The sequence below is a fragment of the Citricoccus sp. genome (assembly GCF_035445025.1).
Lineage (GTDB): Bacteria > Actinomycetota > Actinomycetes > Actinomycetales > Micrococcaceae > Citricoccus.
Genome location: NZ_DAOMPX010000021.1, coordinates 1 through 56,948, shown reverse-complemented (window position 1 = coordinate 56,948; position 56,948 = coordinate 1). Strand labels below are relative to the sequence as shown.

Sequence of the window (56,948 nt, the reverse complement as noted above, 5' to 3'; positions counted from 1 at the left end):
CCTGCAATGGAGGGACCTCGATCACGCTCCGGGCCATCGGCGATGACGCAACAGTCCGCGCTCTCAACGGACGGCGCTCCACGCTGTCCCTGGCTAGTGGCGTCAAGAAGATGGAAATTCTTGCTCGATTGCTTCGGGCCATGGACGAGGAGGCTCAAATGATCAGATCGGATCGTCCATAAAGACCCCTCCCCGTCTTACCGGGGTTCAATACATCGACATAGCCACAGACGCCGGAGTGGCCGGCTGGCCGAGGCAGCGTAGAACCCGGTGCCGGAGTGCCAAACCGCCAGTGTCCAAGCGGGTGACCACGTAGAGATCGTTCTCTACGGCCCACCATGTTGGTGAACCCCTCTGGGGGATGGGTATACCGGGTCGGACACTGTGCAGATGTCGATATCCCTAGTCAGGCGTTCGCGGTGGGCCGGGGGTGGCTTGGGCAGCCGGTCGGAGTAGACCCAGGCCTCACCGAGACGGGGCTGCCGGTCGGTGCGCGTACTTCCGCGGCTGCCGGCCGCTGCGGACTGTCATCAAAGCGTGAGGTGTCCGTAGGAGTTCCGCCACGTCGGGTCTCGAGACTGGAAACACACCGCGGGCCCGTGGTGCACAGGACCAAGGAGAACCCCATGGCACCGACCCTTCGCGCGCACGGACCCTTGATGAACAGTGCTCGGGACACTGCAGAACGGGGCGACCCCGTTCTCGTGGCAGCGGCCGGCACCGGTGCCTACCCGCCCGGTCTGGGGGCCGTGCTGCTATTCCGCAGGCACCGCGCCACTGACCAGGGAGTGCGTACCGTGTCGCACCGCACGCTCACGACAACGCAGGGTCGTGTGCGGGCCGTGCTGGCTTGGGTCTGCCTGATGGTCCTGCTCACCGGGTGTTCCCTCGACGTCGACACGCTCCGGGAGAACATCGAGACCCACTGGTCGGGGGTCGAGAAGACCACCCCGACCCAGCCCACCCCTGTGTCGTCCACGCCGGCCACGTCTGGCCCGACCCCGTCCACCCTTGTGTCGTCCACGCCGGCCACGTCTGGCCCGGCTGTCGTGGAGCTTCCTGCCGCCTCGGGATCCGCGAAGGACTGATCGAGCGGGTGGTCCTGCCCGCGGGGCGGGGGTTCGTGCCGCTTTCGATAGCTGTCTGCTCGGGCGTGAGGCGATCAGGGTAGGGCATCCGGGATGAGGCACCTTCGCGCCGTTCCCTGCCGGGTCCTCGGGGATCGAGTCCTGACTGCCCGACCACGACCAGTCGGATCTGCCGGGGCGCAGCGCACCGGGCCTGCTGGTTGGGCGCTCCGGTCGGAGCCGTGGGATGCGGCCGGGCAACAACCGCCCGTGCACCCCGGGCCCATGTCGCCGCCGCGGCCCGCCGGGGTGATGCCCTCGCCGTGAACTCCTGCGGCCGGTCGTGGGGCAGGGGACGATTCGGTGCGGTTCCTGATCCCGGCCTTAGGAGGCACGTCGTGGTTGCCGTGGCCCGCGCAGGAGCATTTCCAGCGGCCCGGCGCTGAACCGCCGGGTCCAGAGCCAGGCGAAGAGGATTGACCCGATGCACAGCACCACGGTGGTGAAGATCCCGGTGGCCAGGGAGCCCGGGCCGGGGCGGACAAACGCGGCCAGGGCGAGCAGGTGTCCGACGTAGATGGTCAGTGACAGCCGCCCCGTGGCGGCCAGTACGGGAAGGCTGCCAGATGCCAGGCGACCGGCCAGCAGGCACAGCCCGAGCACGAACAGTGCGGCACCGGAGCTGGCGATGAGCCACAGGGGCATGTGGGAGTGGGCGGTCGCGGAGACGAGGCGGTCCCAGCCGACGGTCCGCTCCGGGGTGCCGAAGACCAGGATGAGGACTTGTGAGAGTAGGTGCCCGCCGGCGGCGCACACCGCACCCCACAGCACCAACCGGCGCTGGAGTACCGCACTTCGCAGGTCGAGCCGTCCGAGCAGCATCCCGGCCAGGAAGGGCGCCGCCCAGACCACCGCGGGATAGGCCCCCGTGAACAGGATGCCGCTGAGGATCTCTCCGGGCGGGTCCAGCAGCGTCGGTTCCGTGCGCCGGGACACGGGAGCCCACGTGGTTCGGGCGGCCACCCAGGCCAGGGGGCCCACGAGTACGAACGTCCCGGTCAGTGCGCCCAGCACCCAGGTTGGCGCCCTGAGTAGGGGCAGACAGGCGATGAACAGCAGCCCGTAGAGGGGCAGGATCACGCTGGCCTCATGGTCCGGGATCTGCAGCGCCAGGCCGCCCAGGAGCAGTAACACCGCCCGCCACAGGACCATCCGCCACGGTACGGGCGTTCCACCGGTCCCGCGGACGGAGCGGGTCATCAGGGAGATCCCCACCCCGGCCAGGAGCATGAACAGCAGGGAAGCTCGCCCCAGGGGCAGGTCGTACAGTGCCCCGAGGAACCCCTCGGCGCCCCGGGGGCCGACGTTCACCGCGATCATCCCGATGATCGCCACTGCCCGCGCCACGTCCAGGCCCACGACACGGCCGTGGGGCCCAGAGCCACCACCGCCGATTCGACCGGGGGCCGGCAGGTCACCGCCCGGGGAGGCGGAGGACGAAGGTGCGGTTCCCACGACGCTCATTCCGACCCTGTGGGAGCCTCGGCGCCGGGGGCATCCGCGATGGAGACGTCGGCCTCTCTGCGGGGGTCCTTCGCGCCGGTGATCTGCCCGGTGTCGTAGTCGATCGCCAGGGCCTGCACGGACCCGAAGATCGCTTGTTCCCGTTCGGTGCGCTGCAGCTCCCAGTCCCGTGCCCGGATCAGCTCGGCCAGTTCGGTCGAGGGTTCCTGTTCCACCGCCAGCACCCCGTCCTGTAGGTGGAACCGGGGTGCGTCCACCGCCTCCTGGAGCGATGCGCCCTGTAACCCCCAGGCCACCAGCACGCCGGTGAGGATGTTGGGGATCTGATGCCCGCCGGGACTGCCCAGGGCCAACACCGGCCGGCCCTGGCCATCGAGCACCATGGTCGGGGCGGACCAGCTGACGGACTTACGTCCCGGTCCGGGTTGGTTGGCGTCCGAGGCCTCGGTGTCGAACCGGGAGAGCTGGTTGTTCAGGAAGAACCCACCTACGTATGCCGACGCGCTGCCGCCCCAGAAGCTGGTCAGGGTGTTGGTCATGGACACCGTGAACCCGTCCGCGTCCACCACGCTCAGGTGCGTGGTGTTCCCCGCCGTCACGGGCCCGGCGGTGGCCCGCACGCCGGCCGCCGACACGGCCGCATCTTCCGTTCCGGCGGTTCCGTCCAGAGGGTCGATGCTGGCCCCGCCGGCCAGGAGGGACACCTTCTCGGCGATCTGCGCGTTCGCGACCGGGTCGGTGAGGCGGTCGAGCGGGACCTCCACGACGTCGGGGTCGCCAAAGAAGTGCGTCACCGAGCCCTCGGCGGCGATCCACGCCGCGGAGAGCCGGTCCACGTACCCGGCGGTCCCGGGGGTGTGGTCCTGAATGTCCAGGGCCTGGGTGAGTTGCAGTTGCTGGATCAGGGCCGCGCCCGGCAGTGGCGGTGCGGCCGAGAGCACCTGGTAGTCCCCGAAGGGCCCACTGACCGGGGCCATCTGCTCGGGTGCATAGGCGGCCAGCGAGACCGCGTCCAGGCCCTCCACCGTGGTCAGGTCCTGGGCCAGGGTCCCGGTGTAGAACGCCTCGGGCCCGCCCTGGGCCAGCGTGGTCATGGTCCGGGCCAGGTCCTGCTGGATTAGCGTCTGGCCAGCGGCCAGCGGTTCCCCGGAGGCGTCATGGAAGTGCCCCAGCCCCTCCAGGGATGCCGGACCGAAGTCGGCGCGCATCCGCTGGTCTAAGAACTCCGAGACCGGGAACCCCGTCTCCGCCAGTTCGATGGCCGGGTCGAGCACCTCGGCCCAGTCCAGAGCGCCGTGCGCGGCGTGGATCTCGGCCAGTCCGGCCACGAAGCCGGGGATGCCGGTGCCGGAGGCTGGGATCCGGCCGTCCTGGGCCACGACCTCGCGGTAGTCGTAGGCGATCGGAGTCTGTCCGGGCCCGGCCAGGATCGCCGAGCCTCCGCCGCCGATACCGGAGGCATAGGGCTCGACGACGGCGACGGCGAAGGCCGTGGCCACGGCCGCATCAGCAGCATTGCCTCCTGCGGCCAGAATCTGCATCCCGGCCTCGACGGCCGCCGGGTGCGCGGCAGCCACGGCGTATTGCCCGAGCTCCACGGCCGGGCCCGGTTCGATGCTCGGCCGCACGGCAGGCGTCTTGAGGGATTCGTGACCGGTCGATGGCGGCGCCGCGGTAGAGGTCGGCGCCGCGCTTGGTGTCGGCGCGGGGGCACTACAGGAGGTCAGTAGCAGTGCTGCGGCCAAACCGGGAATGGCCCAGCGGGCGAAGCGTGTCATGAATTCCTTCTCGCTAGCTCATCCGAAGTATCCGTTCGTTCCCGGCCCGCGTGGCTTCGTACGTCCCCGCCGCGGTCCCGCCCAGACCCGGCCGGTCTGCGACAAACCGAGTCGACGGGGGTGGGAATGGTCCCCGGGCGTGCCGGCGCGACCACGGTCCAGACCCCCAGCGGGGCCCCGGTCAGGGTCGCGGGTGCTGAGCCCGGGGGCCACCCCCGGCGGGGCAGCCGATTCACTCCAGGGCACCGGTGTCCTGGGCCAGGGTGGTGGCGGCATGGGTGATCGCCTCGGTCATCAGGGCCAAGGCCTCGCGGTCGATGTTGTCCAGGTCGTCACCGGGCTGGTGGTAGTTCGGATCGCGTGGTGCCTCGGCCCGGCCGCCGAAGTCGGTGGCCTCGGCCTCGGTCTTGGTTTCCTTGCTGCCGGTGAACAATCCGCCCACCGGCACCCCGGCCTCCACGAATGCCACCTGATCGGAGGCGAAGTTCCATGAGGTCGGCACCCAGGGCTGGCCCTGTGCGGAGAAGTAGTCGGTGAACACCTCCATGACCTGCTCCGAGCCGTCCGGCACCGGGGGCCCGGAACCGTACTCCCACTCCTCATCGGGCTCACGGGCGTCGTAGACCCCGACGACATGGTTGGGTGAGGCGACCATGTCGACGTTCAGGTACGCGGCGATGGAGCCGAGTTCACCGTCCTCTGTCAGTTCCTCGACGTAATGAGTGGATCCGGGATAGCCGCGGATCTCCTCGGCGCCCCACCAGGCGAAGCGCACCTTGTTGGTCACGCTGTCCTGCTGGGCCAGCCGTTGGGCGGTCTCGAGCAGGGCCGCGGTACCGGAGGCGTTGTCATTGATCGCCGGGCTGCCGGGGACCCCGTCCAGGTGCGCGCCGAGCATGATGACGTTGTCCTCGTCACCGCCGGTGGTCTCGGCGATGATGCTGAAGGACTCGTACTCCTGGTCCCAGGTCTCCACGGTGAAGTACTGCCGGGTCGTCTCGTACCCGGCGCGGGCCAGTTCCCGTTCCACGTACTGGGCCGCGGCCTCGTACCCGGGGCTGCCGGCGGCCCGGTCCCCGTGCTCGTCGGCGAGCACCTGGAACTGTTCCAGGTGCTCATAGGCGGTGGGGATGTGTGACTGCCAGGCCACGGCCGCGGCGGCACCGGCGGCGAGAGTGAGCCGGCCCAGGGCCTTCAGGTCACCCAGTGCTTTCCAGGGCCCGTTCAGCGTCATTTAGTCCTTCTCATCGATGCGGTTGATTTGAGGATAGAGGTGCAGACCCCACCGGGCCTGCGCCTCCGCGGAGAGCTGTCCCTGTCCTAACGGGCAACCGGATCCGTTCCGGAGCCCCGCGTGATGTCTCGGGAGACACTGTCGGGTGTCGTGTTGTCTGTCCCGCCGGGGTAGGTCCCGGGGGCCCCGTCGGTCACCATGGTCCGGGTGCCCTTCACGGCGCGGCCCACGACTGTCTCGAGGGGGCCCTTGTCGTGGTGGCGGGTCCAGAACCAGGCGGCGACGGCGGCGACGCCCAGGTGCAGGGCAAACCACAGTTCCGGGTCGTCGTAGTGGACCTCGGGGGCCAGGGCGATCAGGTGGGCGGTGTACAGGGTCAGGGTCATGGCGCCCATGGCCGCCAACGGGGCCAGCCACCGCCCGGCCCGGGCCCCCAGCAACAGGAACACGCCCAGCACCAGCAGGCCGATGCCCAGGCTGGAGGCGATGGCCAGCGGGGCGTTGGTGTGTCCGGTGGCGATGGTCAGCCACCACCCGGAGGTGTCCGGCAGCTCGCCGGTGCTGTAGGTCAGGGCCTCGTCCAGTTCCTCCGGGGACAGGCCGTCGCTGGCTAGCAGTGCCTGGTAGCCGCCGGCGACGCGCAGCAACACGGTCGAGAGCAGTTGGGCGCTCAGGGCCAGGAGCGCACCGGTGCCGGCGATGATCGCCTGGGTGCGGGTACTCCGTAGGTCCAGTCGGCCTAGGCCCAGCCCGACCAGGAGGTAGGTCATGTAGGGCAGGGCCGGGTACACCCCGGTGAGCAGCAGTTCGGCGGCGGTGCCGGCCGGTTCGGTGAAGAGGGTCACCAGGGTGTGGTTGGAGGCCGAAGTGGACGGCAGCACCGGTTCTAGTTTCTGCATCAGCACCGGCGCGACGATCCCGAAGACGGCCGCGGTGCCGAACAGTACCCTGGGCGACAGGTGCAGGAAGGGGATGGTCAGCAGGAAGAACACCGCGTAGTAGACCAGGATGCTGTAGGCCGGCGGGTCCTCGGGCGAGATGGCCGCCACGACCAGGCCGATGAATCCGATTAGCGCGGCGCGCACGGCCAGTCCGGCCCGGTCCCCGCGCATCCGTCGGCCCTGGTGCGGGGTGGACCCGCCGGTGGACAGGGCCAGCCCGACCCCGGCCAGCAACGCGAACAGCGCCGCCGAGTTGCCGTTGACGATGGAGAACACCAGGGTCGGTGCGTGGGTCACCTCATTGGTCTCGGGAAGGATGTGGACGGCCATCAGCCCGATCAGGGCCAGCCCGCGGGCCGCGTCGATGCCGACCAGTCGCTTCCGCTGTTTGTTCTTCGTTGTCGTTGCCGCGGGGGGATCCACGGCGGTCCCTGGCGGGACCTGTTCCGAGTTCATCGCTCGTCCTTGTCTGATTGTCCATGTTCTGGTGCCCAGCGGCGCCGCGTCCTGCGGTGCCGCCTCCCCCGGCTCGGCGGTGCACACCCGCGGGCCAAGGTATTTCCAGCTTTGGGGCTGGACATGGAGGAACCTGTGCGGGAGTCTCACGGTTTGATGACATTCCCTGGCGGTCGGTGGCTTCAGGACCCGGCGCGCAGAGGAGTCCTTCGGCCCCTGCTGGACCACCCCAGTCGCACCTGGACGGCGGGCCTGGGCTGAGGGCCGTGGTGGCGAGCGGCGCCGACCGGGTGCACCGGGGCCGCGGTGGCTGGCCGGAAGATCTGAGGGCGGTCGACGGCCGGCAGTGTGCCGGTCAGTCACAATGACTGCAGGAAGACCGTGGTGTTCAGGCGGGGTGTTCGCCGGTGCCGCGGCGGCGCCGGGTGTGAAGGAGTGCTGATGTCAGTTGGTCGAGCTGGTCGGGTCCTGGTGGTCGAGGATGAGCCCACGTTGGTGCGGATGATCGAGAGGTACCTGGACAAGGCCGGGCTGGAGGTGGCGGTGTGTCAGGACGGGGTCGAGGCGGTGCAGGCGGTGCGGGACTTCGCCCCGGATGTGCTGGTGCTGGATCTGGGCCTGCCGGGACTGGACGGTCTGGAGGTATGTCGGCAGGTGCGCGCGTTCTCGACCTGCCACGTGCTGATGCTCACCGCACGCGATGATGAGATGGACAAGGTCGTGGGCCTGTCGGTGGGGGCCGATGACTATATGACCAAGCCGTTCAGCGCCCGGGAACTGGTGGCCCGCGTGCAGGCTCGGTTGCGCCGCCTGCATCACCTGGACCCGGCCCCCGCACCGCCCGCGTCCTCGGACACCGCCGTGGTGCAGGTCGGGGCCCTGGTGGTGGACCGTCCCGGGCGTCGGGTCTGCGTGGATGGGGAGCCGGTGGAGGTGACGCGGATCGAGTTCGACCTGCTGCTGGCCCTGTTGGAGCATCCCGGGCAGGTCCTTTCTCGCCGGCAACTGGTGCAGCTGATCTGGAACACCCAGTGGGTCGGGGAAGAGCACGTCGTGGACGTGCACGTGGCCCGGTTGCGCAAGAAGCTTCGGGACCGGGCCGGCGCGCCCCGGTTCATCCACACGGTCCGGGGGATCGGCTACCGAATGGGAGAGTATCGATGAGCATCACCGTCCCGAGACCGGTGGGGTCCTGGCAGCCGTTGACGATGCGGCTGATGCTGGCTCAGACCTTAGTGCTGGTCGTGGGACTGGCGTTGGTGCTGTGGGCGGTCGTGGGGCTGGGCCCGAAGTTGTTCCACGACTTGCTGGTGGCCAACCATCACGCCCACGAGGCCGAGATGGTCGGCCAGAGGCACATGCAGGAAGCCTTCCGGGTGGCCGGCCTGAGCGGGTTGGTTCTCGGCGGGCTGCCGGCCCTGGGCATCGCCGTGGTGCTCAGCCTCTACCTGTACCGCACGATCGGCCGGTCCCTGACCGGGTTTTCCACCGCGGCCCATCAAGTGGCCGCAGGGGACTACCGGGTGCACCTGGTGCCGCCGCGGTTGGGCCCGGAGTTCGATGCCCTGGCCTCCTCGTTCAACGACATGGCCGCCCGGCTGGAGGCGGTGGACACCACCCGACGACAGATGCTCGCCGACCTGGCCCACGAGATGCGCACCCCGTTGTCCAGCATCAAGGTCCACATCGAGGGCGTCGAGGACGGAGTGGTGGACTTCGATCAGGAGACCACCACCGTGCTGTACTCCCAGATCAGCCGGCTCGAGCGCCTGGCCGAGGACATCCGCCAGCTGACCCAGGCCGAGGAAGGACTGACTCGCCTGCACCTGGCAGCCCAGCACCCGGCCACGGTCATCGCTGAGGCCCTCGCCGCCATCCAGCAGGAGGCCACCGCCCGGGACATCACCCTGGTCACGACCACCTCCGGCCCCGCTCCCGGGCCGGTGTCCATGGACCGCGGGCGGATCGGCCAGGTGCTGGCCAACCTGCTAGCCAATGCCCTGCGCCACACCCCGGCCGGGGGCACGATCACGGTGCACACCCACTACACCCCCCAGGCGGTGACGATCGCCGTGACCGACACCGGGGAAGGCATCACCGCCGAGAACCTGCCCCACGTCTTCAACCGGTTCTACCGGGCCCGCACCGGCCGGGAGGCTGGCCCCGGTTCCGGGTTGGGCCTGGCGATCAGCCGAGCCCTGGCCCAGGCCCACGGCGGCACCCTGCGCGCCCGCAGCCCCGGCCCGGGCCACGGGGCGACCTTCGAACTGCACCTGCCGCGCACCTGAGCGCCCCGAGCCCAGCGGTCCGGTTCTACCCGACCGGCAACTGCCGCTCAGGACGTGGGCTGCTGGCCGGCGCTGGTCCGCCGCGGCGCCCGCGGACCAGTGACCGTGGCGCGGTAGCTGTGCGGGTCCGCCCCGGTGGCGTCGCCGCTCAGGTGCTCGGCATGGGACAACGCTTCGGCCAGCAACCGGTGCACATGCGCATCGGTAGCCGAGTAGTACGCGAAGGTCCCCTCGCGCCGGTTCTCCACCAGCCCGGCCAGGCGCAACTTGGACAGGTGCTGGCTCACCACCGTCGGGGCCGCCCCCACGAGTTCGGCCAGCACGTTCACACTGCATTCGCCCTGGAACAACGCCCACAGGATCTTTACCCGCGTCGGATCGGCCAGCATCCGGAAGGTCTCGGCCGCGATGCGGGCATGCTGATCATCCGGAGAGGCGTGTATGGGCGCTTCATGCACGCCCCCAGCCTATCGGGCATGCTGATGCCTACGCAGTTGCGCAGTCGCGCCACCAACCCTCCGGGGTGAGGCCGGCACCAGAGAGTTAAAGCCCCTCAGCGCTGTGGGGTTGCCACGTCCACGGCGTGCCGGCCCACCCCGCATCACCCACGGCGCCGGACCTCGAAAGGTTGTGTCAGGACAGGCTCACCGGCCCGATCGGGCGTACCGGGTCGGACCCGGACGGCCTCGCGGCGCTCAGCGGGCGCGGCGGGCCTCCAGGCCCGCGAGGCTTCCGATGCGGGGCCACAGGATGAACGCTGCGACCGTGGCTACCGCCGCGATGCCGGCCAACACGGCCGCCGCGGCCGCCAACCCGGAGGCGCCCAACCAGCCGGCCAGCGGGTAGGTGATCAGCCAGCAGGCATGGGACAGGGAGAACTGGGCAGCGAAGGCCGCCGGATGATCGTGGGCGGCGACCTGGTCGCGGATGATGCCCCCCACCGGGGTTTCCACTGAGGCCCACCCCCAGCCGATGAGCACCCAGAGGGCGTCGACCCCCACGGCCCCGGTCAGTCCCGGGGAGACCAGAGCCAGGGGGATGAGCGCCGTGGCGGCCGTCAGGAGCACCGCACCGGTCAGCATGACCCGGCGGTGGGGGGCGCGCCGCAGAATCCAGGGAAGCAGGGAGGCCGCGGCCATCGACCCCGCGCCATTGAAGGCCAGGAACAGAGCCACCATGTCATCGCCGAACCCAAAGCCCGACTTCACGATCACCACGGTCTGCACCAGGACGAAAGCCCCGGCGCAGGCCACCACGAGATTCAGCGCGAGAATGGGGCGCAGCGCCGGGATGCGGACGAAGAGCGTGGCACCGCGCCGGACGCGCACCAGGAACGGGGCCTCGTCCTCGCCGGGTCCGGTGATCCCGGTCAGTTTCGGCACCGCGACCGAGAGCACCAGCAACGCCGAGCCGGTGAAGCCCACCGCGGTCCACAGGAACAGTGCCTCGCTGGGCATCACCAACAGCAGCAACCCGGCCAGGACGGGGGACAGGACCGCCTCGAGGTCGTAGGCCAAGCGGGACAGGGATAGCCCGGCGGTGTAGTCATCTCGGTCCACCAACACCTGCGGGATGACCGACTGGAAGGTCGGGGTGAACGTCGCCGAGGCCGACTGCAACACGAACACCAGCAGGTACACCTGCCACACCTCCGTGATGAACGGCAGGGCCACCACGGCCGCGATGCGCACAACGTCGGCCGTGACCATCACCGCCTTGCGCGGCAACCCCTGAGTGAGGGCCGAGGCGAAGGGCGCCACCAGGACGTACGCCACCATCTTCACGGCGAAGATCGTGCCCAGGAGCTGGCCGGCACTACCACCGGCCAGGTCGTAAGCGAGCAGCCCCAGGGCGACGGTGAGCAGGCCGGTCCCGGCCAGGGACGCGACCTGGGCCAGGTACAGGCGAAGGTACGCGGGGTGGGACAGGGCGCGGAGCATGGGGCGGTCCGTTCAGGTCAGCGGGCTGGTGGTGGTGTCTTGGAGGCGGCCACGTCGACACACGGTGACTTTCACGACTAACTGCAGGGTTGCGTATCTGCAGTTACATGCAGATAGTAGCGCGAACCGAGGGATTTCCGCGTGACCGCATACCGGAGGGGAGTCTCCGGGATGGTCTACCTGGTGCGGGATGGGCGATGAGCGTCGAATGCTTCTCGGTCCTGCACCCGACCCTGACCGTGGTGGCTGGGGTCGACCGCATGACGTGGATGATCCGCCTGGTCGTCGCTGTCGGAAAACACCGCGCCGGCAGGCCGTCCCCCTCTCCGGAAGAAAAGAAGGGGGAGCGATCATCACAGCCGCTCCCGTGCATGTCGACCCGTAGGCGAGCGAGTCAGCGTACTGACCATGTCGTCCTGGTGGCCCGCGACCGGCACCGACATGATCGCGCACCGGGGTGATCTTCACGAGATCTTCAAGGTCCGGCCCCTTCAGTCCGTCCCGGGCGGCATCCTACGGTGGATGGTGTGGCGGGCCGGTGGCGGACGGTGCGTCGTTGCGGTTGAACCGACGAAGGAGGACGTCATGACTCATCACGTGAGCACCATGCTGGAGACCTACCCGAAGGAGGTCGGGAACATCGACCGGCAGAAGCTGGCCGAGTGCATCCAGGCCTGTTTCGAATGCGCCCAGACCTGTACCGCCTGCGCGGATGCCTGCCTGGCCGAGGACATGGTCGCCGAGCTGCGGCAGTGCATCCGGCTCAATCTGGACTGCGCGGACATCTGTGCAGCCACCGGGGCGGTGCTGTCCCGGCAGACCGGCACCAACGTCGAGACCACCCGGGCCCTGCTCGAGGCCTGCCGGGCCGCCTGCAAGGCATGCGGGGACGAATGCGAGAGCCACGCCGGGATGCACGAGCACTGCAAGGTGTGTGCCCAGGCATGCCGGCGGTGCGAACAGGCCTGCGCCGAGCTGCTCGCCGCCCTGGGCTGAACCCGGGCATCACAGGGAGGGGGACCCGTCCAGCGGACGGGTCCCCCTCCCTGTGATGCTGTGGCCACCCCGCTCAGGAAGCAGGCAGCTCCTGGAGCATCTGCTCCATCTGAGTGATCTCGAATTCCTGGTCCTTGATGACCTGTTCGGCCAGGGCCACGGCCTGGGGGTTCTGGCCGTTGTCGACCTCGTCCTGGGCCATGTCCACGGCCCCCTTGTGGTGCTCGATCATCCCGTCCAGGAACAGCCGGGCGGCCTCGTCACCGGTGGCAGCCTCGAGCCGGTCCAAGTCTTCCTGGCTCATCATCCCGCTCATCCCGGACCCGGAGCCGTGGTCCATGCCGTTCATATTTCCCATGTCTCCCATGCCCATGGGTTCCTGACCCCAGGCGCTGAGCATGGCGTTCATGCGGTCGATCTCCGGCCCCTGGGCGGCCTTGATCTGCTCGGCCAGTTGACGAATCTGCGCGTCCTGGTCCTGCTGGGCCAGCATGATCTCGCTCATTTCAATCGCCTGCTGGTGGTGCGGGATCATCATCCGGGCGAACATGATGTCCGCATCGTTGTGCTCGGCAGAGATTTCCTCCGCTGAATCGGTCGCGGTACCGGTCGCCGTGGCGGACGCGGTCGGGGAATCGGTGACCGTGGCCTCCGACGTGGTGGCCGGCGCCGAGCTGGTGGCAGTGGTCTCGGAACCGGCGTTCTCGTCTTCGGTGCCGGTGGCGCAGCCGGCCAGGGCCAGGGCGGAGGCCAGGGCCAGGGCGGCCAGAGTGGTGGTCTTCTTCATGGTGTGTCCCTTTCTTCGTGGGGTTGGGGTCGGGAAACTCAGGGTCAGGAGGCGGGGGCTGCCGCGGGCTGCCCGGCCGGGCGCCGGTCCCCCGTGGAAGCCGGGGCCAGGCGGGCCGGAGCCAGGTCGATCCGGCGCAGCAGCTGGGCGTTGAGGGCCACGACGATGGTCGAGGCCGACATGAGGATCGCGCCGACCGCGGGGGAGAGGACGAACCCGATCGGGGCCAACACGCCGGCGGCCAGCGGCACGGAGATCACGTTGTAGCCGGCGGCCCACACCAGGTTCTGGATCATCTTGGCGTAGCTGGCGTGGGAGAGTTCGATCATCGACAGCACCGCGCGGGGGTCGTTGCCGGCCAGCACGACGCCGGCCGATTCCATGGCCACGTCGGTGCCGGCGCCGATGGCGATGCCGACCTCGGCGCGGGCCAGGGCCGGGGCGTCGTTCACGCCGTCCCCGACCATGGCCACGGACAGGCCCCGAGACTGCAGCTGACTGACCTTGGTGTCCTTGTCCTGGGGCAGGACCTCGGCGAAGACCTCGTCGATGCCCAGATCCCGCGCCACGGCCTCGGCGACCTGGCGGGCATCGCCGGTGATCATCGCGACCTTGACCTCCCGGGCGTGCAAGGCGGCCACGGCGGCCCGGGACTCGGGGCGGACCCGGTCCTCCACGGCGATCGCGCCGATGACGGTACGGTCCCGGACCACGTGCAGCACCCCGGCCCCCCGATCCGCCCAGGACCGGATGTCACCGGCCAAGGCCTCGGGGGTGTCCAGGACAAGCTCGCGCAACATGTTCGGCCCGCCGACCAAGACCTCGGCCCCGGCCACGGTGGCCTTGACCCCGCGGCCGGTGGCCGCGGTGAACCCGGTCCCGCGCAGACCCAGCCCGACCGCTTCGGGGTTACCGGTGGCGGCGGAGACGATGGCCCGGGCCACCGGGTGCTCGCTGTCGGCTTCGGCCGCGGCCGCATAGGCCAGCAGCTCGGCCTCGGTGGTGCCGGGCACCGTGGCGGTGCCGGTGACGGCGTGGGCGCCCTCGGTCAGGGTGCCGGTCTTGTCGAACAGGACCACGTCGATGGTGCGCATCCGCTCCAGGGCCATCCGGTCCTTGATCAGCAGACCAGCCTTGGCGGCCCGCTCGGTGGAAATCGCGATCACCAGCGGGATGGCCAGGCCCAGGGCGTGCGGGCAGGCGATGACCAGCACGGTGACGGTCCGGGTGACCGCGTCGGTGGGTTGGCCGATAACGGTCCACACGATCGCGGTGATGATCGCCGCACCCAGGGCGAACCAGAACAGCAGCGCCGCGGCCCGGTCCGCCAGGGCCTGGGCCCGGGAGGAGGACTCCTGGGCGTCAGCGACCATCCGCTGGATCCCGGCCAGGGCGGTGTCGGCGCCGATGGCCTCGATGCGGACCCGCACGGTGTTGTCGGTGGCCACGGTCCCGGCCACCACCCGGTCCCCGACGGTGCGGGCCACGGCCCGGGATTCGCCGGTGATCATCGACTCGTCAAACTCGGCCGTGCCCTGAATCAGGGTCCCATCGGCGGGCATGCGTCCCCCGGAGCGGACCAACACGGTGTCCCCGACCGCCAGCTCACCGATCGGCACCGTGACGGTGGTGCCCTCGGCGGTGAGCTTCTCGGCCTCCTCCGGCAGCAGCTCCGCCAGGGCGTCCAGGGCCGAGGACGCCGCTCCCAAGGCGCGCATCTCCATCCAGTGCCCCAGCAACATGATGACCACCAGCAGGGCCAGCTCCCACCAGAAGTCCAGCATCAGCTCCCCGACGCCCAGCGAGGTGACCCAGGAGGCGACGAACGCCACCGTGATGGCCATTGCGATCAGCAGCATCATCCCCGGCTGACGGGCCCGCAACTCGGTGAGCCCGCCCTTGAGGAACGGGGCGCCGCCGTAGAGGTAGATCACGGTGCCCAGCACCGGGGCGATCCACGCCGAGCCCGGGAACTGCGGGACGTGATAGCCCAGCAGCTGTCCGACCATGTGGCTGAAGAACACCACCGGGATCGAGAGCACCAGCGAGACCCAGAACCGGTTGCGGAACATCGCGGTGGAATGCCCGGCGTGCTTGCCGTGGTCATGGACCTGGTGATCCTCATCCAGGGCCGAGTGGGCATGACCCTGCGGCATCGCCTGCCCGTGGGTGTCGGCGTCCGCCGGGCGGTGGGCGTGGCCGGCGTGATTGGTGTGGGGGTCCGGGTCTGGACGCTCGGCGTTCTGGCCGGTGGGGTGATCGGGGTGGTGCGGGGTGCTCATGGTGTTCCTTCTACTCGGCGCCTGCTCACGACGAGGCGCCGACGTCGAGGGGATGGGTCAGTTGATGAGGACGCGGTAGCCGGCCGATTCGATAGCGGCCTGCACTGCGCCCGCGGAGGCGGGCCCGGTCACGGTGACGAGGGAGACCCCTCCGGTGACCAGGTCGACCCGGACGTCGTCTGCTCCGTCCAGGGCGCTCACCGCCTCGGCGACGGAACCCACGCAGTGCCCGCAGGTCATGCCCTCCACCTGGTAGATCGCGGCACCGGCTGTCGTCCCAACTGGATCGGGACTCTGGCGCCCGGAGAGGGCCGTGGCCTCGGCCGGTCCGGCCGGGGCCGGGGCGCAGCACGAGCAACCGGTCGTGGCCATCGGCAGCGGGGTGCGGGGGGAGTCGGTCATGACGGTCTCCTTCAGATCGTGGGGCGGTGCCGGAGGGCACCTCCACCCTCGGTATATACCCCCGGGGGGTATCATTCAAGGGGTGGGGGGCAGGGTTTCGCGGACGATGAACGGGCGCTTTGGTCACTGGGCAGATCGATGGTGAACGTTGCCCCGGTCCCCGGGCCGGCCGAGGTGGCGGTCAGCGTGCCGCCGTGGGCCTGGACCAGGGCCCGGGAGATGGCCAGACCGACCCCGGAGCCGCCGTGGTCCCGGTCGCGGGCGGTGTCCCCGCGGTAGAAGCGTTCGAAGATGTGCGGCAGGTGCTCGGGGGAGATGCCCTCCCCGGTATCGATGACCCGGAGCCTGATCCCGGACGGGCCCTGCCGGGCCTCGAGGCTGACCTGCCCGCCGGGCGGGGTGTGGCGCAGGGCGTTGGTCAGCAGGTTGCCCAGCACCTGGCCCATGCGCTGTCGGTCCACGTCCACGGCCAGGCCCGGATCGGCGTCCAGGCTCAGGACCACGCCCTTGGCGGTGTAGGCCTCGCGGTGGGCCTCGGCGGCGGCGTGCAGCAGCCCGGCCACCGGTTCGGTGGTGCGGTCCAGCTCGATCCGTCCCTCCTCGGCGCGGGAAACGTCGTTGATGTCCTCCACCAGCCGGGTCAGTCGGGCCAACTGATCACCCATCAGCTCCCCGGTGGGCTCGTCCCAGCGGGAGACCCCGTCTTGCAGGGCCTCGTGGTAGACGCTCAGCACCGAGACCGGGGTGCGTAGCTCGTGGGCCAGGTCCGAGAGCATCCGCCGGCGGGTGTCCTCGGTGCGCTGAAGCCGGGCGGCCATGGTGTTGAACGAACCGGCCAGGTCTTCCACTTCGGTGCCGGCGCCCATGGCCGGGACCCGGGTGTCGTACCGCCCGCCGGCCATGGCCTGGGCGGCGGCGCTCAGCCGGTCCAGAGGGTGGCGGATGCGTCGGGAGCACCAGGCGCTCACCAGTAGGGCACACACCAGGGCGGTGCTCAGGGCCACCGCCAGGACGATGAGGTTGGCCTCGCGGTAGGCCTGCTCGGCGTGAGTCAGCTCCGCTGAGCCCTCGCTGCGTCCGGCCATCACCAGGTGCTCGTGGAAGATCGGCGGGCCGGCGACCATCACCACGACCACTGCGGCCAGCAGGCTGACCGCCACCACCAGCAATTGTGCCAGTAAGAACCGGGCTGCCAGCCCCTGGTAGCGCCGCCGGCGGCTCACTGCTCCGCCATCCGGTAGCCGACCCCGCGCACGGTGTCGATATAGCGAGTCGGATCCGGATCGAGCTTGCGGCGCAGGTTGCCGATGTGCACGTCCACGAGTCGCTCATCGCCGACCCAGGCCGGGTCCCAGACAATATCGATCAACTGACGCCGGGAGAACGCCTGGTGTGGGCGCCCGGACAAGGCGGCCAGCAGGTCGAACTCCGTGCGCGTCAACCGCACCGCCTGCCCGTCCAGGCGGGCCTCGTGTGCGGCCCGGTCGATGACTAGGTCCCCGTAGGCCCGTTCGGGTTCGGCGGCCGCCACCGTGGTGCGCGGCCGACGCATGACCGCCCCCACCCGGGCGATCAGCTCGCGGACGCTAAAGGGTTTGGTGATGTAGTCATCGGCCCCCGCCTCGAGTCCAGCGAGCTTGTGGTGCTCATCGCCGCGGGCGGTGAGCATCAGCACGTAGCACTCGGAGAAGGCTCGCACCCGGCGGCACACCTCGATCCCGTCCAGCCCGGGCAAACCCAGGTCCAGGACCATCACGTCGGGCTCGTGAGTGCGGGCGGCCTGGACCGCATCGGGGCCGGTGTGGGTGAGGGCCACGGCATAGCCGGCCCGCTCCAGGTAGGTGGCCACCATGCGCGCCAACGGCTTCTCGTCATCGACCACCAACACCCGGCTGGCCGCCGGGCCAGTGCCAGAGTTCATGGCTCCAGTCTCACCCGCTCCCGCGCCCCGGCGGCCCAGACTGGCGCCGGGGCGGGGAATCTTCATCAAATCTTCAAGGCAAACCGCACCGGACCGGTGCGCCGCCGGCCGACAATGGTAGGTGGCCCGGCCTCCTGGCCCGGGGCGGAGAGGCTCCATGGCCCCCTGACCCGCAGAACTCTGCTCACCGGCGGCCTCGGGCTGCTCGGCTCCACCGCCCTGATCGGCTGCACTCCCCAGCCCCCAACCTCGACGGCGCCCAGCGCCGCCGGCACGGCGGGCACCGCCGCGGACGCCATCGAACCGAAGGCCCAGCAGCTGCTGAACACCCACGGCCTCCAGGCCACCACCGCCGAGAACGCCGTCACCGCCTTGGACCAGCTTCCCCAACCGCGTCCGCTGGCCCTGACCGGCTCCGTCGGCTACGACCAGGTGGTCTTCGCCGACGACACTGACCAAGTCACCGTCCCCCTCACCGGCGGACAGTTCTACCTCTCCGCGGCGCCCTACCGGACCCAGACACACGAGTGCTACTACCACAACCTTGGCGGCTGCCAGGGCGAGCTCACCGACACCCCCATCCACCTCACCGTGACCACCGAGACCGGCCAGATCCTCCTGAAGAGGACACCACCACCTACGCCAACGGATTCACCGGGGCCTGGATCCCCCGGGACCTCACCGGCACCGTCACCATCATCGCCGCCGACACCACCACCAGCACGGCCTTCAACTCCGGCCCCGATGGGCCCACCTGCCTCACCACCCTGCACCTGATCTGAACCACCTCACATCAGCGTCGGCCAGCACCCAAAGAACACCGCCGAGAGACTCCGAAAGCCACCGCGAACGTACAGACATTCGACAGTCACTAGATCCCCCGAGCGGTCCGGTGGGCACGCCCGTCCTGACTCGTCTGAGGCTTCGCACCTTGGAGGCCTGGGTGCCGAGTAGTTGCAACCGGAAGCAGTGGGGACAATCCACAGGCCCCAGGCAATGCGACTGAGCTGAAACCAACGGTGACTGACAGGGGATTGACAGTCTCCGGCGTCGAACCCGCCGTTGAATCCCGCAGCGCTTGGACCGATCCTGTCAACGCTCCCAGCCAACTAGTAAGGGCCCGTCGGCGGCATGAACGACTTCCGTGGCCTCGTCCAGTACCTGGTAGAACGAGTCCAGGGGGTCCATGAAGTGCCCCATGACCTGATGAAAGTCCTCGGCGTCCTGGTTCAGGACCACTGTGGTCTCACCGGGCGCGGCGGCCGCTGCGCCGGCGGGGATCCGCGCCGCCCCGTCGACATCGAACCCGATGCGGAACCCGATGGCGGGGTGCAGCTGAGAGCCGGTCCCGGTGTCCGCCAGGGTGGCCACGTTCGCCAAGTCAATGCTAAAGACCGGTCCCGCCGGACGGGCCGCGACACGGTTTCCGCCATCGCCGGTTCGCGGCAGGCGCCCCCGTCCGCCGGGCACAACACCAGCCTCACGGGCGGGTCACGAGAACCTCTCACGAGGGCTGGTCCGGGCCCGGAAGGCCGGCCGCGCTGAGATGCCTGTACCTCGTTACCCGGTCCTTGCTCCGGCCGGCGGGGGTGGGCACGCTGGGTGATGAGATGAAAGCCAGCGCTGAACGCCTTCGCTTTTCACCTTCGCCGGATGGTTCGAAAGAGCCCCTCACTGATGAAGGCCGCCGGACTCCAAACACCCTTTATCGGACAGCTCCCGGAATTTCGCTGTGTTGGCAGGGAAGAGTCGAGTTCATCAGGGCCCGGGCGCGGTAGGTGTTTCAGGCGTGGCGCACGGAGGCGGCCTCCTGGTCCCGCAGGGCGGTGGTCTCGAGTTGGATGGTGGCGTGGTCGAAGGAGACGGGGAAGTGCTCCTTGACGCAGGCGAGGACCTGTTCCAGGATCTGCGGGGCGTGTCCGGACTCGAAACACCGGTCGTCGACGACGACGTGGGCGGAAATGACCGGCAGACCGGTGCCGATCATCGAGGCGTGCAGGTCGTGCACGTCCTGCACGTGCTCCAGTGCCAGGAGGTGTTCGCGGACCTCGTCCAGGTCCACGCCCTTGGGGGTGAACTCCATCAGCACCCGCACCGTCTCGCGCAGCAGCGAGAATGCGCGCGGCACGATCAGGGCGGCGATGAACAGGGCGGCAATGGTGTCCGCCTGCTGGAAGCCGGTGGTGTTAATGACGATGGCCGCGACGATCACGCCCACAGACCCCAGGGCGTCGTTGAGGACCTCCAGAAAGGCCGCGCGCATGTTGAAGTTCGCCCCCCGGTTGGAGGCCAGCACCGCGATGGCCGCGACGTTGGCGATCAGCCCGATGACCCCGAAGACCAGCAACTCGGTGCCGGGCACCTGCGCGGGTTCGAACAACCGGCGGATCCCTTCGACGGCGGCGTAGGTACCGACCACCAGCAACAGCGCCGCCTGCCCCAGGGCGGCGATGACCTCGATCCGGGCAAAGCCCCAGGTGCGGGCGCTGCTGGGCGGGCGCAACATCATGGTTGCGGCGATGAGCGCCACGAGCAATCCCGAAGCGTCGCTCACGGCGTGGGCGGTGTCGGTCAGCAGGGCCAGGCTGCCGGTGACCACGCTGCCGACCGCCTGGGCCAGCACGATGACCGCGGTGAGGCCGAAGGCGATCAGCAGCCGGGTGCGCATCCCTCGATCGGTTTGCTGCGGCACCTGACCGTGACTGTGGCTGTGCTGGTGTCCGGCGCCCATCAACCCTCCTCGGTGATCAGTGCGTCATGGTCATGGTGGTCCCGCAGGGACAGCGACACCCCGGAGGTCCCCAGCAGCGCGTCCGCGGTCTGCATCAGATCGGTCAGCCGGGTCGGGTCGGCCAGACTGAACCACGAGGAACGGCCCTCGGCGCGCACCGTGATCAGCCCGCAGTCCCGCAGGCACGCTAGGTGCTTGCTGACCGTGGACTGTGCTAGATGCATGTGGTCCACCAGGTCCCGGACCCGGTGCTCACCGGTGGCCAGGTGTTCCAGCAGCACCAGCCGGGTCGGTTCGGCCAGCGCATGGAACAGTGCCGCGTAGGCGCCGCGGTCCTCGAACCCCGAGGGCTCGTCCCGGATCGGGTATATCGTCATGGAGCGATGATAGCAACCTCTGACGATTTGGAAAGGGCGAGGGCGAGACGGTCGACGCCCCCCGTTATGACCGAAGCCGGGGGGCTCGAGGGCCGGGGCGCTCAGGTTGGTGAGCGTGAGCTTCAGCACCAGCACCGCGGCGGGCGGAGGCGGGCCCGCCACTGCTCGCTGCGTCAAACTCCACGGTTCCGTCGGGCCGGGGCCCCTAGGGTTCGACATTCTCGCAGGTCAGCGCTGCACTCGACCGCGGTGATGGTCGGTGCCTGCGGGCCAGCAAGATCAGGTGTTGATGCACGGAACAGTCCACGGTGGTGACTGGGCATGGCTGGTGCCGGGGTGTGCGACCAGCGGTCTTCCGGAGCGGGCGGTCGGGAGACAATGGAGTCATGTACGCGCCGATCGACCTCCAGACTCCTCTCGTCACCCAATGGGTCGGCACGCTCGTGGCCATCGTGGGGCTGGCGGTACTCACCCACGGGTTGTGGCGCCGCAAGCGTTACCGGGCCCACTTGGACGACGAGGATGCTCGCTTCGCCGGGCCGGACCGGACGAAGGATGCCGTCCGCGAGGTGTTCGCGGGGGCAGGGGCCCTCGTCATCGGCCTGGGCGCTCTCGCCTATGCCATCTACGGAGACATCACCTCGCAGAACAACATCCAGGAGAACGTCGCCAAGAAATACGGGGTTGAAGCGGTGGAGGACAAGGGGTGGCGCGGCAATGCGCTGCGCGCCGACGTCACCATGCCAGATGGCACCGTCCACCGGGACGTTCAGATCATCTTCGAGGATTCCGGCGAACCACAGATCAGCCGCGACCTGAGCGGCCCCGCCACCGACGGCACCGAGTAGACCGCATCCTGGCGTCCGCGGTGGCTCCCGGGCGACCGGTGGCCAGGCCGCGGCCGCAGCATGATCCCGCCTCCACGTCAGCCTGCAGCCCACCGCGGCTGCCACCGGCGGACATATCCCATTTCCGGTCGCGTCGAAGGCCGGTCGTCCTACGCCATCGCCAGCGCTCTCACCGGGGCGGTGCCCTGGGCGGGACGTGCAGGGACAGTAGGTGCGGTCCTCGGTGGCGGCCGGTCCGGCGGTCAGGCCTCCGCGGTCTTCCAGCGGCGGGCGGACACGAACGAATAAGCGCCCAACACCACGTAGAGCAAGAGCAGGGCGAAGGTGATCGCGCTGGTGAGCACGGCCGTGGGACGCTCCGCGGTGCCGGCGATCAGTGCACCCAGCTGCAGGACGTTCATCGAGGTGCCCAGGAGGCCCAGCACGGCCACGGCCAGGGCAACGTGGATGCCGATCTTCTGGCTTTTCAGCCCGATGAGGCCCGCGACCAGGATCACCGCCCCCAGGAAGGCCGGGATCAGCGCCGTCCAACTGGCGAACGCCGTGGCGATATAGGCGATGGCACCGACGGCGATAAGCAGGGCGCCGAATCCAATGGTGATACGAGGCATATCGCTCCTTAGGCAGATGGGGACCCGCACGTGTTCTAATGCGCTGGAGTAGAACTCTCTTCTACGCAGTGTAGTAGAGATGGCGTCCCGGCCTGTGGCCGCTAGACCTGCCGAGGTCTGCCATTCCCACCGCAGGCCCCCTCGGCATCGAGCAGGTCCGAGACGCTCCTGGCGCGTCGGGACGGCACGTTGCCGGCGGTCGGACAGGTCTCGGTGCAGTCCAGCGAGTACGGCACGTGGCCAACCCGTCGGGCATCTCTTGGACCAGGCCCGCATCCGCACAATCCGTGCAGGCCGGGGGCGTCGGGAGCGGCCCTGGATGCACTCGGCCGGTTTCGCCCGGTTGATGTTGCCCAGCTGCTTCGGGTAGGTGCCCAGCATGATGCTTACAGGATGGGTCGCGATGTGCTCCTTCGTCGATCCGCTGGATAGATGCACACGCCCGCCCGGCCATCGACCGTAGACCACCCCTGCGGCGCGGACGAAGGGGTGAACCTTGAAGGTTTCGTGAAGATCGCCACCCGCCACGACCACCGGTCGCGGTGGCTCCGGTGATGAAAACCCGGCCATCCCTGTGTTTCCGGGCCGCGGCCGGGCCGGGGAGGCGGCGCGGCGCCCGGTGTCACCGAATTGCGGATAGGTAACGGCCGTGTATCGTTGCGTAACGTTCTGGTCACGGCGACCGCTGTCAAGGGATGGCCCCCGTGGGGGTGGCACCTCCCTGAAGCCTCGTACCGAGTCGAGGGCGTCGTATCTGTCACCGTCTGCTGAGGGAATCCATGTCCTACCCCACCCGCCGTGCTCGCCTCGAGGCCGAGAAGCAGGCCCGCCGTTCTCACCGCCGCCGCTCCCTCACGATGGGCGTGGTCGGCCTGACCACCGTCGTGGGAACCACGATGGCGGGCATGGGCCCGGCTACCGCCAATGAGGGCGCCTACTCCGCGCCCAGTGGCCCCACCGCCAACACCTGGAGTTGGGAGGCCGACTCCACTCAGTCTGCTAGCGGGTCCTCCCGTGCGTCTGTCGCCAGCACCCCGTTCCCCGCGACCAGCACCGGATCGGTTGCTGAGATCCAGCGGGCCTCCTACACCACCGCCTCCACCACCGCTTCCAGCGGCACCGGTTGGGGTTCGGCCGTGCAGTGGGCTACCGCCAAGGCCGCCGACCCGGGCGTGCGCTATGTCTGGGGCGGCAACGGCCCGACCGGGTACGACTGCTCCGGCTTCACCCAGAACGCCTTCGCCCAGGCCGGCAAGAAGTTGCCGCGCAACTCCAAGGCCCAGTACGTGGCCGCCCGCCAGTACGTCTCCGTGAACAATCTGCGGGTCGGGGACCTGGTGTTCTGGTCCAACAACGGCTCGGCCTCGGGCATCTACCACGTGGCCATGTACATCGGCAACGGCAAGATCGCCCATGCCCGCAACCCGCAGATGGGTGTGGCCGTCACCGACGTGGACTACAGCCCCTGGAACATGATGGGCACCGCCGCCCGCTACTAAGGGTGCCACCCGCAGCCGCTCCACAAGCGGCTCCCGCCCTGGCGCTAGTCTGCGAGGCCCCCTGGACCAGGGCCCACGCTCGTGCTCAGCAGGTCGCGCATGGCGTGTCATCGCGAGTGCGCGGCCGGGCTGTCCATGACCGAGCTCTCCGGTACCCGTCCGTGCCCTGACGGAGAGTGGGGTGAGCGAGGTTGCTGCGGCTGTACACCTGGACCAGGGCCCGAATCAACGGCGCCAATAACGACCGCACCCAGAGCTGGAGGTTGACCTGCCTCCGCCTGGCCGCTCCCGGACATCGCAGCCTAGGATCCTTCTCTGAAGCAGAGGAGGATCCCTAGGTGCGAAGGATGATGAGCAGGGCGGCAGCTCCACCGGTGCCCTCGAACGTCATCGAGGTCGGGGGCGGGGATTCGATGGCGTGGCCGACGTTTTTCCAGGACAGGGAGTCCTGGGAGGGGCCGAGCGCGAACCAGGCGGCGATGGCTACCGCGATCACCACGGCAGCCCCGGTGATCTACCTGCCTCAGCGGGCCGTGAACGACGGCTGATCGCTTTGGGCCTGCCCATATCGGTTCGCTAGGCTGTCACCCGGCGCGTGGCCCGCCGGCATCTGGGGTGGGGAATCCATATCGCTCCATGATTTCCGCTGACGCCGACCGCCGTCCCCTCCGATAACCGGGCCCTTCCGGCCCCGAACCCACCGCCTCCCGTGCTTCCTTCCGGGGCCCGAGGCGTGAAAGCGGCTGAATGCCCGTGAACACTACTTCCCCCCGGCCGCTCGGGACAGGGCCAGCTCACCGAAGCCCGGAGACCCCGCGGGAGGAGCCGGTCACGGTGCTGAGGACGCCGAGGAGTTCCCTGCTCGCACGAGGGACCGGGCTCGTGGATTCAGTACTGCCCGTCGGCCCGTTCCCGGCCTCCTCGTGGCCGGGGAACAATCCCACGTTGACCTCACATCCCGAATCCGGATCCGAGGAGCCGCCGCCTGCCCGCCCCCGTGCACACCGGGCCCGGACCGGCGCAGGACCTGGTTGGCCTGCCCTGGGCCCGTGGTTGGCTCGCCCTCTGCCTGCGGTCCCGCGGACTGCTGAAGAACGTACTGTCCCTTGACTGAGACCCTCACGGACCGGCCGGCCAAGCGCGGGCGCCTCGACTACCGCTTCCTGATCTCGCCCCAGTGGCTCGGTGGGCTGGTCTTCTGCGCCCTCGTCGCCCTCGCCTGCGCCCTGCTGGGCCAGTGGCAGATGGACCGTCGCATGGAGACCGTCGCCGAGATCAACAAGGTGCTCTCTAACTACGACGAGCCGGTCGTGCCGCTGGCCGGCAACGCCGGGCTGTTCACGGACGTGCGACCGGAGCAGGAGTGGACCCCGGTCGAGATGCGCGGGGAGTACCTCGAGGCGGACACCCGGATCGTGCGCAACCGGCCGCTGGCCGGCAAGCCCGGTTACGAGGTGCTCGTGCCCTTCCACGCGGACACCGGGGACGTGATCGTGGTCAACCGCGGTTGGTTGCCCATCGGAGACACCACCCCCGGCCGTCCCGATGTCGTCCCGGCGCCGCCCGCGGGCGAAGTTTCGGTGGTGGTGCGGGTCAAGCCCGGCGAGCCCGACCTGGGCCGGGACGCCCCGGAGGGCCAGCTCGCCTCGATCGACCTGGCCGCGTTCGCCGACAGCGTCGGCTACCCGGTAGCGGACACCGCGTACGGCCAGCTGGCGGAGGAGTTCCCCGCCCCGGCCGTGGCGCTGCAGCAGCCGCCGAAGCCACCGCTGGACGAGGGCCCGCACCTGTCCTATTCGCTGCAGTGGTTCACGTTCGGGCTGATGAGCTTCATCGTGTGGGGTTACCTGGCCCGGCAGCGCGCGGTCAACGACCGCGACGACCGGGAACTGGGGCTGACCGAGGACGACGGCTACCTCTCGGCCCACCGGGCCCCGCGTGCCCGCCCCGTGAAGCGCCGCGGCGGGCGGCCCACGGACGAGGAGGTCGAGGACGCGATGCTCGACGCGGTCGATTCGCGGCACTAGGGATCCGGCGGCACATCGACTGGTAGCGGCACCACATCCTGGCCATGCTCGCCCACACGACGCGGTCCGCCAGCCGGTCGAGAATGGGGCGCACGCCGCGGCGATGGCCGCGGCGATGAAGGCCCGGTGGTCGAACGGCACCGCACCTTCACCAGGCCATGGTGCGGCATGGCCGGTCGATGTGGCGCTGGTGATCAGCTGCCGCGCCGCCGTTACCGGCTGCGCCGTTCGCACGTGGTGACGCGCATGGGGCAGACCCGTCCTGGTCCTAGATCGTCACCATCACCATGTCGTCGTCCACGGTGGCGGTGAACTCGGTCAGCGGTTTCTGGGCCGGGCCGCCGTAGGGCACTCCCGTTGCCACGTCGAAGTGCGACCCGTGGCAGGGGCAGGCGAAGGTTGGTCGGCCCCGGTTCTGGCCCGGGGCCACCGTGCACCCCTGGTGGGTGCACACGGCGGAGAAGGCACGCACCGTGTCCTGGGATTCGCGGTGCAGCAGCAGGGTGCGGCCGTCGATGGCCACGGACGCCTGGCCACCGAGCGGAAGGTCCCCGGCGGCCAAGACCGGGGTGGGGGAGCCGCCGGGGTGCTGGGAGGGTGCGCTGGCCTCGGCCTGGAGGTCCTCCGTGCAGCCCGTCAGTCCCACCGTGGTGGCCACTCCCACCGCACCGATGACCGCGCCGCGCCCCAGGAAGGCTCTGCGGGAGGTGCCGCACCCACCACAGGCCGTCTCACCGTCGCGGTGATCCGCGGCGGTGGGAATGCTGGCGGTGGGGGTGTGGGCGGTGGGATCGATCGCGGCAGTCATCCGTTCATTATCCGCCGTTCGTCTGGGGTCCATGGATGTCCGTGTCTACGGATGCCCGTGACATGGTTCAGGCGCGTGGGCTTCAGGCCGTGGCCGCGCCGCCTCCGCCCGGGTCAATGCTGGTGCTCGTGGACGTAGTCTCGGCTCAGACCGTGTCGGCGCGCTGGGAGGTGGGGGACATGCCGAGGATGTCCACCCTGGAGGCCGCGTTCTGTCGCAGCACGCCGTGGGGTCTTCTGGCCCGGCGGCTGGTTCTCTGGGCGACTCAGGGTGCGCCTCTGGCCGGGGGCGTGCTCGAGGTCGGTGCAGGCAGCGGAGCGATGGCCGAAGCGATCCTTGCGGCCTGCCCCCGGCTGCGGCTCACGATGACCGATATCGACCCGGCGATGGTCCGGGCCGGGCAACGGCGCCTCGCCCGGTTGCCCGTTGAGGTAGGCCAGGCCGATGCCACCGCCCTGCCCTTCGCCGAGGAGTCCTTCGACATGGTGCTGAGCTTTCTCATGCTCCACCACGTGGTCCACTGGGAACAGGCGGTAGTTGAGGCGGCCCGGGTTCTACGGCCGGGCGGGGTCTTCGTGGGCTACGACCTTGTCGCCTCGCGCACCACCGCCTGGCTGCATGTGGCCGACCGCTCGGCGCACCGGTTCATCGAACCGGCAGCGTTCGAACCGGTCCTGCATCACGCCGGCCTCGACCCGATCCGCCTCCAGGTTTCCTTCGGCGGTCGGGTCTTGCGCTTCATCGCCCACAAACCCGACACCGTCCAGACCGATCCGGGCAGTGACAAGGGAGAACACTGAGCAGGGCGGGGGTGGACCGAGGGGCCCTGACGCCACCAGCGCCGGCGGTGCCACATCCATGTCGCCCGGCCTGTCACCCGGGCCTCGATGCGAGTGTCGTGGTGAGGATTCTCCCCCAGTCTTCTACGGGCTGTAGAATTCCGGGGACGTCCTGCCCCGATGGAGAGGTACCGGAAGTACGCCATGTCCTGCGCCCAGCATTCCCGTGAGCCCGAGCCCCCGACTCCTGGCCTCCCCGGCCGGTCGGGTCGGCCGGGACGACGCAGGGTGTTGGCCGGCCTGGCCGGGGTGCTGTCCGTGCCGTTGTTGGCGGCGTGCGGGGCGGAGGATCCGCTGGCCGCGCAGGCTGGCAATGCCGATGGCAAGAACTACATCGCCGGTGACGGGTCCGTCTTGGAGGTCGCCCCGGACCAGCGCGGTGCACCGGTGCAGTTCAGCTCGACCCTGTTCTCCGGCAAGCCGATCGGCACCGAGGACTTGGCCGGGGATCCGGCGGTGCTGAACTTTTGGTACGCCGCCTGCGCCCCGTGCCGGGTGGAGGCCCCGGATCTGCAGGCCCTGCACCAGCGGTTCGAACCCGAGGGCGTCCAGTTCCTGGGCATCAACGTCCGGGACACGATCGCCACCGCGCAGGCCTTCGAACGCAATTTCGGCATCACCTACCCCTCGGTGGAGGACCGGGGCGGGGAGGTGCTGCTGGCGATGACCGACTACGTGCCGCCGCAGGCCGTGCCCACCACGATCGTGTTGGACCGTCAGGGCCGGGTCTCGGCCCGGATTTTGGGGATCGCCGAGCCCTCCACGCTGCGCACCCTGATCACCACCGTGCTGGACGAGCAGGCCTGAGCGTCCCATGCCCGTCTGGACCATGGCCCTGACCACCACCCGGACTGCGGGGGACGGCCCCCGCGCTGGGACCGACCCTGCCGGTTCGAGGCTGCGGGCGTCTGCCTGTTCCCCGGTGGCCGCCACGGCCTGGGACCCCCGGGCGGCGCAGGTGCCGGCGCGGTGCCCCCGTGAGGAGAAGCAATCCAGTGAGGACAGGCGGCCGCGGTGAGCCAGCAGGACAACGTGCGGGTGACCCGAGACGAGGCCGCCCAGGCGAGTACCCCGGCCCGACCGGGGTCTACCGCCCCGGACGGCGGTTCCGGGCGCCAGGACGTGGAGTTGCCCGCCCTGGGCTTGGTCGGCACGCTGCGGTTCGCCTGGACCCAGCTGACGAGTATGCGCACCGCGCTGATGCTGTTGCTGATGCTGGCGGTGGCCGCGGTGCCCGGGTCGCTGTTCCCGCAGCGCCCGGCCGGCCCGGAGATCGTCAACCAGTACCTGGAGGACAACCCGGTGCTGGGGGAGTGGCTGGACCGGTTCCAGCTGTTCGACGTGTACTCCTCGGTCTGGTTCTCGGCGATCTACCTGCTGCTGTTCGTCTCGCTCATCGGTTGCGTGTTCCCGCGCGCCGTCAAGCACGCCAAGGTGCTGCGCTCGGCCCCGCCGCGCACCCCGCGCCGGCTGTCCCGGTTGCCGGAGTATGGCCGGGTCGTGCTCGAGCCCACCGGCCCCGCCCCGGCCCAGGCGGTGGAGCAGGCCGCGCAGGTGCTGCGCAAGCGCGGCTACCGGATCGAGGTCCGCCAGGAGCCCGACGGCGGCGCCTCCGTGGGCGCCGAGCGCGGCTACGTGCGGGAGATCGGCAACATCGCCTTCCACTTGTCCCTGATCGGGGTGCTGGCCTTCATGGCTGTGGGCGGCTTGTTGAGCTACTCCGGGCAGAAAATCCTCGTGGAGGGGGAAGAGGGGTTCGCCAACACCCTCGTCTCCTACGATGCCTTCACTCCCGGCGGTGCCTTCTCCGAGGACAGCCTGGTGCCGTTCTCGATGTCCCTGAAGAGCTTCGAGAAGGTCTTCGACCGGGAGTCGGAGACGCACTACGGCCAGCCGCTGGACTTCACCGCGGTCATGGAGGTCCAGGATGGCACCACTGGCGAGCCGGAGGAGCGGATCCTGAAGGTCAACCACCCGCTGGCGTTCGGCGACACCCGGGTCTACCTGGTGGGCAACGGCTACGCCCCGGAGGTCACCGTGCGGGACGGCAATGGGGACATCGCCTTCCAGGGGCCGGTGGTCGGCCAGGTCCAGGACGAGGTGTACACCTCGCTGCTGACCATCAAGGTCCCCGACGCCCAACCCGATCAGCTCGGCTTCGTCGGGTTCTTCCTGCCCACCGCCTACACCGGTGAGGACGGGGTGGCGATCTCGATCGACCCGGACCTGTACAAGCCCGAGCTGAACCTGAACGCCTACTACGGCGACCTCGGCCTGGACGAGGGGAAACCGCAGAACGTGTACGTGCTGGACACCGAGAACCTCACCGAGCTGAACTCCCGCAACCTCGACTCCGGGGGCATCACCTTGTCGGTGGGGGAGTCCTATGAGCTGCCCCAGGGCAAGGGCTCCATCAGCTTCGACGGGGTCAAGCCCTATGTCGGCCTGGACATCCTCTACGACCCGGGCAAGTGGGGCGTGGGTGTGTTTGCCGTGCTGGCCCTGATAGCCCTGGCCGTGAGCCTGTTCGTGCGCCGCCGCCGGGTCTGGGTCCGGGGCACCACCGGCCCCGACGGGTCCACCATGGTCGAATACGGGCTGCTGGCCCGCGGCGAAGACTTCGGGTTGCGCCAGGAGAACCTGGCCCTGCGCCGGAAGTTCGAACAGCTCTGGCCGGTTACCGCGCCACAGGAGCCCGGGCCGTCCTCGTCCTCCACCACCTCCTCCGGCACGACCTCCGACACATCGTTCACCACTGCCTCAGCCCCTGCCGGGAGCCCCGGCGCCACCCCGGACGGCCCCGCCGGGCCCGTCCAGAACCGACCGGAGTAACCCATGCCGTCCATCAACCTGCAGCTGGCCAGCTACAGCGACCTGTTCATGCTGATCGCCGCGCTGATCTACGCCGTCGCCTTCATCCTGTTCGCCCTGGATTTGGCCACCTCCTCCAAGACCATCCGCGCACTGGAGACCGAACTGGCCCGAGAACGAGAACGACAACAGGACACCGCCGACACCGCCGACGCCGCCGAATCTGTGGCGCGGCGGGAGCATTTGGTGGGCGCCGGCGTGGGGGGTTCGGCCCGGACTACGGGCCCACGGGCGGTACCCGGCGCCCACACGAACGGCACCGGTGCGGGTGGGGGTGAGCTGGTGGATGAGGACATGGACTACCTGGGCACCACCGCCCGCCCGGTGGCCAACGTCGCGGTGGCCCTGATGGTCATCGCCGCCGCCCTGCACGCCTTCGCCGTCATCGCCCGCGCCGTGGCCGCGTCCCGGGTGCCCTGGGGCAACATGTACGAGTTCTGCACCACCGGGGCGATGCTGGTCGCCGTGGTCTACCTGCTGTTCCTGATCCGCAAGGATCTCCGCTTCCTGGGCACCTTCGTGACCGGGCTCGTGGTGATCATGATGGCCGCGGCCACGATCGGCTTCCCCACGCCCATCGCGCACCTGCAGCCGGCCCTGCAGTCCCCGTGGATCGTCATCCACGTCTCGATCGCCGTGCTGGCCTCGGCGCTGTTCACCCTGACCTTCGCGATGAGCGTGCTCCAGCTCATCCAGCACCGCCGCGAGGCCAAGGCCCGGGCCGGCACTACCCCGGGGTGGGCCTTCATGCGGCTGGTGCCTTCGGCGCTGAGCCTGGAGAACTGGGCCTACCGGATCAACGCCGTGGGCTTCGTGATGTGGACCTTCACCCTGATCGCCGGGGCCATCTGGGCCGAGGCCTCCTGGGGCCGGTACTGGGGTTGGGACACCAAGGAGGTCTGGACCTTCGTCATTTGGGTGATCTACGCCGGTTACCTGCACGCCCGCGCCACCCGCGGCTGGACCGGGGAACGCGCCGCCTGGCTCTCGATCATCGGCTACGCCTGCATCGTCTTCAACTTCACCATCGTCAACACCTACTTCCCCGGACTGCACTCCTACGCCGGCCTGCCCTCCTAAGAACAAAGAAGGGGCACCGGTCACATCGAACCGGGCCGGGGTCTCAGCGCCAGCTCGCCCCGAGAGGTCCGGAGGGCTCGCGGGGCGGTCGATCCCTTCGCGCCCGGGGTGGACGCCTCACCGCCATCGACCACGGTAAGGTCATCACGTGCTGTATAGTCAGCGCATGCTGACTATTGCTTCGCGCGTGGACGTGATGAACCGGTTGGGTCGGGCGATGGCCGATCCCACGCGATCGCGCATCCTGCTGTCCCTGTTGGAGGCGCCCGGGTATCCGGCCCGGCTCGCCCGCGAGCTGGGGTTGACGCGCACGAATGTGTCGAACCATCTGGCCTGTCTGCGCGGGTGCGGGTTAGTCGCGGCGGAGCCGGAGGGCCGGCAGACCCGGTATGAGATCGTCGATCCGCACCTGGCGGCGGCGCTGACCGCGTTGGTGGAGGTGACCCTCGCGGTCGATGAGACCGTGCCGTGCCTGGATCCGGCCTGCACCGTTGCCGGGTGCTGCTCCGGACGGGAGGGCGCGTTGTGAGTTCGGCGTGTGGCTGCGAAGAACCCTCCCCGACGCCAGCAGTGAGCAACGAGGCGAACGAGGTGCAGGCCCCGTGGTGGCGTGATCGGGGCATCCTGATCCCGGTGCTCTCCGGGGTCGCGTTCCTGACCGGCCTGATCCTGGAGTGGTCCTCCGCCCCGACGGCCGCGCTGGTCGTGTTCTGGATCGGGTTGGTGCTGGGCGCGTCCACGTTCGTGCCCGGGGCGATGCGCAACCTGTTCACGAAGGGCAGGGTCGGCATCGGATTGCTGATGACGATCAGTGCGGTCGGGGCGGTGATCCTGGGCTATGTCGAGGAGGCCGCGGCGCTGGCGTTTTTGTACTCGATCGCCGAGGCCCTGGAGGACAAGGCGATGGACCGGGCCCGCGGTGGGTTGCGCGCCCTGCTGAAGCTGGTGCCGGAGACCGCCACGGTGCTGCGCGACGGCGCACCGGCGGTGATCCCGGCCAGAGAGCTCACGGTCGGTCAGGTGTTGCTGGTGCGGCCCGGGGAGAGGGTCGCCACGGATGGCATCGTGCGGACCGGGCGCAGCAGCCTGGACACCTCGGCGATCACCGGGGAGTCGATCCCGGTGGAGGTCGGCCCGGGGGAGGCGGTGTCGGCCGGGGCGATCAACACCGCCGGGGCCCTGCAGATCCAGACCACCGCCGGTGGGACGGACAACTCGCTGACCACGATCGTGGAGCTGGTCGAACAGGCCCAGGCGCAGAAGGGAGACCGGGCCCGGTTGGCGGACCGGATCGCCCGGCCGCTGGTGCCCGGGGTGATGATCCTGGCCGTGCTGGTCGGGGTGATCGGATCGCTGGTCGGTGACCCGGAGTTGTGGATCACCCGGGCCCTGGTGGTGCTGGTGGCCGCCTCGCCGTGTGCCCTGGCCATCGCGGTGCCGGTGACCGTGGTCTCCGCGATCGGCGCGGGCAGCAAGTTCGGGGTGATCATCAAGTCCGGTGCCGCCTTCGAACGCCTCGGCGGCATCCGGCACCTGGCCGTGGACAAGACCGGAACCCTGACCCGCAACGCCCCGACCGTGACCACCGTGATCACCAGCGACGGGAACACCGAGGACCAGGTGTTGGCCTGGGCGGCCGCACTCGAGCAGCACAGCACCCACCCCCTGGCGGCCGCCATCACCGCCGCTGCCCCCACTGCCACTGCGGCCCAGGCCGTGTCCGAGCAGGCCGGTCACGGCCTCACCGGCACAGTCGCCGGGCGTCCGATCACGGTCGGCAGCCCCCGATGGATCGACCCCGGCCCGCTCGGGCCCCGAGTAGAAGCTCTGGAGGCGGACGGCCAGACCTGTGTGCTGGTGACCCGGGACGGCACAGTGGTGGGCGCGATCGGGGTCCGCGATGAACTGCGCCCCGAGGTCCCCGAGGTCGTGCGCACCCTGGACGCTCACGGGATGCACATCACCATGCTCACCGGGGACAACGCCCGGACCGCGCACGCCCTGGGGCGCCTGGCCGGCATCGAGGATGTGCGCGCCGAATTGCGCCCCGAGGACAAGGCCCGCCTCGTCACCGAGCTGGCCCGCACCCGGCCCACGGCCATGATCGGTGACGGCATCAACGACGCCCCGGCCCTGGCCGGGGCAACCGTGGGGATCGCGATGGGCGCCACCGGCTCCGATGCCGCGATCGAGTCCGCGGACGTCGCCTTCACCGGCCACGACCTCCGGCTGATCCCGCAGGCCCTGGCCCACGCCCGCCGCGGCCGGGCGATCATCAACCAGAACATCGTCCTGTCGCTGCTGATCATCATCATCCTGCTGCCGCTGGCCATCACCGGCGTGCTGGGACTGGCGGCCGTCGTGCTGGTCCACGAGGTGGCCGAAGTGATCGTCATCGCCAACGGCCTGCGCGCCGCCCGCACCCCCCGCAGGCCCACCGCCCAGCCCGCTGGCCGCGCCGCCGCGCCCACCGGCCAACAGGTGCCGGCGGCCTAACCGGGGCGGCACCTGCCGGATGGCGGGCCCGGGTGTCGCTCTCGGGGCAAGCGACACCCGGGCCCGCACCACCGCGGCACGGACCCCCGCTAGGGTGGCAGCGGCATCAGGGTGAGGTCTCGGTCAGGTTCAGGTTGCCACGTCGGATGGGGCGGGGCGCGAGGTCCCGGTTCGTGGGCGCCCGGTGGGCGCATCCGGCCGGGACAGAATCAATGCGGTGAGCAGGAAGGCCATCGGAGCGAACCCGGCCGTCAGCACCGAGATGCCGGCCAATTGCTGGTCCAGGGTGACCGGTGGCCCCCAGGTGCGCGCCATGCCGACGAACCAGTCCGGTTCTAGCACCGGCAGGACACCGGCGGCCAGCACCACGGCCCAAATCAGCAGTGCGGCGGTCAGGACCGCCGCGGTGCGAATCCGGGCGGCTCGCGACGCCGGACGCCCGTCGGAGGGCCCCAGCACCGCGGTCATGAAGCAGAACCCCACCCCGAGGAAGTACAGGTTCGCCACCTGGTGCACGAGCCAGTAGTCCAGCACCAGGCGAAAGAGTGGTGTGTAGTAGAGCAGCCCGAGCGAGACGGCCAGTACCGCGGCGCTGAGGGCCGGGGCCGACAACGCGGGGCGGGCCGCGTCCAACCATTCCCGGGGGCCCCGGCTGCCGTCGGTGCGTCGAGGCACGGTCGCAGCGACCAGCTGCAGGGGCGCGCCGAGCGTCAGCAGCAGCGGAACGAGCACGGCCAAGGCGAGCAGCATCAGGGTGTGGGCGCTGTAGAGCACCATGCCGTAGATCGTCGGCGCCGAGCAGGTGACGTAGAGCAGCAGACCTAACCCGGTCAGCCAACTGGCGGTCCGCGGCCAGGCCCAGGTGTGGGCCTGACGCACTCCGAGGAGGTAGACGGCGGCGGCGGCGACGGTGGCCGCAACCCAGAGCCAGTCCCACCGCCATTCGGTGAGCCACTTCTCCCAGGTCAGTTCGGGGGGCAACAGGTAGCCGGTGAGGATCTGGGCCGGGGTGGCCGCCGGTTTGATCTCCTGCGGGACCGGGGGGGCGGTGCGCCCCAGGGCGGCGGTGACCCCGATGATGCCGGCCATGATGCCCAGCTCGGCCACCACCAGCCGCCAGGCGGTCCGGTCGGCCGGGACGGTGCCGAGCCGGGCGATGGCCCACCGGCGGTGGCCCAGGCCGATGGCCCCGAGCAGCACTGTCGCGGCCGCCTTGAGCAGGACCAACTGCCCGTACGGGCTGACCAGTCCCTCCCATGAGCCCAGACGCAAGACGGAGTTCACCACCCCGGAGGCCAGCACCAGGAAGAACGCCACCCCAGCCAGGGCCGAGAAGCGTTCCAGGACGGTCCTGGCCAACCGGTCACCGCCGGGGGCATCGGTTCCGACCCGGGAGGGGTTAAGCGTGGGGGCGATCACCGTCAGGGCGGCGACTCCGCCCACCCAGACCAGCACCCCGAGCCAGTGCACGACCAGGGCCCCGACGCCGGCATAATGATCGTCGCTGCCGGCGGCGTGGCCGACCAGGGAGATCGGGATGGCCGCCGCCGCGGCCAGCAGGGCCGTGGCGCCCAGCCCGGCCGGGGACCGGACGAGGAAGGTCAGGGTGGACACGACGAAGGCGATCACCACGACGGTGGCCCACGCCTGGCCCACGACCAGGTCGGTGACGAAGTACACCAGCTCCCGGGCAAAAGCCTCGCTGCTCGACACCGGTTGGCCGGACAGATCGGCATAGGTGAACACCAGGACGAGCACCGCTGACAGCGCCCAGAGTACGGACACGGCCGAGGCGGCGGTCATGACCCGGGTGGACGCCGGATGGGAGTCGCGGGCGCCCTGCCGGCCCCCGAGGACCGGGGTGTCGGCGCGCCGGGGCGGCAGGACGGTGGCCGCAAACAGCAGGCAGCCCACCACCACGGCCAGCGCCAGGTGGTGCACGGTCACCGCGATCGGCAGCACCCACCGGGCCAGGGCCCCCGGGTCCAGGGCCTCTCGTTCGGCGAGGGCCCCGGTGTACGCAGCGCTGGCCACGACGGTGGCCGCGGCCAGGATGAACGCGGCCACCAGCCAGGGCGTCGACCGTCCCGGCCGGTCAGAGGCAGCGGCGCTGTTCGGGACGTCCGGTGCTGGCGGTGGGCCCATCGGGGCCGGCACCGGTGGGCCGGCGGTGCTCACCGGGTGCTCACTCGGTGCCCGTGGCACCCGCGCGGCGGCGCGCCAGCAGGGTCGCGACGACGATCACCAGCGCCAGCGCCAGGATGGCCGCCAGGACGATCACGAAGCCGACCGGGAACCCCGAAGCGGGCTCCTCGGCGCCCGGCTGCTCGGCGCCGGTCTCGGCGGTGGGCTCGGCCTGCGAGGGCTCCGAGGCGGTGGGCACCGGCTGGGCCGGCGCGGTGACCGGGGCGCCGGACGGTGACGCTGGGGCTTCCGTCCCGGTCACGGTGAAGTCGAAGCTGCCCTCGATCGGATGGGAATCCGAGGACACCACCCGCCATGTCACCGTGTACTCTCCGGCCGGGGCGTCGGGCCGCAGTGGTTGGGCGGCGCTGTTCCCGTCGATTTGCACCTCCCCGGTGGTCCAGTCCGCGCCCTGGGCGTCCTCGACCAGGATCACCGCGCCCAGGGCGAGCGGGGTGTTGCTGAAGGAGACCTCGATGGCCTCCGGCGCCGTCTCCAGGGCCTGCCCGTCGGAGGGATTCGTGCCGGTCACGACATCATGGGCCGCGGCCGGAGAGAGTGGCCCCAACAGGGCCAGCACCAGGGCGGCCAGCACGGCCAGGATGGGCACGGTGGGCCGGGCAGCGTATGGACGCAACAACTTCTACCTCCTGTAGAAAACGCCCCCAGCCTACCAACGGTGCCCGCCTGCGCCGTCAGGTGTGACCTGTGGTGCATCGGGGTAGTAGTGCTGCCCCTAGGGGAGGGCCGGAGGCGGTGGTCACCGGGAGGTGCCGGAGGGCGTTTCGGTGGCGAGTTGTTCAAGGTAGGCGTTGTACGCATCCAGCTCCGGGGTGCCATGCAGGTCGGCCTCGGCGTCGGCCCGGCGGGCCTGGCGGGTATCGGCGCGGAACCATTGGTGCGCGATAAACACCAGGATCAGCACGGTCGGCAACTCACCATAAGCCCAGGCCAGCCCGCCGGCGACCTTCTGGTCGACCATCGGGTCCAGGTCCCAGCTGGCCGGCGGAGTGGCGAAGAACTCCACGATCGGGGTGGTGGCCATCATCAGGACCACCCCGAAGAAGGCATGCAACGGCATCTCGATGGCCACGTCCAGCAGGCGCCCACCATAACCCTGCTTGGCCGGCAACGGATCACTGGAGAGCAGCGGGACGGTGAACAGGACCCCCGCGGCCAGGAACAACAGCTCCAGCCCCGTGTGGCCGTACCAGGTGGGCAATAACCGGTCGTCCAGGCCACTGAGATAGATCCCGTAGTACGTGATCAAAAACAGCGGGATGGTGAAACCCGGGTGCAGGACGATCCGGCCCCATCGGGACCGCAAACCGGCATGGGCCCATCGCAGCACCGCCGTGCCCGGCCCGCGGTGGGGGGTGGCCCGCAACAACAAGGTGCCCGGACTGCCCAACACCAGCAGCGGGGGAATGGCCATCATCAAGGTCAGTTGCTGGAAGATAAACACCGAGAACATCTTCAGCCCATAACCCTCGATGCCAGCGCCCATCGTCACCGCGATCGCGGCGCACCCAACCACGAAACACAGGGTTCTCCACACTGGCCACCGCCGCCGCGCGCTCCACAACCGCACCGCGCCGGCCAGGTACAGCACGCCCAGCACCACGGCGATGGCAGGGATCAGCGGGATCGGCTGCAGCGTGGGCGCCAGGAAGTTCTCCATGCTGGGAGGCTCCGTGGGGATCCACACCGGCCCGTCCATACTGCGCTCACCCATCGGTACAGAGAGCCTCCACTGTCATCGTCCCAGTCTCCCACGCCCCGCGGGCGGAGGCCGTTCCCGGCTCATCGGCGTGAAGGGCGGCTCGCCCCAGGGCCCTGCAGAAGGCAGTTTGTTGACAACGCTGGGCTCAGGGGTCCTCACGGGCAGGGTACCGCGCGTGAACCCGGACAAAACGGGGCCCCGGGGATCAGCCCGGCCGCGAGAAAAGGATCAAACCGCGTACCGGCCCCGGGGCCCCTAGTCAGCATCTCTTCTGCCTTGAGGAGATGCCACCAGCATAGGACCGCATTGTGGGTCCCACCCGCACAGCGGCTGAAAGTTCCCTGGCAACCGACCACCGGCCCAGGGCCTCATGGACTGTGCCGGAGTCCGGGTGCCCCTGTCGGGACACGCTCGACGGATCCCCCGTCCCCGGGGCGCCCCTGGCGGTTGGCCGGACAGCGAGAAACCCGGGCATGACATCCCTGGGCGTGCGTATCACCGGCCCTATCGATCCGCCACTGACTGCCGGGCCGGAGACCTGCCGGTGGTCCTCGGGGCGAGGGGCATCCTGTTCTCTCGCCTGCAAGGCGACCGCGGACGGCGCAGCTGCCACCCCGGCCGCAGTGGACATGAAGCGGCTCACCGGCCGTGGGCTGACCCCGGCCCAGTGGCCGCAGGGTTACAACACCATGGAGGGCTGCGTGGCGCTCTGCGCGGGCCTGGTGGCCGAGAAATGTCCGTTGAGGTCAGCCAGCCTCGAAGAGTTCAGTGAAGACTGTAAGGTTCAGTATATGCTGACTCTTTCCTCTCTTGTGGAGGTGATGAACCGGTTGGGGCGGGCGATGGCCGACCCAACCCGGTCCCGAATCCTGTTGACCCTGCTGCAGGGCCCGGCCTATCCGGCCGAGCTGGCCCGGGACCTGGAACTGACCCGGTCGAATGTGTCGAACCATCTGGCGTGCCTGCGGGACTGCGGGATCGCGGTCGCCGTGTCCGAGGGCCGCCAGACCCGGTATGAGATTGCCGATGCGCACCTAGCGCGGGCGCTGACCGCGCTGGTCGATATCACCCTGGCCGTGGATGAGAGCACCCCGTGCCTGGACCCTGTGTGCTCGGTGCCCGGCTGCTGCCGCCCGGGGGTGGGTGCGTGATCCTGTCCTCGATCCTGCAGGCGGTCGGTCTGTTTTTGGTCACGAACATCGATGACATCATCGTGCTCTCGTTATTCTTCGGCCGCGGCGCGGGCCAGCGCGGGACCACCGCCCGGATCCTGGTCGGCCAGTACCTCGGGTTTGTCGGGATCCTGGGTGCGGCCGTGCTCGTCTCGCTGGGCGCGGAGGCGTTCCTGCCCCCGGAGGTCATCCCGTACTTCGGGCTCATCCCGCTGGGCCTGGGATTGTGGGCGGCCTGGCAGACCTGGCGCGGGGACGACGACGATGATGACGAGGCCAAGATTGAGGGCAAGAACGTCGCCGCCTGGACCGTGGCCGGGGTGACCTTCGCCAACGGCGGGGACAATATCGGCGTCTACGTCCCGGTCTTCCTCAGCGTGGGCCCGGGCGCCGTGGTCGCGTACTGCGTGGTGTTCCTGGTGCTGGTGGGAGTGCTGGTGGGCCTGGCCAAGTTCGTCGCCACCCGCCGACCCATCGCCGAGGTGTTGGAACGCTGGGAGCACATCCTGTTCCCCATCGTGCTGATTGGCCTGGGCGTCTTCATCCTCATCAGCGGCGGGGCCTTCGGCCTCTGACCGCGCCGGCCCTCGGCCACGCACTGCCCGCTCGTCCATGCCCCACCGGCCCGGTTGCCACACGGCGACCGGGCCGGTGGGGTGCGGGCGTGGTCTAGACGGGGGTGGTGAAGGTGCCGGCCAGGTTCTGCAGTTGGTCCATCCACATCATCCCCGGCATCCACAGCCCGGAGACCCTCAGGACCCCGACGAACACCAGCAGGGAGCCGCCGAGGATGTTGAACACCCGGATGTTGCGGCGGATGTAGCTCAGCGCGGCGGTGACCCTCCTGATCCCCGGCCGCGGCCAACTGGACAGAGGAGGACCCCGCCAGTACCGGTCATGCCCCGAGCTCAGCGCGCTGCAGAGACGCTTCGCTCCGCGTCGTTCTTGTCCTCAAGGTGAGGCAGGGCTCTACCGATCGCGGAGTACTCCTGGCGCCGTGCCCGCCAGGGCGTCCACCACAGCGGGGTGGGCACCCCGGCCAGTACCGGGGACAGCGGGGTGGCGTTGATGGCCATCCCCACCGCCCAACTGATCAGCACGGTGAGGACGAGCTTGGCGCCGTCGTGCAGAATACCGACGTTCACGAGGGTTTCCAGAGCCCACCCGTGGAAGAGGACCACCACGGTGCCGGTGCGCACCACGGCGCTGACCGGCCGGGACAACCCTCGCACGATCCGGTCCACCACGGTGCTGAAGATCAGCACGAGGCCGGCGGCGGTCAGGGCGCCCACTACCGGGGTGAGCAGGAAGGTGCCGAAGCCGGCGAACTTGATGTTCAGCGGTTCCACCCCGAGCCGGACGGCCAGCAGCCCGACGCCGACGCAACCGGCCCCGATCAGGGCCCGGTTGCCCTGGATCCGGGGCAGGACACCGCAGCGGAACCATTCGCCGGCCAGCACGAAGAACAGGCACGGCAAAGCCAGCCCAAGCCCCAGCGGGGTGCGGCCCAGCAGGGAGTCCGGGAGCAGAGCCAGGACGAGTCCGACCACCGAGACCGCCCAGGCCACCCACGCTGGGAACCGTTCCAACCAGCGGCGCAGCACAGTAACGAAGAACAGCACGGAAATAAACCAGAACGCCCACCACGGCGGGGCCTGGTCCGAGCCGCCATACCAACCGGTGGCCATCAGTGGCCAGAACCCGTCGGGGGCGTCTCGGGTCCACGCCCAGGCGGCCACGCTCATGATCACGGCCCAGACCAGGTACGGCACCGCAAGGTTCTTCCAGCGGGCCCGGAGCTCGAGCTCGAAGGGGCGTCCTCGGGTCCAGAAGTAGCCGGTGAGGAAGAAGAACAGCGGCATCCGCCAGATCTCCAGGTACTCCCCGCCGGGAAGCCGCGGCCCGTAGGCGTGGCCGGCGACCACGGCGACGATCGAGACGATACGCAGCACGTCCACGCCGGTGTTCCGGCGTGGACGGGGTTGCGGCGGTGCCGCGGGGGTCAGTGCGTAAGAGATATGGGCCTTTCGGTGTCAATGTCCCGCGGGGCAGGTCTCCGGATCCATGCCGGTGGGGTCGTTCGGTCCTAGACGGGGGTGGTGAAGGTGCCGGCCAGGTTTTGCAGCTGGTACATCCACAGCATCCACAGCCCGGAGACCATCAGGACACCGACGAGCACGAGTAGACAGCCCCCGATGATGTTGAACACCCGGATATTGCGGCGGATATAGGCCAGCGTGGTGGTGACCCAGTTGATGCCGGCCGCGGCCAGCAGGAACGGGATGCCCAGCCCCAGGCAGTACACGAAGCCCAGCAGCGCCCCGCGCCAGGGGTCCCCGGTGGTGGTGCTCAACGCCAGCACCGCGCTCAGGGTCGGGCCCATGCAGGGGGTCCAGCCCAGGCCGAACACCACCCCGAGCAGCGGGGCCCCGGCCAACCCGGTCCGCGGAGCCACGGTCGGCTTCACGGTGCGCTGAAGAAGGGAGAACTTGCCGACCATGACCAGGCCCATGACGATCACCAGCACGCCCAGGACGCGGATCATCGGGTCCTGCCAGCGCACCAGCCAGTGCCCGATGGTACCGAAGGCGGCCCCGTAGAGGGTGAAGACCGCGGCGAAACCCAGGATGAACAGCCCGACCCCGGTCAGCACCCGGCGGCGGTTGTCCGGGTGGGTGGGGTTGGACAGCCCGGAGACGTAGCCCAAATAACCCGGCACCAGCGGCAGGATGCACGGGGACAAAAACGAGACGATCCCGGCGATCATCGCCAGCGGGGCGGCGATGAGCAGCGCCCCGGAGTTGACCATCTCGGCGAAGTAGTTCCCGATGCTCACACCGGCCCCCGTCCGTTGGTGCGGCCCATCGGGTCGGCACAGACGCCATGGGGGCGTCGGCGGAGAACGGCCCCGGACCTCGTCATCGAAGGGGGCAGGGTGGAAGGACGGGGCACGACGGACAATCTCCAAAGATAGGGGGAGTGGGGTTCACCGGTGGGACCGGCGGCCCACCGCAGGCGCGTCACTGCTGCGGGCGCAGTGCAGCAGCACAGCTGGGTTGGTGGTGGTCACCGGGTGGTGGCGTGGTCCTGACGGTGCTGTCGGGCAGCAATGCCGTAGCTCGGGCACAGGGTCACCGCGCTGCCGGTGGCGGCCAGGAGGGCGTCGGCGGCGGCGAGCAGGTTCATCAGCTCCGGACGGGCCAGGGAGTAGTACACGCTGCGCCCCTGGGTGCGGCCCTGCACGAGCCCGCAGTCACGCAGGCACGCCACATGACCCGAGACGGTGGACTGGGCCAGGCCCAGGTCCCCGGCGAGATCCCCGACGCGGACCTCCCCCAGGGTCATCCGTTGCATGATGGCCAGGCGCCTAGGGTCCCCCAGGGAATGGAATAGGGCCGCAGCCGGATCCAGGTTGGGCCCGACACGGTCAGAGATCATCGCCATCTACCGATCATAGCAATGCGGTCAGCCGCCCCCGTGTCCCCGTTCAAACGGTGACCGGTCAGACGGACCGCGGCGCGGCAGGGTTGGTAACGGGTTGGCGCAGGGGCAGGGGTCGGGGCGGACCAGCACACTCTCAGCGAGGTCGTAACGCAGGATCGGCTGCACAAGGTTGGCCAGATTGTTCACCAACACGGTGTGAGCGCTGCCCGTCGGATACGGGCGCGTGGTCGGCAGCTACCGGCTCCAGGAACACCCGGTCGCCGTTGATACGCAGCCAGCCCTCGGTGCAGTTGTAGCTCAGGAAGGGGCAGTCAGTGGCGGCGTAGCTGTGGCGCACCGTGGCTGCGCAGGCCGGGCGGTACGGGCGTATCCGTCCTCGGCTGCGAGCATCACCAACCCCGGGTGGATGTGTCCAGCCGGCCCGCTTCCTGTTCGAATCTCAGTAGCTCCCCGGTGGTGGCGTAAGGGGCCAGCACGGCCGGGCCGAAGGCGTTGAGCTGTTCCACCAGCTGTGGTCAGGGGTCGTGCACCGAGAAGGTGCCGATGCGGGCGGTGGCCGACCCCGGTGCAGCCCCGCGGGCACTGCCCCGGACGCGTGGTGCCCGCCGGTGGCGGCCACCACGGCCAGATGCCCGCTCCGGGTCAGGATGCGCAGCAGGTCGGCCGGAGCGAGCCAGTCGTGGATCATCCGCCCGGCCATCGCAGCGGTCACGGCCAGGGACCGGCCGTCGAGCAGGTACAGCCCCCAAGCCCCGGTGGTGTCCGAGCTGGCGGCCACGAAGCCCGGACGTCGGCCAGGATGAGAACCGGATCGGTCACCCACTTGAAGTTGGTCATCAACTCGGCCTGGGTGGGACTCGGCAGCACCTGCGGGTCGGTGATGCGGGCCGGGAACCGCTGGTAGCGGCGGCGGTAACACAGGGGGCAGGTCCGGGCGTGCGCCACCATCACCGCCAGGCGGTCTCGTCGCCGGCGGACCAGGGCCTGGGGGCCGCCCTTGCGGGCGGCACGCGCATCGAGCAGCAATCGCAGGGCCCGTTTTTGTATGTCACCTCCACAGGCCGTCGGGGCGGGTGCCTCAGGGCGCCATGGGTGGTGGATGGCGGGAGTGCCGGCCCGGGGATCACCCATTGCGCTAATATCGCGCCATGACGATCACAAGCAACGCGGGCGCGATGCTGCCCCGGCGCGGTCCGGGCCCGTCCATAGCGGCCGGGAAGTCAACCGCATGAGCACTGCCCCGGCCCGCCCGGTCGGGACCCCGGCCCGCGGTCTGCGGCGGGCCAGGATCTCCCTGCTCCTGACGGCCCTTGTGCTGGCCGCAGTGGACCTGGTGGTCAAGGCCGCCGCGGTCGCCGGGCTCTCGGGCGGGAAGACGGTGGAGTTGGGGCCGGTCAATCTGCGTCTGTACTACAACTCCGGGGTGGCGTTCAGCCTGGGCGCCGCTTTGCCCTCCTGGGTCATCATCACCGGTACCGGGCTGATCACCGCCGGGCTGATCTGGTATCTGTGGTCCTCGGTTCCCACCCTCACCGCGCTCTCCCGCGCCGGAGGCGCCGTGGTGCTCGGCGGGGCCCTGGGCAACTTCCTCGACCGGCTCGACGGGGCGGGGGTGGTGGACTATCTGCACACCAGCTGGTTCCCCACCTTCAATCTCGCCGACGTCTTCGTTACCACCGGGATCATCGCCCTGCTGCTGGGGACGATGTGGAACCCGACCCCCAAACCCACCTCGGAGTTGTAGCAGCCCCCGGCCATGTCTGCTTCGAAGCCCAGTCGCCCGTGGGGCGCCACCGGCGATGGTACAAATTCTTCTGTACCATTTTGGGTATGAGCACCACGGTCCTCACGCATGTCTCGGCGTTGTCCCGGCTGGGCCATGCCCTGGCGGATGACACCCGGACCCGGATCCTGTTGATCCTGCGTGCCGGCTCGGCCCGGCCTTCCCAGCTGGCTCAGGAGCTGGGGGTCTCCAAGCAGGTGATGTCCAACCAGCTGGCCTGCCTGCGCGGCTGCGGGCTGGTGGCCACGACCGCCCAGGGCCGCCACGTCTGGTACACCCTGGCCGACTCCCGACTGGGCCAGGCCCTGGGGGAGTTGCTGGAGCTGACCGTGGCCATCGACCCGGACTGCTGCTCCGCCGGAGGGTGCACCTGCGCATGAGCACCCCGCCTCTGGCCCCCACGCCCTTCACGGTCGAGCGCCGCACTGCCTGCGCCTGCGGGGCGCACTGAGGATGTTTCCAGCATCCCCGGTCAGACTGACGAGATTAGGGGAGGGCCCATCGAGGGAAAGAGACGCTGGTGTGAGCGGACACGAACATACCCCTGCCCGGCCGGGGCCGGACCGGCGGGGCTGGCTGGCCGTGGTCTTCGACATCACCTCCAGGTCCTGGACCTGGAAGTGGTCCGCACCGGGCTGGGCCAGCTGTCATACGTGCTGGAAGTGCACAACCTGCACGCCTCGCGCATCGACTCCGACACTCCCGTGCTCTCGGCCCACCACCACTGACCCCCACCCGCGACCCGCCTGATCCCGACCCTGACCTGCACTGCCCGCGATTCCTGCCACCACCAGATTGGACCTCCTTGTGAGCACACCGACCCGCAATCCCACCCCCTCTAACTCGTCAACCCCGGGCACGACGTCCCGCAAGGCCAAGACCATCGTCTGGGTCGTGCTGGTCGCCGTGGTGGTCGCCGGGCTCATCGTCGGGGCGGTGGCCGTCAGCGGCGCCCGTGATGCCGCCCCGCAGGGGGCCGGGCAGACCGCTTCCGCCGGGCCCGGGCAGACCGCGGCCTCGGAGGCCGCTCCGGTGGTGCGCCCGGACAGCCGGGTGCTGTCCAAGGCCCCGAACGAGCAGGCCGTGCTGGTGGAGTTCCTGGACTTCGAGTGCGAGGGCTGCGGGGCGGCCTATCCGGTCGTGGAGGAACTGCGGGCCGAGTACGCCGACACGGTGACCTTCGTGAACCGCTATTTCCCGCTGCCCGGCCATCGCAACGCAATGCCCGCGGCCGTGGCCGTGGAGGCCGCCGCCCAGCAGGGACAGTATGAGGCGATGTACCAGCGGATGTTCGAGACCCAGGCCGACTGGGGCGAGGCCACCGAGGACAAGAGCGCGGTGTTCCGCGGCTACGCCGAGGAGTTGGGTCTGGACATGGCCGCCTACGACAAGGCGGTGGCCGACCCGGCCACCCGCGCCCGGGTCGAGGTGGACGTGGCCGACGGGACCGCGCTGGGCGTGAGGGGCACCCCGACCTTCTTCCTGGATGGTGAGATGCTCACCCTCACCTCCCTGGAGCAGTTCCGCGCCGAGATCGACGCCGCCGCCACGACGGACTGACCGGCCCCATGAGCACCCCTGTGACCAACACCGACTCACCCGTGAAGGCTGAGCCCCTCACCGACCTCCCCACAGAGCGCTCAGCCGATTCTGATCCGGGCGCACCGGCGGGGGTGCCGGCTGTTGCCCGGCACCGCCCGTTCGGTCTCATCCTGCTGGTCACCGGGGTGGTCGGCTGGGTGGCCTCGGCGATCCTGGTGCTGGAGCGCCTGGAGTTGTACGAGGATGCCAGGCACATCACCAGCTGTGACATCAATCCGTGGGTGTCCTGCGGACGGGTGATGGGCACCTGGCAGTCCGAGCTGTTTGGCTTCCCCAACCCACTGCTGGGCGTCGTGGCCTTCGCCGTGGTGATCTCGACCGCGATGGTCGTCCTCTCCGGGGCCCGACCTGGGCGCTGGTACTGGGCCGGCCTGCAGACCGGGGTCAGCCTCGGGGCGGTGTTCCTTCTCTGGCTGTGGTCCCAGGCGTTGTTCGTGATTCACATCCTGTGCCTGTACTGCATGATCGTCTGGGCGGCGATGATCCCGCTGTTCATCCTGCTCACCGCGCGCAACCTCGTCCACGGCGTGATCCCCGCCCCCGCCGCGGTGGTGCGGTTCGCGGCCGGCTGGGCCGGGACTCTGGTGGCTGTCACCTATGTGGTCGTGGCCGGCTCGGTGGTCTGGGCCTTCTTCCCCGCCCTCACCGGCATCGGCTACTGAGGCCCCGGCCTCACACCCACACCCTCAGCACGACCGCAGCGACCCGGAGGAGCCGACCAAACAGAGGCGGCCGGGCCCACGGGGACGACGAATTTCCGGGGCGCTGGCCCCGTGGCCGACGCCCAGTTCGTCCCGGTGCTGCGCGATAATACTGCTCACGTGCTCACCGTTTGTCCTCCCGCCCCCGACCCGCCGACGGCGTACCCGGGGATTGCGGGGCGGCAACGTGGGGACCTCAGGGGCCCGGATGTTCCGGGATGGTCAGCGGCGCCCCGCGATATCATGGAGTGATATGAGTTCCAGATCCCAGGCACCGGCAGATCCTGCGCCCGATAACAGCCTGGCGAACCGGTACGGACGCCCCCAAAGCTCGAGGCCGTCGTTCCCCGCCCGCTGGGGCAAGTGGATCGCCGCCGGGGCCATCGCCGCGGCCGTGGCCCTCGCGGTGTGGATCACCGCAGCCACCAACGCCCAGACCCTGGACTGGAAAGACGTGGGGTACAACATCAAGTCCCCCACCCAGGCGTCGGTGACGTTCCAACTCACCAAGGACTACGAAGACACGGTCGAGTGTGCCATCCAGGTGCTCTCTGAAAACTATGCCGTGGTCGGTTGGCGCACGGTCACCATCGACCCCGAGAAACCCCCCGCGGACAACACCCCGTCGGACAAGACGAAGTACTACGACGTCAACCTGCGCACCGATGCGCTCGGCGTCACCGGCGGCGTGAACTCCTGCTGGATCCCCGACCCTGCGTGACGTCCACGAGGCGGCCGGAACCCCCGCTGGGAAAGCGAGGCGGTCCTGCGCCAATCATCTTCGGAGCTTGAATCCAGGCACCACCGTCAACAGGAGCTCTGACTCAGCCACATCGATGGAGCCCCCGGCCACTTTCCGAGGAACTGCCCGGGCAGGCGCCGAGTCGGCTTGATCCGTGGGCGACAGGGCGGACGAACACGTCGACACTGTCAACGACGGTCGAATAGTGAGCAGGAGGCCTCCGGCTTTGGCCCCTCCGTGCGAGTTATCGGCCATTATCTGAGGTGCGCCGGCCCTCCTCGCCGTGGGGTGCCCGATGTTGGTTTTTCCCAAGCTCGTTCGTCCACACTCCCTCCCAGGGAGGGCACGATATGGGCAAGTGAGGAATGAGCATGGCGGTATCCCGACGACAAGTCATCCTGCTCGGCGGAGTCGGCATCATGGGCGCCGGGGCGGCCGGGGCCGCCGCGGTCCCGTGGGGGAGCGTGGAAGCGAAGTCCGCCAGCAAGCTCGACGACAGGCAGATGCCCCGGCCCTATGCGGCCGAGTTCACCCAACCTCCGGTCCTCAAGCCCACCTCGGTGGGGACCGATCCGGACGACGGGGCCCGCATCGAGCATTACACGGTGACCCAACGCGCCGCCACCGCCCGGATCCTGCCGCGCCTGGGCACCCCGATCCTGGGTTACGACGGCATCTTCCCCGGCCCGACCATCGAGGTCGAGCGCGGGACCAGGACCACGCTGACGGTGCGCAACCAGCTGCCGGCGACCCACCCCGCGCACGGACACGTCCTGGCGACCTCCACCCACCTGCACGGCTCCGCCTCGCTGCCCCAGTACGACGGCTACGCCAACGACGTGACCATGACCGGCTTCAAGAAGACCTACCACTACCCGAACTACCAGCCGGCGCGCACCCTCTGGTACCACGACCACAGCGCCCACTTCACCGCCCTGAACGTCTACTCGGGGCTCGCCGGCCAGTACCTGATCCACGACCCGCAGGAACGCGACCTGCTGCCGCAGGGCGAATTCGACGTGGGCCTGACGATCTCCGACGCCATGTTCGCCCGCGACGGGGCCCTGAGCTACGACGACAGGTCGCGTTCGGGCCTGTGGGGGGATGTCATCCTGGTCAACGGCGTGCCCTGGCCGCGCATGAAGGTCAAGCGGCGCATCTACCGGTTCAGGATGCTCAACGCCTCCATCTCCCGGTCCTTGCGGCCCTACCTGCGGTCGGGGGAGCCCCTGACCATCGTCGCCACCGACGGCGGGCTCATGCCCGAGGCCGTTACCGTCGACAACTGGCGTCACGCCGGGGCCGAGCGCTACGAGGTCCTGATCGACTTCTCGAAGTACAAGGCCGGCACCCGGGTGGAGCTGCGGAACCGCTCCAACGAGAACAACCGCGATTACGACCACACCGACAAGATCATGGCCTTCGACGTGGTGGACGACCCGTTCGACACCTCCGACCCCACCTGGAACACCCTGCCCACGGTGCTGGTCCCGGACAACGACGTGATGGGTTTGACCAGCTCGATGGCCGTGAAGAAGCGGACCATGCGGGTCAAGCGCAATGACAAGACGAACCTGTGGACGCTGGACGACCAGTCCTGGGGGCAGATCATCGCCAGCGGATTCCAGGACGTCTTCGCCCAGGTGGGCCTCAACACCGTGGAGGAATGGGAGTTCGAGAACAAGTCGGGCGGATGGTTCCACCCCATGCACATCCACCTGATCGACTTCAAGGTCATCAGCCGCAACGGCCGCGCGCCCTTCCCCTACGAGGTCGGGCCCAAGGACACGGTCTACGTGGGGGAGGGGGAAAAGGTCAAGGTGCTGATGCGCTTCGGCCCACACCAGGGCCGGTACATGATCCACTGCCATAACCTCCCCCATGAGGACCATGACATGATGACGCAGTTCCGGGTCGGACTGAAAGCCAACGAAGACGACCCATGGGATCCGATCCAGGCGGCCCGGCCCGAATTCGACGACGACTGATGACCGCCCAGCGGTCGACGGGACCGAATCCCGCTCGTCCCGCCCGGCTGGCGGGCGGAGCGCTGGTGGCATTTCTGCTGGTGCTCGGCGCCCTGCGGTGGTGGGTCATCGAACCCGTGCACATCACCTCCGACAGCATGGTCCCCGCGGTGCACCCCGGCGCCTACACCCTGGTGCTCAAGACACCCGCCGCCGTCGGCGGGCTACAGCCCAACGACCTGGTGGTCTTCGAGTCCCCCGATGACGGGGCGATGACGCTCAAGCGCGTCATAGCCCTGGCGGGACAGGACATGGCCATCAAAGATGCGGTGGTGTACGTCGACGGGGTCGAGCGGCCCGAACCGGCGATCGACGCCTCCGCCATCGACGGCACCTACTTCGGACCACAGCGGGTTCCCCCGGGCAGCGTCTTCGTGCTGGGTGACAACCGAGAGGCCTCGGTGGATTCCCGCCACTATGGCCCGGTTCCCGCGGACCGGGTCCGCGGCAGGGTCCTGTTCCTCTGGGACGGGCCCGGGTGATTTCCACGGGTGCCCCTCACCGACCAAAACGCTACGCGAAGCGACCTCACGGTCACCGACCGGCGCCCAAGCTTCAGTGATCCCGTGCTCTCCCGCCCCGGTCTGGCGATCTCCCGCGGGGGTGCCATCAGAGGTAGAACGCTGGAGAACCGCCGGCTCGCCACGCCGGTGGTGCACTACCGAACCCGGTAACCCCTCCGCTCAACTCGTGTGGTGGTCCGAGCCCATGCCCAGGCGCGCGGACCCCGGCCCCTGGAGGACGAGTTGGATGCTCTTGTTGGGGATCTCGAAGACCATCGTCACCGGCAGGGTCTCACCCCGGGCGATGCGATGTCGTTCGTGGCTGGCCCACAACGGCCCAGCCGTGAACCCCACGATTTCCTGCACGCTGTAGTCGGTCGCTACAAAGTCGATGCCACCGGGCTCGACGGCCGTCAGCTCCAGCAACAGTCGGACGCGGTGACCTCCAGTGGCGACCGGCTTCGCCAGGTTCGGAGCCGGTGTGGGGGGGAACCCAGGTGGCCGACTCCAGGGGAATGATGCCCTGGATCAACGCCATCCCGCCGGCCACGGTGGCAACGGCGCCCAACGGCGTCGCGGGGGTCGGCGGCGGGTTCAGCAGGCGGTGGACGCCGAGTCCCCCACCCATCACTCCGAGGGCGGCCACGGGAATCACGGCCAGGACGGTGCGGCGGCCAGGCCCGCGCCGTGGTCTCGTCTCGGTGTGGGTGTCCTTGAGGATCTGGGAGGTGGCCATGCCGCATTCTCGCGAGACGACCCTAGAAAAATCTTGATGGAAAGCCCGGCCATCCTGCCACGGGTACTCAACGCGCCAGAACCACCTGCACATGCCTCCGGGCATGGCCGACGTGACATCCCTCCGGTGGCATCCCATGCCGTTTAGGTCGGCCAGGGATACCGACATCGAGAAGGGTGTCCAGGTGGAAGGCCGCTGGACACACCTGTCCACCTCACACGATGTCATCACGCCCTCTGGGGGGACGGGTATACCTGCTGTGTGAGACTTCGTGGTGGCTGGTCTGCACCCCCACGGCATCCTGATCGCCCCAAGAAGAGGAGCCCCGGTCCGGGGCCTGTACACGATCGGCCGGTCATGGCAACGCACCCGCGGCTCGGCCCTGCTGGGATTCGTCTCCGCCGACGTCGCCCACTGGCCCCTGCATCACCCGGGCCCTGGCCAAGTCCTCCCTAGGCCCGTGGAGTTCTCCCCGACTGCCGCGGCTCGTCCCTCCCGCCAAAGAATAATGTTCGTGTATCTTAACTTTCCATGGCGGACGGTAGCGTACGGAACGGGTTCACTCAGGCGGTGGGGAGACCGTCGGGGGAGGAGTGGGTGCGCCGCCAGCCGCTGCCCTGGTTGCTGGGCCCGGCCTTCGTGGCCGCGGTAGCCTACGTGGACCCGGGCAATGTCGCGGCGAACCTGACGGCCGGGGCCCAGTACGGGTACCTGCTGGTGTGGGTGCTGGTGGCCGCCAACGCCATGGCGGTGCTGGTGCAGTATCTCTCGGCCAAGGTCGGGTTGGTGACCGGGTCCTCCCTGCCGGAACTGCTCGGTGACCGCTTGCCACGAGTGCGGCGGCTGGCGTATTGGGTGCAGGCCGAGTTGGTGGCCGCGGCCACGGACCTGGCGGAGGTGATCGGCGGGGCGATCGCCCTGCACATCCTCTTCGGCATCCCGCTGCTGGCCGGCGGGGTGATCATCGGGGTGGTCTCGATGCTGTTGTTGGCGCTGCAGTCCCACCGCGGTCCGCGGGTCTTCGAATTCGTGGTAACCGGGTTGTTGGTGATCGTCACCGTCGGGTTCGTCACCGGCCTGTTCTTCGGTTCCGTCTCGTGGTCCGAGGCCGCCGCTGGAATCGTGCCGCGGTTTGAGGGTCCCGAGACGGTGTTGTTGGCCGCGAGCATGCTCGGGGCCACCGTGATGCCCCACGCCATCTACGCCCATTCTTCTTTGGCCCGGGACCGGCACGGGCACGCGGTGCCCACCACGGCCCTGCCACGACTACTCAAGGCGACCCGGTGGGACGTGGTGCTGTCGCTGCTGGTAGCCGGTTCGGTGAACATCGCCATGCTGCTGCTGGCCGCCGGCAACCTCGCCGGGGTGCCCGGCACCGACACCATCGAAGGAGCTCACGCGGCGATCACCGCCGCCCTGGGCCCGGTGATCGGCATCACCTTCGGCATCGGCCTGCTGGCCTCCGGACTGGCCTCCACCGCGGTGGGCTCCTACGCCGGAGCAGCGATCATGGGCGGGCTGCTGCACCTGCGAATCCCGGTGTACACCCGGCGTCTGGTCACGCTGATCCCGGCCCTGATCATCATCGCCGCCGGGGTGGACCCGACCTGGGCACTGGTGCTGTCCCAGGTGCTGCTAAGCCTGGGCATCCCCTTCGCCCTGGTCCCGCTGGTACGGCTGAGCAGCAACCGCACCGTGATGGGCGCCTTCGTCAACAAGACGGTGCTGACCGTCATCGCCTGGGTGGTCGTGGCCCTGATCGTGGCCCTGAACCTCGCGCTGATCGCCCTGACCGTCACCGGCCAGGGCTGAGCCCCGGCCGCAAGCACACAGAGCGATAGCGTGGACCCCATGGACCTGGACACGATCACCCCCATCGCCCAGGACTACCTGAAGGCCATCTGGTCGGCCACCGAATGGGGGGACCCCCCGATCACCACCAAGGCCCTGGCCGAGCGGATGGGCACCACCGCCTCCAACGTCTCCGACACCCTCAAGCGGCTGGCCGCCCAGGGGCTGATCCAGTACCAGCCCTACAAGCCCGTCACCCTCACCCCGCAGGGAGCTGCGTACGCCATCGCCATGGTGCGCCGGCACCGGCTCCTGGAGAGCTTCCTGGTCACCGTCCTGGGGTACCGGTGGGAGGAGGTCCACGAGGAGGCCGAACGGCTCGAACACGCCGCCTCCGAGGCCATGATCGAGCGCATCGACACCCTGCTCGACCACCCAGCCGCCGACCCGCACGGTGACCCCATCCCCACCGCCACCGGACACCTCCACCGCCCCGCCGACGTCATCCGACTGAGCCACGCCACTCCGGGGTCCTACACCGTGGCCCGCGTCTCCGATGCCGACCCGCACCGGCTGACCCGCCTCCGGGAGAAGAACCTCGTGCCCGGCCAGGCCCTACACATCACCGATCGGCGCCGCGATGGCACCATCACCGGGCGCCTCGATCCACCGTACGGACCGATCCATCTGGGTCCCGAGGAGACCGGCGCCATCTGGGTGACACCCACTCCCGGCCCCCTGGAAAACCACACTTCACCAGCCATGCAGGCGAAGCCGTGTCAGAAGGTGACCAAAGGAGCGCCAGCAGCGTGATCCGAGTCCTCACCATGTGTGAACTTCGCACATGGCTAATCCTTTACTGGCGCCCCTGCGTCTCAAGTGAAGGCGTAATCTTGACCAGAGTGCAATTCCGGGACAGCTGTGGATTGCGACAGCCCTCGACCATCTGCCGCACCGGATGCAGCAGGGGCGCCGCGGCCAAAAAGACCACTCGATCCGCCTTATCGACCACCACGGTGCCTCTCACACGGTCTCACCAGATGAATGAAACTGTCATCGGATGCACCAACACGGCAGCAACCGAAATCCGGGTGCGGAGCCACCTGCCGTCTGCGGGTCGAAAACTTCCGGCATGTCACCTCAATCCTGACCGGCCGCCGACTCAACGGCAATGTCAGGGGCAGAGTTCGGGAAAGTGGAGGGGAGCGGCCACACCGTTATCCGTTTCTTCACGATGTGCAGGAAGTACAAAGCGTGAAGCATTTACTTGACGTAATCCTGGTTATCGGCGTTGATTCTTTGTTGCTTAGACGTTGATCTAGGCTTGCTTTGCCATGACTTGTCTGACATTGTCAAGCTATGGAATCCGCCACGCGCGACAGGGTCTTCCGCGACACCACGCGAATGAATATCCACGACCTGGTCCGGGAACTGAACGCCAATGTGGGCGTCACGGTGGTCCAGACCATGGCGGGGAGCAAAGACCGCACGTCACCGCACAAGTGGGCCAAACCGGACGGCCCGGAACCCAGGCCGGAAGTGGAAGCGAGACTGCGGCTGGGTTACCGGGTGTGGAGAACCCTGGAAATGACTGAAGGGCGCAACGTGGCCTTGGCGTGGCTGATGGGCGCCAACCCGCGGCTGGAGGAGAACCTTCCGGTGCTGTACATCCAGCAGCAACGCACCCGGGAAGTCCTCGGCGCGGCCGAAGCGTTCGTGAACGACGTCCACGCCTCGTGACCGAACGAACCTGTACCAAGACCGGCCTGCACCTCGTCGCGGCCGGCGGGCAGACGGCCTTCCGAGTCGCCAAGGACCGGTACGGGGCGCTGTCTGCCCGGCCGAACGACCACGTGGGGCCGCGGCCGGTCGGCTTCGACCCGGACGTCGGCGATGCCCGCGGCCGGTACGACACCATCGGGTCCACCCTTTACCTGGCCGAGGCCCGCCGGTGCGCGTACGCCGAAGTCCTGAACGGATTTCGGGCCGAACGCGCCCAGATCGCCCGCACCGCGCAGTTCATCGGGATGACCGTGGACGAGTACATCGAGGCGGTTATCGCGGAGGCCAAGGCCAATGGTGTCGACGTGCCGTGGGCGATCTCCGTGGATTGGCAACTGGAGCGCTCGATCTATGAGATCCGCTTGCCCCGCCAGGGTTGGTGGGTTCGGATCGACCACCCGGACACGCTGAAGGCTCTCGAGGAGCTGGCATCGGTAACGGCCGGCGCCATGGGTGAGGTCACCATGCTCACTGCCACCGAGGTCACCGGCCCGGACCGTGATCTGACCACCCTGCTGGCTCACGTCATCAAACGCCAGATGCTCGGCGACGGCCACGAGCCGCTGGGCATTGTCTATCCGTCACGAACCCTGACCGGGATCTGCTGAGCCTATTGGGACCGCCGGGCCGATGAAGGCCTGCCGCCGGGGCGCAACGACCTGGTGCAACTGACCTCTGAGAATGTCGCCCCCGACCCGGCCTTCGCCGACACGGCAGAGTATTACCGGCTCCCCATCCTGAGGGCGCGCTAGGTTCGCCCGGTCTTAACTAGGCTTACAGGCGCTGACGTCCGGTCTTCCTTCCCCCGCGAGCTGCCGGTCATCGTCGAGGCCCTCAGGCGAAACGCCGCGCCGGTCCCCTGAACCCCACATCACCCGGCTCCCGTGCACGCCGTCCGAGTCGGAGAACCCGTCGGTGGCGTCCGACCGGCCCGGGCGCTGCCCGGAACGGTACAACTCCGTCGTGCAGTTCGAGGAGCACACCGAGGATGAGGTGTCCGTCCCCGGTAGCAGGATGGGCTCAGGAGGAGGGATGGACTCTGCCCTGCGATAACCCGCCACTCATCTCTGCGCTGCGGCCACGCCCCGGAAGATAGTTCCGGTGGCGTTCAGAACGCGTTCAGGCTACGCTCCCCTGAGACACAAAAGAGGCGGCGGCTCACGCCACCGCCTCTTGTCAGATCTCCTGTCGATAGGCCCGTATCCCCCGGGCTTCGTCCATCTGATGATCCGCATGCACCGTCTCACTGGCCCCTTCACCGTAGTGAAGGGGCCCTCGGCGTCGGTAGTGGACTTTTGTCCATACTTTTCGGACGGCCGGCGTCCCGTCTTGCGTCAGCGTGAACGAGTCCAGCCGGTGCCCGACCGGCTCCCCCTAATATCACTGTGCTATCTATCCGCTATATGCTTGCTATTAGCGGGATAGCATCCTTCCACGTCGTAGAGGTCGAGGTCGCGGTAGAAGTACCGGGTCAGCCAGCTGATGGTGATCCCGAGCGTTGGGACTATCAGAATCCAGATGATGGGCAGGGCCGGGTTGCCGGACAGTGCGTAGTTCAGGGGCGTGTGCAGGGTGATGAGACAGAAGACCACCAGGCCGCCGCTCATCGCCAGGCTCCCTATCCTGCGCAGGGCGTGGCCCCTGGAGAAGATGCCGAAGGCTCCGGCGAAGCCTATGGCCAGTGCTGCCCAGCCGATCAGTTCCGCGGTGCTCATGCCAGTCCCCCTTGGCTCGTCCCCATTCCTTCACCCCACCCTGACATAGGCCGGGGACACCCCAGGGTAGAGGCACGCGCCCGGTCCTCATGTCAGCCCTCGGGCGGCGGTCGCCGCGCCCGGAGTGGCGTGCAGCTGGTAGGCGAGGGCCTGGTCCAGCTCCGGCTCCGTCGGCGTCCGCGGCATTGGTGATGGTGTTGATTTGGGTTCGGTGTATGGGGCCGTGGCGCGTTGGTAGACGTCCCCGGTGACCGTGGTGCCCGCCGGGACCGTGGATGCCTCCGGGGTTGCTGGCGTGGCCTCGGGGACCGGGGCCAGCCGCAGTTCGATGAGGCTGACCGGTTGGTCGGTGATGGTGGCGTGGCCGGGGGGCTGGGCCGGGACCTTCACGGTGTCCCCGTCGGCGGTTTCGATGACGAGGTGGTGCACGGTGATTCGCCGTCCCATCGCGCCGGGCTTCTGCTCCTGGACCACGCCGGTCAGCCGTCCGGGCACCAGCCCGCCGGGCACCTCACCCCCGTTGGGCAGATCCAGGAGGACGTGCTGGCCGGACGGCTCCTGCCGGGCCAGCTCGCGCAGCCCCATCCGGGGCGGCAGGTCCGCCTCGGGCCGGGCGAGGGCGAGCAGTTCGTGGCCGGTGAGGGCCCCGTGGGTGCGGTCCAGGACGGTGACCTCAGACTCGGCGCGTTTCTTGCCCTCCCCGCTGACGGTCTCGTTCCGGTAGCGGAGGTTGACGGTGGTGTCGCCGGTGACCTGGGTGATGGTGACGGGTTCCTTGGTGCGGGCGTGGTTGTCGATATCCGTGGCCGCCACGACGTCCCCGGGACGCAGGTCCTCCACCGACACCGTGAACTGGGGCTGCCCGTACAGGGCGGTCTTCTGCGCGTCGGTGAGCCGGACCGGGAGAATGGTCTTCCACTCGCGGGACTCGACGCGCCACGGGGTGCCCTCCCGGATGCGCCCGGTGTCCGGGCTGACCGCCACGGGCCGGAAGCTGCCGTAGCCGGAACGGTCCATTCGGACCACGTCCCCGGCGTGGCCGAAGTGCTCGATGTTCTCACCGAGCACTTCACCGGGGAGGAAGTCGTGGGCGGTGCGCTGCTTGGCTTGCTCGGCGGCCGCGGCGGCCTGTTCGGCGGCGATCTGCTCCGGGCTGGTGGCGTCGACCAGGATGATGCCCGGGGCGGTGTCCAAGTCAGAGACCCGGACCTTCTGCCCGGTGTCGGTGGTCAGGGTTTGC

52 protein-coding genes and 1 pseudogene are annotated in these 56,948 nt (G+C 69.3%); 26 read left to right on the top strand and 27 right to left on the bottom strand.

Annotated features, from left to right (window positions below; all coding sequences use genetic code 11):
* Positions 1-1,451: 1,451 nt before the first annotated feature.
* From PLJ28_RS08785 to PLJ28_RS08770, 4 genes are all read right to left on the bottom strand, one after another.
* Positions 1,452-2,474, bottom strand: a complete 1,023-nt coding sequence (locus PLJ28_RS08785) for a DUF418 domain-containing protein (RefSeq protein WP_324590039.1) — start codon at positions 2,472-2,474, stop codon at positions 1,452-1,454.
* A 113-nt stretch (positions 2,475-2,587) separates the two neighbouring features.
* Positions 2,588-4,219, bottom strand: coding sequence for a gamma-glutamyltransferase (locus tag PLJ28_RS08780; RefSeq protein ID WP_298042959.1), 1,632 nt, complete (start codon positions 4,217-4,219; stop codon positions 2,588-2,590).
* A 382-nt stretch (positions 4,220-4,601) separates the two neighbouring features.
* On the bottom strand, positions 4,602-5,603 hold the full coding sequence (locus PLJ28_RS08775; RefSeq protein ID WP_298042962.1) for a M20/M25/M40 family metallo-hydrolase: 1,002 nt from the start codon (positions 5,601-5,603) through the stop codon (positions 4,602-4,604).
* 86 nt (positions 5,604-5,689) lie between these two features.
* Positions 5,690-7,000 carry a heparan-alpha-glucosaminide N-acetyltransferase domain-containing protein gene (locus PLJ28_RS08770; protein WP_298042965.1) on the bottom strand — a complete coding sequence of 437 codons (1,311 nt, stop codon included), beginning with the start codon at positions 6,998-7,000 and terminating at the stop codon, positions 5,690-5,692.
* Between the two features lie 441 nt (positions 7,001-7,441).
* Between PLJ28_RS08770 and PLJ28_RS08765 the strand changes: the two genes are divergently transcribed.
* Both PLJ28_RS08765 and PLJ28_RS08760 read left to right on the top strand, forming a co-directional pair.
* On the top strand, positions 7,442-8,164 hold the full coding sequence (locus PLJ28_RS08765; RefSeq protein ID WP_298042968.1) for a response regulator: 723 nt from the start codon (positions 7,442-7,444) through the stop codon (positions 8,162-8,164).
* Positions 8,161-9,288, top strand: coding sequence for a sensor histidine kinase (locus PLJ28_RS08760; RefSeq protein WP_298042971.1), 1,128 nt, complete (start codon positions 8,161-8,163; stop codon positions 9,286-9,288). Before PLJ28_RS08765 ends, PLJ28_RS08760 begins: the two co-directional genes overlap by 4 nt.
* A gap of 47 nt (positions 9,289-9,335) precedes the next feature.
* Here PLJ28_RS08760 and PLJ28_RS08755 read toward each other — a convergent pair whose 3' ends face one another.
* Positions 9,336-9,746, bottom strand: a complete 411-nt coding sequence (locus PLJ28_RS08755; protein WP_298042974.1) for an ArsR/SmtB family transcription factor — start codon at positions 9,744-9,746, stop codon at positions 9,336-9,338.
* A 237-nt stretch (positions 9,747-9,983) separates the two neighbouring features.
* Positions 9,984-11,228, bottom strand: a complete 1,245-nt coding sequence (locus PLJ28_RS08750; RefSeq protein WP_298042976.1) for an MFS transporter — start codon at positions 11,226-11,228, stop codon at positions 9,984-9,986.
* 585 nt (positions 11,229-11,813) lie between these two features.
* On the opposite strand from PLJ28_RS08750, the gene PLJ28_RS08745 reads away from it, so the two are divergent.
* Positions 11,814-12,224: a four-helix bundle copper-binding protein gene (locus PLJ28_RS08745; protein ID WP_298042979.1), complete on the top strand. Its 411-nt coding sequence runs from the start codon at positions 11,814-11,816 to the stop codon at positions 12,222-12,224.
* A gap of 73 nt (positions 12,225-12,297) precedes the next feature.
* Here PLJ28_RS08745 and PLJ28_RS08740 read toward each other — a convergent pair whose 3' ends face one another.
* The 5 genes from PLJ28_RS08740 to PLJ28_RS08720 form a co-directional block, all read right to left on the bottom strand.
* On the bottom strand, positions 12,298-13,011 hold the full coding sequence (locus PLJ28_RS08740; protein WP_298042981.1) for a DUF305 domain-containing protein: 714 nt from the start codon (positions 13,009-13,011) through the stop codon (positions 12,298-12,300).
* A 44-nt stretch (positions 13,012-13,055) separates the two neighbouring features.
* The gene (locus PLJ28_RS08735; protein ID WP_298042984.1) at positions 13,056-15,293 is read right to left on the bottom strand and encodes a heavy metal translocating P-type ATPase; all 2,238 of its coding nucleotides are present in this window, start codon (positions 15,291-15,293) and stop codon (positions 13,056-13,058) included.
* A 57-nt stretch (positions 15,294-15,350) separates the two neighbouring features.
* Positions 15,351-15,695 carry a heavy-metal-associated domain-containing protein gene (locus tag PLJ28_RS08730; RefSeq protein WP_298042987.1) on the bottom strand — a complete coding sequence of 115 codons (345 nt, stop codon included), beginning with the start codon at positions 15,693-15,695 and terminating at the stop codon, positions 15,351-15,353.
* Positions 15,696-15,766: 71 nt separating this feature from the next.
* Positions 15,767-16,918 (bottom strand): HAMP domain-containing sensor histidine kinase, encoded by a 1,152-nt coding sequence (locus PLJ28_RS08725; protein ID WP_298042990.1) that lies wholly within the window; start codon positions 16,916-16,918, stop codon positions 15,767-15,769.
* Positions 16,915-17,616 (bottom strand): response regulator, encoded by a 702-nt coding sequence (locus PLJ28_RS08720; RefSeq protein WP_298042993.1) that lies wholly within the window; start codon positions 17,614-17,616, stop codon positions 16,915-16,917. The genes PLJ28_RS08725 and PLJ28_RS08720 overlap by 4 nt, the downstream gene beginning before the upstream one ends.
* Positions 17,617-17,730: 114 nt before the next feature.
* Between PLJ28_RS08720 and PLJ28_RS08715 the strand changes: the two are divergent.
* Positions 17,731-18,398: pseudogene (locus tag PLJ28_RS08715) on the top strand (CueP family metal-binding protein).
* A gap of 310 nt (positions 18,399-18,708) precedes the next feature.
* Here PLJ28_RS08715 and PLJ28_RS08710 read toward each other — a convergent pair.
* From PLJ28_RS08710 to PLJ28_RS08700, 3 genes are all read right to left on the bottom strand, one after another.
* Positions 18,709-18,987, bottom strand: coding sequence for a hypothetical protein (locus tag PLJ28_RS08710; protein WP_298042999.1), 279 nt, complete (start codon positions 18,985-18,987; stop codon positions 18,709-18,711).
* A gap of 412 nt (positions 18,988-19,399) precedes the next feature.
* Positions 19,400-20,347: a cation diffusion facilitator family transporter gene (locus PLJ28_RS08705; RefSeq protein ID WP_502877082.1), complete on the bottom strand. Its 948-nt coding sequence runs from the start codon at positions 20,345-20,347 to the stop codon at positions 19,400-19,402.
* The gene (locus PLJ28_RS08700; RefSeq protein WP_298043005.1) at positions 20,347-20,724 is read right to left on the bottom strand and encodes an ArsR/SmtB family transcription factor; all 378 of its coding nucleotides are present in this window, start codon (positions 20,722-20,724) and stop codon (positions 20,347-20,349) included. Before PLJ28_RS08700 ends, PLJ28_RS08705 begins: the two co-directional genes overlap by 1 nt.
* A 386-nt stretch (positions 20,725-21,110) precedes the next feature.
* Between PLJ28_RS08700 and PLJ28_RS08695 the strand changes: the two genes are divergently transcribed.
* The gene (locus PLJ28_RS08695) at positions 21,111-21,572 is read left to right on the top strand and encodes a hypothetical protein (protein ID WP_298043007.1); all 462 of its coding nucleotides are present in this window, start codon (positions 21,111-21,113) and stop codon (positions 21,570-21,572) included.
* A 242-nt stretch (positions 21,573-21,814) separates the two neighbouring features.
* Here PLJ28_RS08695 and PLJ28_RS08690 read toward each other — a convergent pair whose 3' ends face one another.
* Entirely contained in the window at positions 21,815-22,183 is a 369-nt protein-coding gene (locus PLJ28_RS08690; RefSeq protein WP_298043010.1) for a hypothetical protein, read from the bottom strand.
* Positions 22,184-22,962: 779 nt separating this feature from the next.
* Here PLJ28_RS08690 and PLJ28_RS08685 point away from each other — a divergent pair.
* Positions 22,963-23,682 carry a C40 family peptidase gene (locus tag PLJ28_RS08685; RefSeq protein WP_298043013.1) on the top strand — a complete coding sequence of 240 codons (720 nt, stop codon included), beginning with the start codon at positions 22,963-22,965 and terminating at the stop codon, positions 23,680-23,682.
* A gap of 334 nt (positions 23,683-24,016) precedes the next feature.
* Here PLJ28_RS08685 and PLJ28_RS08680 read toward each other — a convergent pair whose 3' ends face one another.
* Complete coding sequence (locus tag PLJ28_RS08680) at positions 24,017-24,181, bottom strand: hypothetical protein (protein ID WP_298043015.1); 165 nt, start codon at positions 24,179-24,181, stop codon at positions 24,017-24,019.
* Between the two features lie 607 nt (positions 24,182-24,788).
* On the opposite strand from PLJ28_RS08680, the gene PLJ28_RS08675 reads away from it, so the two are divergent.
* Positions 24,789-25,709, top strand: a complete 921-nt coding sequence (locus PLJ28_RS08675; protein WP_298043018.1) for an SURF1 family cytochrome oxidase biogenesis protein — start codon at positions 24,789-24,791, stop codon at positions 25,707-25,709.
* Between the two features lie 268 nt (positions 25,710-25,977).
* On the opposite strand, the gene PLJ28_RS08670 is transcribed toward PLJ28_RS08675, so the two are convergent.
* A complete protein-coding gene (locus tag PLJ28_RS08670; protein ID WP_298043021.1) occupies positions 25,978-26,517 on the bottom strand; it encodes a QcrA and Rieske domain-containing protein in 540 nt (179 codons plus the stop codon).
* A 188-nt stretch (positions 26,518-26,705) separates the two neighbouring features.
* Between PLJ28_RS08670 and PLJ28_RS08665 the strand changes: the two genes are divergently transcribed.
* The 6 genes from PLJ28_RS08665 to PLJ28_RS08640 all read left to right on the top strand — a co-directional run bounded on the left by PLJ28_RS08665 (position 26,706) and on the right by PLJ28_RS08640 (position 33,803).
* Complete coding sequence (locus PLJ28_RS08665) at positions 26,706-27,317, top strand: class I SAM-dependent methyltransferase (protein ID WP_298043024.1); 612 nt, start codon at positions 26,706-26,708, stop codon at positions 27,315-27,317.
* Between the two features lie 267 nt (positions 27,318-27,584).
* Entirely contained in the window at positions 27,585-28,163 is a 579-nt protein-coding gene (locus PLJ28_RS08660; protein ID WP_298043027.1) for a TlpA family protein disulfide reductase, read from the top strand.
* A gap of 207 nt (positions 28,164-28,370) precedes the next feature.
* Positions 28,371-30,188, top strand: a complete 1,818-nt coding sequence (gene resB / locus PLJ28_RS08655) for a cytochrome c biogenesis protein ResB (protein WP_502877081.1) — start codon at positions 28,371-28,373, stop codon at positions 30,186-30,188.
* A gap of 3 nt (positions 30,189-30,191) precedes the next feature.
* Entirely contained in the window at positions 30,192-31,307 is a 1,116-nt protein-coding gene (ccsB, locus tag PLJ28_RS08650) for a c-type cytochrome biogenesis protein CcsB (protein ID WP_324590038.1), read from the top strand.
* Positions 31,308-31,473: 166 nt separating this feature from the next.
* Entirely contained in the window at positions 31,474-31,836 is a 363-nt protein-coding gene (gene cmtR, locus PLJ28_RS08645) for a Cd(II)/Pb(II)-sensing metalloregulatory transcriptional regulator CmtR (protein WP_298043082.1), read from the top strand.
* Positions 31,833-33,803, top strand: coding sequence for a heavy metal translocating P-type ATPase (locus tag PLJ28_RS08640; protein ID WP_298043034.1), 1,971 nt, complete (start codon positions 31,833-31,835; stop codon positions 33,801-33,803). Before cmtR (PLJ28_RS08645) ends, PLJ28_RS08640 begins: the two co-directional genes overlap by 4 nt.
* A 129-nt stretch (positions 33,804-33,932) precedes the next feature.
* Here PLJ28_RS08640 and PLJ28_RS08635 read toward each other — a convergent pair whose 3' ends face one another.
* The 3 genes from PLJ28_RS08635 to PLJ28_RS08625 form a co-directional block, all read right to left on the bottom strand.
* Complete coding sequence (locus tag PLJ28_RS08635) at positions 33,933-35,870, bottom strand: bifunctional copper resistance protein CopD/cytochrome c oxidase assembly protein (protein WP_298043036.1); 1,938 nt, start codon at positions 35,868-35,870, stop codon at positions 33,933-33,935.
* A 118-nt stretch (positions 35,871-35,988) separates the two neighbouring features.
* Positions 35,989-36,624 carry a copper resistance CopC family protein gene (locus tag PLJ28_RS08630; protein ID WP_324590037.1) on the bottom strand — a complete coding sequence of 212 codons (636 nt, stop codon included), beginning with the start codon at positions 36,622-36,624 and terminating at the stop codon, positions 35,989-35,991.
* A gap of 123 nt (positions 36,625-36,747) precedes the next feature.
* Positions 36,748-37,722 (bottom strand): cytochrome c oxidase assembly protein, encoded by a 975-nt coding sequence (locus tag PLJ28_RS08625; RefSeq protein ID WP_298043041.1) that lies wholly within the window; start codon positions 37,720-37,722, stop codon positions 36,748-36,750.
* Positions 37,723-38,501: 779 nt separating this feature from the next.
* On the opposite strand from PLJ28_RS08625, the gene cmtR (PLJ28_RS08620) reads away from it, so the two are divergent.
* Both cmtR (PLJ28_RS08620) and PLJ28_RS08615 read left to right on the top strand, forming a co-directional pair.
* Positions 38,502-38,861 carry a Cd(II)/Pb(II)-sensing metalloregulatory transcriptional regulator CmtR gene (gene cmtR, locus PLJ28_RS08620; RefSeq protein WP_298043084.1) on the top strand — a complete coding sequence of 120 codons (360 nt, stop codon included), beginning with the start codon at positions 38,502-38,504 and terminating at the stop codon, positions 38,859-38,861.
* Positions 38,858-39,457 carry a cadmium resistance transporter gene (locus PLJ28_RS08615; protein WP_298043086.1) on the top strand — a complete coding sequence of 200 codons (600 nt, stop codon included), beginning with the start codon at positions 38,858-38,860 and terminating at the stop codon, positions 39,455-39,457. Before cmtR (PLJ28_RS08620) ends, PLJ28_RS08615 begins: the two co-directional genes overlap by 4 nt.
* A gap of 94 nt (positions 39,458-39,551) precedes the next feature.
* Here the strand turns inward: PLJ28_RS08615 and PLJ28_RS08610 are convergent, their stop codons facing one another.
* From PLJ28_RS08610 to PLJ28_RS08595, 4 genes are all read right to left on the bottom strand, one after another.
* Positions 39,552-39,683 carry a hypothetical protein gene (locus PLJ28_RS08610; protein WP_324590036.1) on the bottom strand — a complete coding sequence of 44 codons (132 nt, stop codon included), beginning with the start codon at positions 39,681-39,683 and terminating at the stop codon, positions 39,552-39,554.
* A gap of 107 nt (positions 39,684-39,790) precedes the next feature.
* Positions 39,791-40,840, bottom strand: a complete 1,050-nt coding sequence (locus PLJ28_RS08605) for an acyltransferase family protein (RefSeq protein ID WP_298043044.1) — start codon at positions 40,838-40,840, stop codon at positions 39,791-39,793.
* A 128-nt stretch (positions 40,841-40,968) separates the two neighbouring features.
* Entirely contained in the window at positions 40,969-41,718 is a 750-nt protein-coding gene (locus tag PLJ28_RS08600) for a cytochrome c biogenesis CcdA family protein (protein WP_298043046.1), read from the bottom strand.
* Between the two features lie 230 nt (positions 41,719-41,948).
* A complete protein-coding gene (locus PLJ28_RS08595) occupies positions 41,949-42,326 on the bottom strand; it encodes an ArsR/SmtB family transcription factor (RefSeq protein WP_298043049.1) in 378 nt (125 codons plus the stop codon).
* 1,228 nt (positions 42,327-43,554) lie between these two features.
* Here PLJ28_RS08595 and lspA point away from each other — a divergent pair.
* From lspA to lepB, 7 genes are all read left to right on the top strand, one after another.
* Positions 43,555-44,070: a signal peptidase II gene (gene lspA, locus PLJ28_RS08590; RefSeq protein WP_298043052.1), complete on the top strand. Its 516-nt coding sequence runs from the start codon at positions 43,555-43,557 to the stop codon at positions 44,068-44,070.
* A gap of 86 nt (positions 44,071-44,156) precedes the next feature.
* Positions 44,157-44,489 carry an ArsR/SmtB family transcription factor gene (locus PLJ28_RS08585; protein WP_298043055.1) on the top strand — a complete coding sequence of 111 codons (333 nt, stop codon included), beginning with the start codon at positions 44,157-44,159 and terminating at the stop codon, positions 44,487-44,489.
* Between the two features lie 427 nt (positions 44,490-44,916).
* Positions 44,917-45,669 (top strand): DsbA family protein, encoded by a 753-nt coding sequence (locus PLJ28_RS08580; RefSeq protein WP_298043058.1) that lies wholly within the window; start codon positions 44,917-44,919, stop codon positions 45,667-45,669.
* Positions 45,670-45,677: 8 nt separating this feature from the next.
* Entirely contained in the window at positions 45,678-46,373 is a 696-nt protein-coding gene (locus PLJ28_RS08575) for a vitamin K epoxide reductase family protein (protein WP_298043059.1), read from the top strand.
* Between the two features lie 292 nt (positions 46,374-46,665).
* A complete protein-coding gene (locus PLJ28_RS08570; RefSeq protein ID WP_298043061.1) occupies positions 46,666-47,133 on the top strand; it encodes a DUF4307 domain-containing protein in 468 nt (155 codons plus the stop codon).
* 392 nt (positions 47,134-47,525) lie between these two features.
* A complete protein-coding gene (locus PLJ28_RS08565) occupies positions 47,526-49,142 on the top strand; it encodes a multicopper oxidase family protein (RefSeq protein ID WP_298043063.1) in 1,617 nt (538 codons plus the stop codon).
* A gap of 65 nt (positions 49,143-49,207) precedes the next feature.
* Positions 49,208-49,663: a signal peptidase I gene (gene lepB, locus PLJ28_RS08560; protein ID WP_298043065.1), complete on the top strand. Its 456-nt coding sequence runs from the start codon at positions 49,208-49,210 to the stop codon at positions 49,661-49,663.
* 201 nt (positions 49,664-49,864) lie between these two features.
* On the opposite strand, the gene PLJ28_RS08555 is transcribed toward lepB, so the two are convergent.
* Complete coding sequence (locus PLJ28_RS08555; RefSeq protein WP_298043067.1) at positions 49,865-50,110, bottom strand: hypothetical protein; 246 nt, start codon at positions 50,108-50,110, stop codon at positions 49,865-49,867.
* Positions 50,111-51,017: 907 nt separating this feature from the next.
* Here PLJ28_RS08555 and PLJ28_RS08550 point away from each other — a divergent pair.
* From PLJ28_RS08550 to PLJ28_RS08535, 4 genes are all read left to right on the top strand, one after another.
* The gene (locus PLJ28_RS08550) at positions 51,018-52,232 is read left to right on the top strand and encodes an Nramp family divalent metal transporter (RefSeq protein WP_324590035.1); all 1,215 of its coding nucleotides are present in this window, start codon (positions 51,018-51,020) and stop codon (positions 52,230-52,232) included.
* A 39-nt stretch (positions 52,233-52,271) separates the two neighbouring features.
* Positions 52,272-53,024, top strand: coding sequence for a metal-dependent transcriptional regulator (locus PLJ28_RS08545; RefSeq protein WP_298043071.1), 753 nt, complete (start codon positions 52,272-52,274; stop codon positions 53,022-53,024).
* Between the two features lie 546 nt (positions 53,025-53,570).
* Positions 53,571-53,951 (top strand): hypothetical protein, encoded by a 381-nt coding sequence (locus tag PLJ28_RS08540; RefSeq protein WP_298043073.1) that lies wholly within the window; start codon positions 53,571-53,573, stop codon positions 53,949-53,951.
* Entirely contained in the window at positions 53,948-54,601 is a 654-nt protein-coding gene (locus PLJ28_RS08535) for a hypothetical protein (RefSeq protein ID WP_298043074.1), read from the top strand. The genes PLJ28_RS08540 and PLJ28_RS08535 overlap by 4 nt, the downstream gene beginning before the upstream one ends.
* A gap of 780 nt (positions 54,602-55,381) precedes the next feature.
* Here PLJ28_RS08535 and PLJ28_RS08530 read toward each other — a convergent pair.
* Both PLJ28_RS08530 and PLJ28_RS08525 read right to left on the bottom strand, forming a co-directional pair.
* Positions 55,382-55,708, bottom strand: coding sequence for a hypothetical protein (locus PLJ28_RS08530; RefSeq protein WP_298043076.1), 327 nt, complete (start codon positions 55,706-55,708; stop codon positions 55,382-55,384).
* Positions 55,709-55,795: 87 nt separating this feature from the next.
* Positions 55,796-56,948, bottom strand: a 1,153-nt coding sequence (locus tag PLJ28_RS08525; RefSeq protein ID WP_324590034.1) for a hypothetical protein, incomplete at its 5' end; no start/stop codon positions are given.

What these genes read in the sequence shown, in the direction of transcription:
- PLJ28_RS08775 (WP_298042962.1), bottom strand. Translation starts at nt 5,603, where the DNA reads ATGACGCTGAACGGGCCCTGGAAAGCACTGGGTGACCTGAAGGCCCTG.
- PLJ28_RS08770 (WP_298042965.1), bottom strand. Translation starts at nt 7,000, where the DNA reads ATGAACTCGGAACAGGTCCCGCCAGGGACCGCCGTGGATCCCCCCGCG.
- PLJ28_RS08765 (WP_298042968.1), top strand. Translation starts at nt 7,442, where the DNA reads ATGTCAGTTGGTCGAGCTGGTCGGGTCCTGGTGGTCGAGGATGAGCCC.
- PLJ28_RS08760 (WP_298042971.1), top strand. Translation starts at nt 8,161, where the DNA reads ATGAGCATCACCGTCCCGAGACCGGTGGGGTCCTGGCAGCCGTTGACG.
- PLJ28_RS08750 (WP_298042976.1), bottom strand. Translation starts at nt 11,228, where the DNA reads ATGCTCCGCGCCCTGTCCCACCCCGCGTACCTTCGCCTGTACCTGGCC.
- PLJ28_RS08745 (WP_298042979.1), top strand. Translation starts at nt 11,814, where the DNA reads ATGACTCATCACGTGAGCACCATGCTGGAGACCTACCCGAAGGAGGTC.
- PLJ28_RS08740 (WP_298042981.1), bottom strand. Translation starts at nt 13,011, where the DNA reads ATGAAGAAGACCACCACTCTGGCCGCCCTGGCCCTGGCCTCCGCCCTG.
- PLJ28_RS08735 (WP_298042984.1), bottom strand. Translation starts at nt 15,293, where the DNA reads ATGAGCACCCCGCACCACCCCGATCACCCCACCGGCCAGAACGCCGAG.
- PLJ28_RS08730 (WP_298042987.1), bottom strand. Translation starts at nt 15,695, where the DNA reads ATGACCGACTCCCCCCGCACCCCGCTGCCGATGGCCACGACCGGTTGC.
- PLJ28_RS08720 (WP_298042993.1), bottom strand. Translation starts at nt 17,616, where the DNA reads ATGAACTCTGGCACTGGCCCGGCGGCCAGCCGGGTGTTGGTGGTCGAT.
- PLJ28_RS08705 (WP_502877082.1), bottom strand. Translation starts at nt 20,347, where the DNA reads ATGGGCGCCGGACACCAGCACAGCCACAGTCACGGTCAGGTGCCGCAG.
- PLJ28_RS08700 (WP_298043005.1), bottom strand. Translation starts at nt 20,724, where the DNA reads ATGACGATATACCCGATCCGGGACGAGCCCTCGGGGTTCGAGGACCGC.
- PLJ28_RS08695 (WP_298043007.1), top strand. Translation starts at nt 21,111, where the DNA reads ATGTACGCGCCGATCGACCTCCAGACTCCTCTCGTCACCCAATGGGTC.
- PLJ28_RS08690 (WP_298043010.1), bottom strand. Translation starts at nt 22,183, where the DNA reads ATGCCTCGTATCACCATTGGATTCGGCGCCCTGCTTATCGCCGTCGGT.
- PLJ28_RS08685 (WP_298043013.1), top strand. Translation starts at nt 22,963, where the DNA reads ATGTCCTACCCCACCCGCCGTGCTCGCCTCGAGGCCGAGAAGCAGGCC.
- PLJ28_RS08670 (WP_298043021.1), bottom strand. Translation starts at nt 26,517, where the DNA reads ATGACTGCCGCGATCGATCCCACCGCCCACACCCCCACCGCCAGCATT.
- PLJ28_RS08665 (WP_298043024.1), top strand. Translation starts at nt 26,706, where the DNA reads ATGTCCACCCTGGAGGCCGCGTTCTGTCGCAGCACGCCGTGGGGTCTT.
- ccsB (WP_324590038.1), top strand. Translation starts at nt 30,192, where the DNA reads ATGCCGTCCATCAACCTGCAGCTGGCCAGCTACAGCGACCTGTTCATG.
- cmtR (WP_298043082.1), top strand. Translation starts at nt 31,474, where the DNA reads ATGCTGACTATTGCTTCGCGCGTGGACGTGATGAACCGGTTGGGTCGG.
- PLJ28_RS08625 (WP_298043041.1), bottom strand. Translation starts at nt 37,722, where the DNA reads ATGGGTGAGCGCAGTATGGACGGGCCGGTGTGGATCCCCACGGAGCCT.
- cmtR (WP_298043084.1), top strand. Translation starts at nt 38,502, where the DNA reads ATGCTGACTCTTTCCTCTCTTGTGGAGGTGATGAACCGGTTGGGGCGG.
- PLJ28_RS08595 (WP_298043049.1), bottom strand. Translation starts at nt 42,326, where the DNA reads ATGGCGATGATCTCTGACCGTGTCGGGCCCAACCTGGATCCGGCTGCG.
- lspA (WP_298043052.1), top strand. Translation starts at nt 43,555, where the DNA reads ATGAGCACTGCCCCGGCCCGCCCGGTCGGGACCCCGGCCCGCGGTCTG.
- PLJ28_RS08585 (WP_298043055.1), top strand. Translation starts at nt 44,157, where the DNA reads ATGAGCACCACGGTCCTCACGCATGTCTCGGCGTTGTCCCGGCTGGGC.
- PLJ28_RS08575 (WP_298043059.1), top strand. Translation starts at nt 45,678, where the DNA reads ATGAGCACCCCTGTGACCAACACCGACTCACCCGTGAAGGCTGAGCCC.
- PLJ28_RS08570 (WP_298043061.1), top strand. Translation starts at nt 46,666, where the DNA reads ATGAGTTCCAGATCCCAGGCACCGGCAGATCCTGCGCCCGATAACAGC.
- PLJ28_RS08565 (WP_298043063.1), top strand. Translation starts at nt 47,526, where the DNA reads ATGGCGGTATCCCGACGACAAGTCATCCTGCTCGGCGGAGTCGGCATC.
- PLJ28_RS08545 (WP_298043071.1), top strand. Translation starts at nt 52,272, where the DNA reads ATGGACCTGGACACGATCACCCCCATCGCCCAGGACTACCTGAAGGCC.
- PLJ28_RS08540 (WP_298043073.1), top strand. Translation starts at nt 53,571, where the DNA reads ATGGAATCCGCCACGCGCGACAGGGTCTTCCGCGACACCACGCGAATG.
- PLJ28_RS08530 (WP_298043076.1), bottom strand. Translation starts at nt 55,708, where the DNA reads ATGAGCACCGCGGAACTGATCGGCTGGGCAGCACTGGCCATAGGCTTC.